At 38.5% G+C, this 57,671-nt stretch carries 62 protein-coding genes and 1 pseudogene (1 of these 63 cut by a window edge); 1 reads left to right on the forward strand and 62 read right to left on the reverse strand.

All coding sequences use genetic code 11. The annotated features are described in order from the left end of the window. The 58 genes and pseudogenes from LREU_RS07520 to rpsL form a co-directional block, all read right to left on the reverse strand. A protein-coding gene (locus LREU_RS07520; RefSeq protein WP_003668743.1) for a DEAD/DEAH box helicase family protein crosses the window boundary here: on the reverse strand, positions 1-1,062 show its 5' end (the start). 2,274 nt of this gene lie to the left of the window's left edge; 1,062 of the gene's 3,336 nt are visible here — the first part of the coding sequence; its start codon is at positions 1,060-1,062; its stop codon lies off the left edge, out of view. Continuing rightward, complete coding sequence (locus tag LREU_RS07525; protein ID WP_011953533.1) at positions 1,046-2,164, reverse strand: restriction endonuclease subunit S; 1,119 nt, start codon at positions 2,162-2,164, stop codon at positions 1,046-1,048. Before LREU_RS07525 ends, LREU_RS07520 begins: the two co-directional genes overlap by 17 nt. Before the next feature lie 25 nt (positions 2,165-2,189). Continuing rightward, a complete protein-coding gene (gene xerA, locus LREU_RS07530; protein ID WP_003668747.1) occupies positions 2,190-3,158 on the reverse strand; it encodes a site-specific tyrosine recombinase/integron integrase in 969 nt (322 codons plus the stop codon). A gap of 45 nt (positions 3,159-3,203) precedes the next feature. After that, entirely contained in the window at positions 3,204-4,226 is a 1,023-nt protein-coding gene (locus tag LREU_RS07535) for a restriction endonuclease subunit S (RefSeq protein WP_011953534.1), read from the reverse strand. Between the two features lie 41 nt (positions 4,227-4,267). Next, a complete protein-coding gene (locus tag LREU_RS07540) occupies positions 4,268-5,821 on the reverse strand; it encodes a class I SAM-dependent DNA methyltransferase (protein ID WP_003668749.1) in 1,554 nt (517 codons plus the stop codon). A gap of 770 nt (positions 5,822-6,591) precedes the next feature. Continuing rightward, the gene (locus LREU_RS07545) at positions 6,592-7,800 is read right to left on the reverse strand and encodes a hypothetical protein (RefSeq protein ID WP_003668750.1); all 1,209 of its coding nucleotides are present in this window, start codon (positions 7,798-7,800) and stop codon (positions 6,592-6,594) included. A gap of 583 nt (positions 7,801-8,383) precedes the next feature. After that, on the reverse strand, positions 8,384-9,763 hold the full coding sequence (rlmD, locus tag LREU_RS07550) for a 23S rRNA (uracil(1939)-C(5))-methyltransferase RlmD (RefSeq protein ID WP_011953535.1): 1,380 nt from the start codon (positions 9,761-9,763) through the stop codon (positions 8,384-8,386). A gap of 214 nt (positions 9,764-9,977) precedes the next feature. Beyond that, positions 9,978-10,142 (reverse strand): hypothetical protein, encoded by a 165-nt coding sequence (locus LREU_RS10485; RefSeq protein ID WP_003668752.1) that lies wholly within the window; start codon positions 10,140-10,142, stop codon positions 9,978-9,980. Positions 10,143-10,247: 105 nt separating this feature from the next. Next, positions 10,248-11,261, reverse strand: coding sequence for a diacylglycerol kinase (locus LREU_RS07555; protein WP_003668753.1), 1,014 nt, complete (start codon positions 11,259-11,261; stop codon positions 10,248-10,250). Positions 11,262-11,272: 11 nt separating this feature from the next. Beyond that, on the reverse strand, positions 11,273-12,697 hold the full coding sequence (gatB, locus tag LREU_RS07560; RefSeq protein WP_003668754.1) for an Asp-tRNA(Asn)/Glu-tRNA(Gln) amidotransferase subunit GatB: 1,425 nt from the start codon (positions 12,695-12,697) through the stop codon (positions 11,273-11,275). 1 nt (position 12,698) lies between these two features. Beyond that, positions 12,699-14,171 carry an Asp-tRNA(Asn)/Glu-tRNA(Gln) amidotransferase subunit GatA gene (gene gatA, locus LREU_RS07565; protein WP_003668756.1) on the reverse strand — a complete coding sequence of 491 codons (1,473 nt, stop codon included), beginning with the start codon at positions 14,169-14,171 and terminating at the stop codon, positions 12,699-12,701. Next, complete coding sequence (gene gatC / locus LREU_RS07570; RefSeq protein ID WP_003668759.1) at positions 14,171-14,488, reverse strand: Asp-tRNA(Asn)/Glu-tRNA(Gln) amidotransferase subunit GatC; 318 nt, start codon at positions 14,486-14,488, stop codon at positions 14,171-14,173. The genes gatA and gatC overlap by 1 nt, the downstream gene beginning before the upstream one ends. A gap of 151 nt (positions 14,489-14,639) precedes the next feature. Next, positions 14,640-15,755, reverse strand: coding sequence for a CamS family sex pheromone protein (locus LREU_RS07575; RefSeq protein ID WP_003664505.1), 1,116 nt, complete (start codon positions 15,753-15,755; stop codon positions 14,640-14,642). Positions 15,756-15,758: 3 nt separating this feature from the next. Beyond that, positions 15,759-17,801 (reverse strand): NAD-dependent DNA ligase LigA, encoded by a 2,043-nt coding sequence (ligA, locus tag LREU_RS07580; protein WP_003668761.1) that lies wholly within the window; start codon positions 17,799-17,801, stop codon positions 15,759-15,761. A gap of 18 nt (positions 17,802-17,819) precedes the next feature. Next, on the reverse strand, positions 17,820-20,093 hold the full coding sequence (gene pcrA / locus LREU_RS07585; RefSeq protein ID WP_003668763.1) for a DNA helicase PcrA: 2,274 nt from the start codon (positions 20,091-20,093) through the stop codon (positions 17,820-17,822). 156 nt (positions 20,094-20,249) lie between these two features. Further along, the gene (locus LREU_RS07590; protein ID WP_003668764.1) at positions 20,250-21,383 is read right to left on the reverse strand and encodes an ATP-grasp domain-containing protein; all 1,134 of its coding nucleotides are present in this window, start codon (positions 21,381-21,383) and stop codon (positions 20,250-20,252) included. A gap of 16 nt (positions 21,384-21,399) precedes the next feature. After that, complete coding sequence (locus tag LREU_RS07595; protein ID WP_003668766.1) at positions 21,400-21,975, reverse strand: xanthine phosphoribosyltransferase; 576 nt, start codon at positions 21,973-21,975, stop codon at positions 21,400-21,402. Between the two features lie 17 nt (positions 21,976-21,992). Beyond that, complete coding sequence (locus LREU_RS07600; RefSeq protein ID WP_003674860.1) at positions 21,993-22,619, reverse strand: glycoside hydrolase family 73 protein; 627 nt, start codon at positions 22,617-22,619, stop codon at positions 21,993-21,995. A 149-nt stretch (positions 22,620-22,768) separates the two neighbouring features. Then, complete coding sequence (locus LREU_RS07605; protein WP_011953536.1) at positions 22,769-23,542, reverse strand: (S)-acetoin forming diacetyl reductase; 774 nt, start codon at positions 23,540-23,542, stop codon at positions 22,769-22,771. A gap of 115 nt (positions 23,543-23,657) precedes the next feature. Further along, on the reverse strand, positions 23,658-24,059 hold the full coding sequence (rpsI, locus tag LREU_RS07610) for a 30S ribosomal protein S9 (protein ID WP_003668771.1): 402 nt from the start codon (positions 24,057-24,059) through the stop codon (positions 23,658-23,660). Positions 24,060-24,066: 7 nt separating this feature from the next. Next, positions 24,067-24,510, reverse strand: coding sequence for a 50S ribosomal protein L13 (rplM, locus tag LREU_RS07615; protein ID WP_003664517.1), 444 nt, complete (start codon positions 24,508-24,510; stop codon positions 24,067-24,069). Between the two features lie 105 nt (positions 24,511-24,615). Next, complete coding sequence (gene truA, locus LREU_RS07620) at positions 24,616-25,386, reverse strand: tRNA pseudouridine(38-40) synthase TruA (protein ID WP_003664519.1); 771 nt, start codon at positions 25,384-25,386, stop codon at positions 24,616-24,618. A 19-nt stretch (positions 25,387-25,405) separates the two neighbouring features. Beyond that, a complete protein-coding gene (locus tag LREU_RS07625) occupies positions 25,406-26,209 on the reverse strand; it encodes an energy-coupling factor transporter transmembrane component T family protein (RefSeq protein WP_003668773.1) in 804 nt (267 codons plus the stop codon). Next, positions 26,202-27,068, reverse strand: a complete 867-nt coding sequence (locus LREU_RS07630) for an energy-coupling factor transporter ATPase (protein WP_003668775.1) — start codon at positions 27,066-27,068, stop codon at positions 26,202-26,204. Before LREU_RS07630 ends, LREU_RS07625 begins: the two co-directional genes overlap by 8 nt. Next, positions 27,044-27,871, reverse strand: coding sequence for an energy-coupling factor transporter ATPase (locus tag LREU_RS07635; RefSeq protein WP_003668776.1), 828 nt, complete (start codon positions 27,869-27,871; stop codon positions 27,044-27,046). The genes LREU_RS07630 and LREU_RS07635 overlap by 25 nt, the downstream gene beginning before the upstream one ends. Positions 27,872-28,090: 219 nt before the next feature. Further along, on the reverse strand, positions 28,091-28,474 hold the full coding sequence (gene rplQ / locus LREU_RS07640; protein ID WP_003664528.1) for a 50S ribosomal protein L17: 384 nt from the start codon (positions 28,472-28,474) through the stop codon (positions 28,091-28,093). A 34-nt stretch (positions 28,475-28,508) separates the two neighbouring features. Next, positions 28,509-29,453, reverse strand: a complete 945-nt coding sequence (locus LREU_RS07645) for a DNA-directed RNA polymerase subunit alpha (RefSeq protein ID WP_003664530.1) — start codon at positions 29,451-29,453, stop codon at positions 28,509-28,511. An 85-nt stretch (positions 29,454-29,538) separates the two neighbouring features. Beyond that, positions 29,539-29,928, reverse strand: coding sequence for a 30S ribosomal protein S11 (rpsK, locus tag LREU_RS07650; protein WP_003664532.1), 390 nt, complete (start codon positions 29,926-29,928; stop codon positions 29,539-29,541). 34 nt (positions 29,929-29,962) lie between these two features. Then, positions 29,963-30,328: a 30S ribosomal protein S13 gene (gene rpsM, locus LREU_RS07655; protein WP_003668778.1), complete on the reverse strand. Its 366-nt coding sequence runs from the start codon at positions 30,326-30,328 to the stop codon at positions 29,963-29,965. 31 nt (positions 30,329-30,359) lie between these two features. Next, complete coding sequence (rpmJ, locus tag LREU_RS07660) at positions 30,360-30,479, reverse strand: 50S ribosomal protein L36 (protein WP_003664535.1); 120 nt, start codon at positions 30,477-30,479, stop codon at positions 30,360-30,362. Positions 30,480-30,515: 36 nt separating this feature from the next. Next, on the reverse strand, positions 30,516-30,734 hold the full coding sequence (gene infA / locus LREU_RS07665) for a translation initiation factor IF-1 (protein WP_003664537.1): 219 nt from the start codon (positions 30,732-30,734) through the stop codon (positions 30,516-30,518). 133 nt (positions 30,735-30,867) lie between these two features. Further along, positions 30,868-31,521 (reverse strand): adenylate kinase, encoded by a 654-nt coding sequence (locus LREU_RS07670; protein ID WP_012390607.1) that lies wholly within the window; start codon positions 31,519-31,521, stop codon positions 30,868-30,870. Positions 31,522-31,526: 5 nt separating this feature from the next. After that, positions 31,527-32,843 carry a preprotein translocase subunit SecY gene (gene secY, locus LREU_RS07675; protein ID WP_003664539.1) on the reverse strand — a complete coding sequence of 439 codons (1,317 nt, stop codon included), beginning with the start codon at positions 32,841-32,843 and terminating at the stop codon, positions 31,527-31,529. Between the two features lies 1 nt (position 32,844). Continuing rightward, positions 32,845-33,279: a 50S ribosomal protein L15 gene (rplO, locus tag LREU_RS07680; RefSeq protein ID WP_003668782.1), complete on the reverse strand. Its 435-nt coding sequence runs from the start codon at positions 33,277-33,279 to the stop codon at positions 32,845-32,847. 31 nt (positions 33,280-33,310) lie between these two features. Further along, the gene (rpmD, locus tag LREU_RS07685; RefSeq protein WP_003664541.1) at positions 33,311-33,493 is read right to left on the reverse strand and encodes a 50S ribosomal protein L30; all 183 of its coding nucleotides are present in this window, start codon (positions 33,491-33,493) and stop codon (positions 33,311-33,313) included. A 15-nt stretch (positions 33,494-33,508) separates the two neighbouring features. Beyond that, positions 33,509-34,018 carry a 30S ribosomal protein S5 gene (rpsE, locus tag LREU_RS07690; RefSeq protein WP_003664542.1) on the reverse strand — a complete coding sequence of 170 codons (510 nt, stop codon included), beginning with the start codon at positions 34,016-34,018 and terminating at the stop codon, positions 33,509-33,511. A gap of 21 nt (positions 34,019-34,039) precedes the next feature. Next, positions 34,040-34,396 (reverse strand): 50S ribosomal protein L18, encoded by a 357-nt coding sequence (gene rplR, locus LREU_RS07695; RefSeq protein ID WP_003664543.1) that lies wholly within the window; start codon positions 34,394-34,396, stop codon positions 34,040-34,042. 62 nt (positions 34,397-34,458) lie between these two features. Further along, positions 34,459-34,995 (reverse strand): 50S ribosomal protein L6, encoded by a 537-nt coding sequence (gene rplF / locus LREU_RS07700; RefSeq protein ID WP_003664544.1) that lies wholly within the window; start codon positions 34,993-34,995, stop codon positions 34,459-34,461. A 29-nt stretch (positions 34,996-35,024) separates the two neighbouring features. Further along, positions 35,025-35,423, reverse strand: coding sequence for a 30S ribosomal protein S8 (gene rpsH, locus LREU_RS07705; protein ID WP_003664546.1), 399 nt, complete (start codon positions 35,421-35,423; stop codon positions 35,025-35,027). 32 nt (positions 35,424-35,455) lie between these two features. Continuing rightward, a complete protein-coding gene (locus LREU_RS07710) occupies positions 35,456-35,641 on the reverse strand; it encodes a type Z 30S ribosomal protein S14 (RefSeq protein WP_003664547.1) in 186 nt (61 codons plus the stop codon). Positions 35,642-35,656: 15 nt separating this feature from the next. Next, positions 35,657-36,199: a 50S ribosomal protein L5 gene (gene rplE / locus LREU_RS07715; protein ID WP_003668784.1), complete on the reverse strand. Its 543-nt coding sequence runs from the start codon at positions 36,197-36,199 to the stop codon at positions 35,657-35,659. A gap of 28 nt (positions 36,200-36,227) precedes the next feature. After that, a complete protein-coding gene (gene rplX, locus LREU_RS07720) occupies positions 36,228-36,536 on the reverse strand; it encodes a 50S ribosomal protein L24 (RefSeq protein WP_003664549.1) in 309 nt (102 codons plus the stop codon). Positions 36,537-36,571: 35 nt separating this feature from the next. After that, positions 36,572-36,940 carry a 50S ribosomal protein L14 gene (gene rplN / locus LREU_RS07725; RefSeq protein ID WP_003664550.1) on the reverse strand — a complete coding sequence of 123 codons (369 nt, stop codon included), beginning with the start codon at positions 36,938-36,940 and terminating at the stop codon, positions 36,572-36,574. 69 nt (positions 36,941-37,009) lie between these two features. Further along, positions 37,010-37,276: a 30S ribosomal protein S17 gene (gene rpsQ, locus LREU_RS07730; protein WP_003664551.1), complete on the reverse strand. Its 267-nt coding sequence runs from the start codon at positions 37,274-37,276 to the stop codon at positions 37,010-37,012. A 24-nt stretch (positions 37,277-37,300) separates the two neighbouring features. Continuing rightward, positions 37,301-37,507, reverse strand: coding sequence for a 50S ribosomal protein L29 (rpmC, locus tag LREU_RS07735; RefSeq protein WP_003664552.1), 207 nt, complete (start codon positions 37,505-37,507; stop codon positions 37,301-37,303). Continuing rightward, positions 37,497-37,931 carry a 50S ribosomal protein L16 gene (rplP, locus tag LREU_RS07740; RefSeq protein WP_003664555.1) on the reverse strand — a complete coding sequence of 145 codons (435 nt, stop codon included), beginning with the start codon at positions 37,929-37,931 and terminating at the stop codon, positions 37,497-37,499. Before rplP ends, rpmC begins: the two co-directional genes overlap by 11 nt. A 3-nt stretch (positions 37,932-37,934) precedes the next feature. Then, positions 37,935-38,600: a 30S ribosomal protein S3 gene (rpsC, locus tag LREU_RS07745; protein WP_003664556.1), complete on the reverse strand. Its 666-nt coding sequence runs from the start codon at positions 38,598-38,600 to the stop codon at positions 37,935-37,937. 12 nt (positions 38,601-38,612) lie between these two features. Next, complete coding sequence (gene rplV, locus LREU_RS07750; RefSeq protein ID WP_003664558.1) at positions 38,613-38,960, reverse strand: 50S ribosomal protein L22; 348 nt, start codon at positions 38,958-38,960, stop codon at positions 38,613-38,615. A 17-nt stretch (positions 38,961-38,977) separates the two neighbouring features. Further along, positions 38,978-39,256, reverse strand: a complete 279-nt coding sequence (gene rpsS / locus LREU_RS07755) for a 30S ribosomal protein S19 (RefSeq protein WP_003664560.1) — start codon at positions 39,254-39,256, stop codon at positions 38,978-38,980. A gap of 40 nt (positions 39,257-39,296) precedes the next feature. Further along, positions 39,297-40,142: a 50S ribosomal protein L2 gene (rplB, locus tag LREU_RS07760; RefSeq protein WP_003664563.1), complete on the reverse strand. Its 846-nt coding sequence runs from the start codon at positions 40,140-40,142 to the stop codon at positions 39,297-39,299. 25 nt (positions 40,143-40,167) lie between these two features. Beyond that, the gene (gene rplW / locus LREU_RS07765; protein ID WP_003664564.1) at positions 40,168-40,464 is read right to left on the reverse strand and encodes a 50S ribosomal protein L23; all 297 of its coding nucleotides are present in this window, start codon (positions 40,462-40,464) and stop codon (positions 40,168-40,170) included. Continuing rightward, the gene (rplD, locus tag LREU_RS07770) at positions 40,464-41,087 is read right to left on the reverse strand and encodes a 50S ribosomal protein L4 (RefSeq protein WP_003664566.1); all 624 of its coding nucleotides are present in this window, start codon (positions 41,085-41,087) and stop codon (positions 40,464-40,466) included. The genes rplW and rplD overlap by 1 nt, the downstream gene beginning before the upstream one ends. A 21-nt stretch (positions 41,088-41,108) precedes the next feature. After that, complete coding sequence (rplC, locus tag LREU_RS07775) at positions 41,109-41,768, reverse strand: 50S ribosomal protein L3 (RefSeq protein WP_003664567.1); 660 nt, start codon at positions 41,766-41,768, stop codon at positions 41,109-41,111. Positions 41,769-41,816: 48 nt separating this feature from the next. Then, positions 41,817-42,125, reverse strand: coding sequence for a 30S ribosomal protein S10 (gene rpsJ / locus LREU_RS07780; protein ID WP_003664569.1), 309 nt, complete (start codon positions 42,123-42,125; stop codon positions 41,817-41,819). 462 nt (positions 42,126-42,587) lie between these two features. Continuing rightward, a pseudogene (locus LREU_RS07785) lies at positions 42,588-43,873 on the reverse strand (ISL3 family transposase). Between the two features lie 202 nt (positions 43,874-44,075). Further along, positions 44,076-46,163: an elongation factor G gene (gene fusA / locus LREU_RS07790; RefSeq protein ID WP_003664573.1), complete on the reverse strand. Its 2,088-nt coding sequence runs from the start codon at positions 46,161-46,163 to the stop codon at positions 44,076-44,078. Between the two features lie 138 nt (positions 46,164-46,301). Then, positions 46,302-46,772 carry a 30S ribosomal protein S7 gene (rpsG, locus tag LREU_RS07795; RefSeq protein ID WP_003668788.1) on the reverse strand — a complete coding sequence of 157 codons (471 nt, stop codon included), beginning with the start codon at positions 46,770-46,772 and terminating at the stop codon, positions 46,302-46,304. 20 nt (positions 46,773-46,792) lie between these two features. Beyond that, positions 46,793-47,212 (reverse strand): 30S ribosomal protein S12, encoded by a 420-nt coding sequence (gene rpsL / locus LREU_RS07800; protein WP_003668789.1) that lies wholly within the window; start codon positions 47,210-47,212, stop codon positions 46,793-46,795. Positions 47,213-47,479: 267 nt separating this feature from the next. Here rpsL and LREU_RS07805 point away from each other — a divergent pair, with 267 nt between their 5' ends. Beyond that, positions 47,480-48,154: a prepilin peptidase gene (locus LREU_RS07805; RefSeq protein ID WP_003668791.1), complete on the forward strand. Its 675-nt coding sequence runs from the start codon at positions 47,480-47,482 to the stop codon at positions 48,152-48,154. Between the two features lie 38 nt (positions 48,155-48,192). On the opposite strand, the gene LREU_RS07810 is transcribed toward LREU_RS07805, so the two are convergent. From LREU_RS07810 to LREU_RS07825, 4 genes are all read right to left on the reverse strand, one after another. Then, a complete protein-coding gene (locus LREU_RS07810; protein WP_003668792.1) occupies positions 48,193-49,368 on the reverse strand; it encodes a DUF998 domain-containing protein in 1,176 nt (391 codons plus the stop codon). A gap of 69 nt (positions 49,369-49,437) precedes the next feature. After that, positions 49,438-53,073, reverse strand: coding sequence for a DNA-directed RNA polymerase subunit beta' (gene rpoC / locus LREU_RS07815; RefSeq protein ID WP_003668793.1), 3,636 nt, complete (start codon positions 53,071-53,073; stop codon positions 49,438-49,440). A 43-nt stretch (positions 53,074-53,116) separates the two neighbouring features. Then, positions 53,117-56,734 (reverse strand): DNA-directed RNA polymerase subunit beta, encoded by a 3,618-nt coding sequence (rpoB, locus tag LREU_RS07820; RefSeq protein ID WP_003668794.1) that lies wholly within the window; start codon positions 56,732-56,734, stop codon positions 53,117-53,119. A gap of 227 nt (positions 56,735-56,961) precedes the next feature. Next, the gene (locus tag LREU_RS07825; RefSeq protein ID WP_003664584.1) at positions 56,962-57,564 is read right to left on the reverse strand and encodes a TetR/AcrR family transcriptional regulator; all 603 of its coding nucleotides are present in this window, start codon (positions 57,562-57,564) and stop codon (positions 56,962-56,964) included. Between the last annotated feature and the right edge of the window lie 107 nt (positions 57,565-57,671).

Genomic DNA, 57,671 nt, shown 5'->3' on the forward strand with positions numbered 1-57,671 from the left:
AAAACTTTCGCAAACAGCTTGAATGGCAGCCTTTTGATAATAACGTCCCGCAATATTATCATCTACTACAATATTCGTTAAAGGTTGGCGTACTTTTTGCAAATTAAACAACTTTTCTAAATCACGCTTAGAATAAATTGATGAAACTTGTCTCTCAGGGTATTGATTATCAATAATTCGTGTTTCAAATCCATTACTTAAAAATATAACTGGTCTACGTCCATACTTATTCTCTAATATATCCGCATATAGTTTTGCTTGTTGGCGCCCAACTGCTACATCTTTACAAGTTTTCTTTGCCTCAATAACTGCAAGAGGTTGATGCGCATCATCATATAAGACGTAATCGGCATATCCAGTACCAGCTTTGTTAGGCATTCCTTTAAGTTCTACTTCGTTTAACCAATTTTGGCCCTCAATCCAACCTACTTCAGCTAGCATAGTATCAATATAAATTTTACGAGTTTTAAACTCTGAGATTCCAAATGGTTTAGGAGTATAGCTCTTTCCTTGTACTTTTCTTTGCGCAGTTAAAGATTCCTGTAAAGGTTTGTTCTTTTTCGTAAGTTTTTCGAGAGAAATTGTTGACTCTTCCATTGGAGAGACTTTAGGAACAAACTCCAGACGATAATTCCCAACAATCGACTTGTCAAAATCTTTCTTTTGATAATTGCTTCCATAACAATAATCAAGCATATCAAAAAAGCTAAATAAAGCTTTTAAACATAAAATAGCTTCATCTAGAGATACTTTTCTATTAGTGTGTACAGCAATATTTCCTAAACGACGAATTAATTCTAGGCCTTGCCAAGTATTAGGATCAACAATATCCTTAAAATCTAGAGTATTGATTAAGGTTACTAATTTATCCTGATAGGGAGTTCTTAAGTCTGAGTCAACTGAATACATCCACTTAACCGCTAATTCCATTGCACGTCGACAGTCAATTACTGCTGTTGCAGGATCAATAACGGCTACTTTTTCAGCTGCTATTGCTATTTGCACGAAATCTTTAAATTGTGGTTCTTCTAGTAAATAATCAAAGTTAGTCACGGATAACATCTCCTATTTGACTAAGAATTTTGTTTAAGAGCGTTTTATTTAAGTATACTATATTTTCAAATTTTGATTTGTCGACTTGGTGGACGAAGTTTGCGTATTCATTTTGGAGGGAAATTGGTGGAAGTATAATTTTTAACATTTCAAGTTGCTTTTTAGTAATTGCTTGTCTCGTTGCCCCACCCGATAAACCAATAGACAATAATATTCTTTTAAAAGAATCATTAAGAAACAAATTATTAATAAAGATTGGATTCAATACATCCGATTTGCACCTAATAATAGAAACATGCTGATTCACTCGTGCAGGTAATATATCATCAGGTACAATACAAGATCTAGCAACAGAAGCTCCTGTAATATTTATAAATACATCTTGAGACTGCACTATTACATTTGAAAGTTGCTTGGCTTGTGTTGAATTTATATAAGCTAAATCCTTGTAATTGAAGTATCCGTCATGAACATTCATACTCCTTATAAAACTGATGCCATGATCTTGATAGCTTTCTTTTCCACCTTTAGGAGTGGCGCCAGAGCCAATCTTATCAACTAAATCATTTAATAATCGTTTCTTCCAGCTTTTTTTATTACTTATCGGATCACCAAACATCTCGACAAATCGGGCTTTGATTAGTTTGTCAAAAAAGGCTAATTCTTTTTGTCTAACTTTAATAATTCGAGTTAAACTATCAAGAATATCAACTATATTTTTTTGTTCGTTAAGGTCCGGATAATTCATATTTATTTGCTTAAGCCATTTAAAATGACGATTATATCCCGTATTTGGAATATGTGCTGCTTTTAAAGCATAGTATAAATATTTATAGTTAGATTCTTTTTCCTTACTCTTTAATACTTTCACTCCATCTGCACCAAGAAAAAAAGGTTTATCAATATATTTCACTATTCTTGTATGATCTCCAAAAACTATCACTGGGACCTCTTCAAATATACCTTTTTGACGATCTGTATATCCTGCAATACTATCTTTTCCTTGATCAATTATTATATTTTTTCCCGTAGTTAAATATTCATCTTTGGGGATTTTTGTTCCTGTTTTAGTCACATCGGTAAAAAGCGCTGTAAATTTTTTATACTCCATTAATCACCCTACAAACCTGAATTTGCTAGGATATATATTTTCGATGTGCTGCTTTCACATTATTTTGATTAACAATAGCGTATTGCATTGTAGTGTCTATCTGAGAATGACCTAAAATCTTTTGAACTTGTTCAATTGGCATACCTTTATCAATAGCTCTTGTCGCCATACTTCGTCTGAACTTATGTGGATGAATCCTATCTAAGTGTAGCTTTCTTCCTAATTGGCGTAGTCTAATTTCTACTCCACTAATTTTCAATCGATCATTTGGCTTATCTAAAGAAACAAAAAGCGCAGGATTATCATCATTTCTACTCCTTAAGTAATTAATCAAATGCACTTTTGACTTAGCATCAAAATATACTCGCCTTTCTTTATCTCCTTTTCCAAACACAACACACTCACGTTCAGAAAAATTAATATCAGTTCTGTTAAGTCTAACCAATTCCCCAACTCTTATACCCGTTGAATACAATAAATCGATTATAGCTACATCTCTTAAACAAGAACAACCATCACGAAGTTTTTCAATATCTTCATCAGTTATTACATTCTTCACAAGCTTTTCAGCCCGAATTTTATGAATACGACGCATAGGACTCTTTAATATATAGTCTTCTTCCTCAAGCCAGGAAAAGAAACTTGAAATATTACGCCTGATATTGTCAATAGTTGTTTTGCCACAATTATTAATCTTTTGATAATCAACCAAATATTCACGCATTTCCTCTGTAGTAATCCTTCTTACCGGTCTAACTACTTTCTTTAAAAGTTGTTCAACTGTAACTCGATAATATTTGATTGTTCTATCAGAGCAACCTTCCATTTTTTTAGCTTCCAAAAACTTCGCTAGGTATTCTTTATTACTGATTTTCCGTTTTTGTGGCTCTCTTTCTACTAAATGCTTCAACATTACTTCTTGAAGTCGTTTTAACTGTGAGGCATTAAGCACTTCGGCCATCTCATTTATTATTTCAACAAACTTTTCATTCATAGTGAATCTCCCAAATTTAGAGTTTTTCACTATTAAACCACTTTTTTACCCAAAATATTCTTGCATTAAGCTATCATATAATTTTTGTGTCTCATCAAGCGATTTTTGAATTACAACTTTTGATTTGTCGACTTGTTGAACAAAGTTTGCGTATTCGTTTTGTGAATTCAAATCTGCAACTGGAACAATAATCTCATTTAGTGTTTTAACTGCTAGACCTGGTTGAGCTGCTCCAGATCTAAATCGATTAAGTTTTTCCAAGTTTAATAGTTCAAATAGCCAACGACTGTTAATCTCTATATTCGGACTTACTAAAATAGCATGTTCAGTATTTCTAAATTTTCCCGTTGCAAACTTAACATTTCCACATAAAGCACCTTGTCTTCCAATTAAAGAATAATTTCCTTGATGTGTATAGTTATCAACATATCCTCTTATACCATTTCCTCCAAAGCAGGGATACTTATTAATAGATGTTTTAACAGGAGATATTTTTTTAGAAGGGGTAAAGTCGCCAGCTTTTAATAAGCAAATGTCACCTAGTTTTTTCTTTTTTATATTTTTATTGTTGATAATCGGATCACCAAACATCTCGACAAATCGGGCTTTGATTAGTTCGTCCAGCTTAAGCAATTGCTGTTGCTTATTACTTATCATTTTTTCTAATAAAGAAAATCTCCAAATAATTTGTTCTTGTTCTTTTTTTGAAACTAATACAAATCTTTCGTGCTTATAGTTTTTAAAATATATATGAGGAATAGTAGCACCAGAATAGTATTTTTCTAAATGCATAGATGATACTGCGTAATACAAATACTTGGGTAATACATTTTTCTTTGGTATCAAAGCCTGCATGGTTCCAATAATTGAGGAATTGCTAGGTAAATATGTTGCTCGGCCAATACCAGCCCCATCTTTTACCACACCAACATATGGTTCATCATATTGAAAAGAATTCATAAAGCCCACTGGACCAGCTGCTCCATAGACAGGATATCTTCCACTATCATTTACATCTTTTTGCCTGATATTTGATGTACCTTTTATACAAACATCTTTAAGTTTCACTATCAAAATTCACCCTACAAACCTGAATTTGTTTTTCCTTTCTAGTCTTTTAAAAGAGCTTTTAACTCTTGTAATGCGTCATTTGCTTCCTTATCTAACTTTTCAATTTCAGCAATAATCTCTTCTGTTGGTGGATATTTAACTGGTTTATACTCAATTTCTTTATACCGATTAATTGAAAGATCATAATCATTGTCAACAATATCTTTCTTATCAACCATAAAGGATTTATTTGTCTTTTTACGGTCAACCTCTTTATCTAGATGATTAAAACGTTCAATAATATCAGGTATATCATTTTCTTTAACTGGCGTTCTCTTGTCATCAAGAGAAAATCCATCAGCAGTCATATCATAGAACCAAACTTTATCAGTTCCTCCATTACCTGTCTTAGTAAAAATCAAGATGGCAGTTGAAACTCCAGCATAAGGCTTAAACACTCCGGAAGGCATTGAAATAACTGCTTCTAAATTGTTATTTTCAATTATTTCTTTTCTAATTGACTTATGTGCCTTAGATGATCCAAATAAAACACCATCTGGAACAATACAGGCACATCTTCCACCCACTTTTAGCATTTGTAAGAATAAAGTTACAAAAAGTAATTCTGTTTTTTTAGTTTTACAAATTTTAAGCAGGTCTTTTGAAACTGAATTATAATCTAGGCTTCCCTTAAATGGAGGATTAGCCATAATTAAAGAATATTCATCTCTATCCGTATTTTGTTCAGATAAACTATCTTGATACTCAACATTAGGATTATCCACTCCATGAGATAACATATTCATAGCTCCGATACGAAGCATGGTTTGATCAGTATCGTATCCTGTAAACATTTCATTATGAAAATAATGTCGATTTTCTTTATTATAAAAAATTTCTTCTTTCTTCTTATCTTGAAGGAATTCAGCACTTTCTACTAAGAAACCCGCTGTTCCTGCAGCTGGATCACAAATTTTATCAGTAACTTGCGGATTCATTAATTCCACAATCATTTTGATAATGTGACGTGGAGTTCTAAATTGACCATTTCTACCTGCAGTAGACAACTTTCCTAAAAGATATTCGTATACATCCCCACGAACGTCTCCTCTGTTTATAATCAGAGCTTTCTCTTTATTTTTAGAGTTATCTTTTTGAACTTCTTCATCCATCAGTCGGTAAATATCATCTAATTCTCCAATCACCTTAGATAGTAGACCGGGAGTTGGGATGAGGAAAGTTGCATCTTTCATGTAGCGAGCATACGAACCTTCTTCATTATTTTTCAAATTCTTAATGAATGGAAATACCTCTGTTTGAACAATAGTAAACATCTTTTCAGGTGCAAAATCTTTAAATGTGGACCATCTTAGCTCATCGCCATTAACTGTTAGATCATCATCAATTTTTACCTCTCCATCAAAAATAGACTGATAATCGTTCAATCCTAATAAGATATTATCCTTTTTTCTTCTATTATCTGAATCATCCAAGTCCTTGATAAACATTAAATATGTAATTTGTTCAATTACATTCAATGGATTGGTTAGGCCTCCCGTTGCAAAGGTTTCCCATAAACCATCAATCTTACTTTTTAGTTCTCCTGCAATCATTATTAACTCCTAATTTTTTTATATCGATAATATTTCTATTTTACCCTGAGTAATTATTTCATAACAAGACCATCAATTAATGACGCCGTTTTATTAATATTATACGTCGAATACACCAACGCCCTGTTAATTTTCTTTTTTCAGCAAAATCGCTAAAATTCAATATCGTACTTATCCACTTAACCATTATTCTTAGATCAGCCTACTTTCGTACCAATTAAAATGTCCTTCATATCAACCTTTGCTCTCACATTCGCTACTCTAGTCCATACGACTGTTCAAACTGGACAGTCGCACACTCGACCCGCTAAACCAAAATAAAAAAGTGTACTAATTCCAATCCCTAAAATCAAAATTATTACACCTTCAATCACTTATAAATGCCTTTGTACCAGCAACTATAGGCTATTTCCTGTCCGTTCCTACACAGTATGCTCCTAGCCATCGCTTGGCGCACTGGGGACGCTATCGTGTGGAGCGTTTCTAACGCTTGAACGCTTCTGTTAGTCACTCTCTGAGTTATTCGTAAGTAATCGAGTTTCGCTATACTCGCTCCAACAATGTCACCGACTCAACATATCCTAGCGACCTTGCTGTCAAGCCTAAAACATGCCCAAAAGCTGCCCAATCAACGTTTTTACTACTAACTAATCAACTTATCACTACTACTACCCACAATTAGTCCACCACAAACACATTTGTGTCTGATAGACCAATATAGTTTATAGTCGTTTGAGGAAAATAATCAAAAAAACGCACTCTAATATAATTTAACACCAATCTATACCGAAATATGTTTCTGATTCATATTCATTCCTGATCTCCTGCTCGACATCCGCAATAGCATCAAGTTCAGTATCGCAACCTTCAAGAAAATTTACTATGGCCTTTAGATAAACATATATGTTACTCAAATCAAGAGCCCTATTATCAAAACGATATTCTAAACTATATGAGGTTGGATAACGGAAAATATCCCCATTTTTATCTAGCTTATTTATTTCAAATAGCATTTTTTCAACTAACTCCGTGGTTTTTAACTCCTCATCCGAGACACCTAAATAATTGACAATCACATCTTTTACATTTTTCCACAAATCTTTTTTTATACGATGACTCTTTCTTTTTGACTTAAAAGCCTTTTTCGAGACACCTTTTTCAACTCGGCTATAAAATAATATTTTTAAACATAACTCTATAGTATTCCTAAACATAAAAATCAATGGATAAAGCTTATCTTCATTTGAAATACTATCAACTTGATAGATAAAGTCAATTACTTCAGTATACCCCATGATTTTGACATGAAAGCCCTCATCCAAAAGGCTTTGCCATAAGTAACAATTTTCAGAACTACGAGAAGTAAAAATAAAGAACTCAGGTTTTAATGTATTATTAAATTCCTCTTCTTCAGCAATATCTCCCATTTCCAGGCACTTCTTTACTAAATAGAAAGCCTGTAGCAAATTGTTAGCGACCTGTATATTATCTAAGAATTTGTCTCTGTATTTTGAAAGAAATTCATCGTCAAAAGGGAATCTAAAAACATCGGATTTTCTATCTACCTCTTCTAGAGAATCACAGTACTTTGATAACCATCTTTTTTCTCTATTATTTAGAAAATTCTCATGTCCAACTTCATCATATTTTTTTAATAATGAAGCTACATCATGACCAAAATTTTTAAACGTATCTTGAATATCTTTTTTTTGAGGTAATACCCTACATAATAATGATTTCAACCCTAATTCAAGACTGTGGCGGATCAAAAATATACCTGTTAAAAACCACATATCTGACTTAACATTATTAAGGTTATCATTTATTACTTCCTCCAATATTTTATACCCACAGCTATAAAATTGATAAGTTAGTCTTTTATAGTCTAAAAAATTATTGCGACTCCATTCGACTACTACTTTTGTGTCATTATTTTCTATTTTCCAAAAATCCATATCCGAAGAAGGCCAAATATACACTTAATTACTCACTTCCCTAATCATTGTTCATAAGCTTTAAAATTTTCTGTCATATCTTCTTGAAAATTTCCTCATACTATTCTGGGGGAAAACATTTTCATAAAGATAGAATTACACTGGATATTAAAGCTACAGTAGTTAGCCAAAAGTACAATTTTCCTACAGTAAAATATCTATACGTTGAAAATGAAAATACCACTATACCCAATAAAATAAATATATAAGGAACAACTTCATAATTTTGAGAATCCTTTAACCCATCTTTAGCTATTCTAGAAAAAACCTCACCAGATTTAATCTTATCCCATAAATTGGATAGTAAAAAACAAATCTTCTAGTATTAAAGTGATTAACAATATAAAAAAGGATGCTCTTTAGTAAATTAATCATTAATTCATAAATCCACCTCTTCTCCTTAAAAGTTGCACTCTTGCTTTTTAAGTGTACTAAGCTTTACCCCAATCCACTCAAATTGCTAAAGTCCTCTCATAATAAGCAAATTTATCAAATCACCACTATATACCATAACGTTGGCCTTAGTCTCACTTCCAGTACGGCAAGCCATCCAACCTTTCAACGAATTTTAATCGTTTTGTGCTCGTTCCAGCACCGTTACTGACTCAACATGCGTCGTCTGTGGGAACTGGTCTACTGGCTGAATTGGCTTTGTTACATGGTAGCCTTGGTCAGCGAACCGCTTGATATCACGAACTAAAGTAGCTGGGTTGCAGGAAACATAAATCACTTTCTTCGGTCCCATCTTACCAGTAGCTTCAATCAATGATTCAGCCAAGCCCTTCCGTGGTGGATCAACGATGACAACATCTGGTTTGAGCCCTTCTGCTTGCCACTTAGCAAATTGTTCTTCCGCCTTACCAACAACAAATTTGGCGTTCTTAATACCATTCCGTTTAGCATTATGTTTGGCATCTTCAATCGCCGCTGGAACAATTTCGACCCCGTAAACTTGCTTAGCGTGCTTAGCTACTGCCAGGGAAATCGTGCCAATTCCACAATAGGCATCAATGACGGTTTGATTACCGTCCAAGCCTGCATTGTCGATGGCTGTTTGGTAAAGGCGTTCAGTCTGTTGCGGATTAACCTGGTAGAAGGATAATGGTGAAATTGCAAAATCAATCCCGAGGAGCTGATCATGAATTTCATCAGCACCCCATAACGTTTTATTCTTATTGCCGAGCAAGCGGTTCGTTCGCTTATCATTGATATTTTGCACAATACTTTTTACTTCTGGCACTCCGGCAACGATTCCGTCGACGATTTGCTTTTCCATTGGCAGCCGCTTCGTATTCGTGACTAAGACTACCATCATTTCATGGCTGTAGTATCCCCGCCGAACCATTACTGTGCGAATCACGCCCTTACCAGTTTGTTCATCATATGGCGTAATGTGGTATTGTCGTAATAAGTCACGGACAACCACAATGGCCTTATCAATTTCTGGATCCTGGATATAGAAATCTTCAATGGGTACTAAATTGTGGCTCCCCCGCTTATAAAAACCGGTTTCTAATTGACCGTGGACCATTTTTACTGGTACTTGGGCCTTGTTGCGGTAATGATAAGGCTTTTCCATCCCCATCGTTGGCAAAACTTCAATCTCATCTAAGTGGGCTTTAGCCAATAATTCTTGAATTTGATGTTGCTTAAATTTCAGTTGAGCATCGTATTTCAAATGACCAAGTGGAGCGATTCCCGTTTGAATGTACTTTTTATCCTTAACATCAACGCGGTCTGGACTCTTCGTCTGCCAGTCCATTACTCGTCCCCATGCAAAGTGGCTGGTTACTTTGGTGATCTTTACCGTAATCTCTTCACCAGGAAGGGCATTAGGAACAAAGACGGGAAAATCATCAATCTTAACGACCCCATTGCCTTCGTAAGATAAATCCACTACTTTTGCGGGATATTCTTCATTTTTATGTACTGGAATGTTTAGTTTCAAAGTTATTCCTCCATTAATTTCAACGTTACAAACTTCTCCTATTATAACAAAACAAACGGCCAACTTCCTCTTTGTGAAGCTGACCGTTTATGCTTTTACGCAATGCTTTTCTAAAAAGTGCGAAATTTCTATCATTTCTTCTTCAGAATCGTCGGCTAAGGTTATTTGAACGACAAATGCCTCACCCTCATCTGCGTTTAAATGTAATTCCCAACTATTTATTCTTTAAGCACTCCATCAATTCTTTATTCTCATCAAATAGTTGATTAATCATTGTCAATATTTTATCGCTGCTCTGTTCTTTATCATTTTTAGTTAATTGCAGGTCAACAGAATTATCGGTTTTGAAGAATCTTGAACTATTATTTAATTCTCCCACATTATCACCTCATAATTACATTATAGAATAATGTAATCATAAATTTTCCATTATAACAAAACAAACGGCCAACTTCCTCTTTGCGAAGCTGACCGTTTATTTATTCTATTTCTTTTCGCGATCTTTATAATCGTCAATGCCATTCATAAAGTCTTTTTCAACCCGCTTAAAATCAGCTGAAGTTGTAATCGCATCTTCTGGAATCTCATCCAAGTTAGCAATTACTTCTAGGTGCTGTTTAAGGTTATGGAATTTCATTGGCGCATCGCCACCATATTCCCCGTCCAGGTTAACCATCAAGCGGTCATCCTTGTTTAGCGGAATAACTTCAATATCGGTTGCCTTAGCATAAATAATGCGCGGATCATCAAGGTGCTTTCCTTGAAGTGCCTTTGCCATTAAGCTGAGCATATCGATCACGCTGCTCTTCTTGACGATAATCATCGTAAACTTTCCATCATCAAGTGAAGCATCCGGCACAATCTGTTCAAAACCGCCGACCGAATTAGTCAAGGCAATCATAAACATGGAAGCACTGCCCCGGTATTCCTGATTATCATACTTGATTAGCATGTCGACTGGCTTAATCCGCGGCATTAACTCTGCTCCCTTGGCGAAGTATGCTGCATAACCAAAAAGGGACTTCATTTGCGAAGGGACCTCATAGGTTAATTCAGTCATCGTTCCACCAGCAGCAATATTCATGAAGTAGTTTTCACCAGCCCGACCAATATCAATCTTAAATTTCTTATTCTTCTTTAAGATTAACTTAGCCGCGGCGATCGGATCATCACGAGGAATCCGTAATGCCCGTGCATAGTCATTAGTCGTCCCTGCTGGAATAATCGCTAATGTTGGCCGATGTTCTAACCCAGCAATTCCATTAACCACTTCATTCAGGGTACCGTCTCCACCAGCGGCTACAATCAAATCAAAACCGTCTTCAGCAGCACGAGTGGCTTCGTTCTTAGCCGAGTTAGGCGCAGGAGTAGTCGCAAAAGCACTAGTTTCATATCCAGCTTTCTCATAAATTGCGAGAATATCAACTAAATCACTTCGCAATGTTTCACGGCCTGAGGTAGGATTATAAATTATCCGAGCACGTTTTCGCACGGTCATCCCTCCCTACTCTATTTAGCCTTCAAAGACTTCATCAATAATTGAGTAACAACTTGTGGGTTAGCCTTACCACGCGTTTGCTTCATGATTTGACCCATTAAGTAGCCGACAGCCCGGTCTTTACCATTCTTAAAGTCTTCAATTGATTGTTCGTTGTTATCAAGGACTTCATCAACGATTGGCTGTAGTTGCGCAGGATCAGATAACTGAACAAGACCGTGTTCCTTTGCGTAAGCATTTGGTTCTTCACCATCTAAGATTCCCTTGAAGACCTTCTTAGCCATCTTAGAAGAAATTGTTCCGTCTTCAATCAACTTCACCATACCGGCAAGGTTAGATGGAGTAAGCTTGGTATCTTGTAAGTCAACTTGCTTATCGTTCAAGTATGAGTTCACATCGTTCATTAAGTAGTTGGCTACCCGCTTAGGATCGCCACCGTCCTTAACAGCCTCTTCAAAGAAATCAGACATTTCCTTAGTCTGGGTAAGAACCATGGCATCGTAATCAGTTAAGCCAAGGTCCTTAACATAGTGCTCACGACGCTCACCAGGCATTTCTGGCATTTCGCTTTCAATTTCACTAATCCATTCATCGCTAACGTTTACTGGTGGCAAGTCTGGTTCTGGGAAGTAACGGTAATCATCAGAACCTTCCTTTGTCCGCATCAGAATAGTCTCACCAGTCGCTTCATCATAACGACGCGTTTCCTGACCAATGTGTCCACCAGCCATCAATACTTTTTGATGCCGTTTTTCTTCAAATGCGAGGGCCTTCCGAACATAGTTAAAGGAGTTGATGTTCTTCATTTCTGTCTTGGTCCCAAACTTGTCAGAACCGATTGGCCGAATTGAGATGTTGGTATCAACCCGCATGGACCCTTCTTCCATCTTCACGTCAGAGATCCCCGTAAATTGGATCCGTTGACGCAATGCTTCCAAGTAAGCCACTGCTTCTTCAGGCGAGGCAATATCTGGCTTAGAAACAATTTCGATCAGCGGTGTTCCTTGCCGGTTCAAGTCAACATATGAATACTTACTGGTGTGCGTGTTCTTACCAGCATCTTCTTCAATGTGCATTTCTTTGATACCGATCTTTTTCTTCTTACCGTTTACTTCAATTTCAATCCAACCATCATGAGCAATTGGCGTATCTGATTGAGTAATCTGGTAAGCTTTCGGGTTATCAGGATAGAAGTAGTTCTTCCGATCAAAGTGCATGTGGTGGGCAATTTGAGCATGAAGAGCAAGTCCAGCCATGATTCCGTCACGAACGACACCCTTATTTAAACTTGGCAATACACCAGGGTAACCCCAGTCGATGACATTAGTGTTTGCATTAGGCTGGTCACCGTATTCAACGGGGGATGGACTGTAAATCTTTGAATTAGTCTTTAATTCAACGTGGACTTCTAGACCGATTGTTGTTTGAAAGTTCATCTTAATTTTGACCTCCTAACTTTGGTGTCTTCTTATGGAAATCAGTTGTCTGTTCAAAGACATATCCAGTGTTATAAACTGTTTGTTCGTCAAATGCTTTTCCGATGATTTGCAGACCAACTGGCATGCCATTTTTAGCAGAGAAGCCAGCAGGAATGGACATTGCAGGAAGACCGGCCATATTAACGGGAACAGTCAATACATCGTTCATGTACATAGTTTGTGGATCGTCAATCTCCGCACCAATCTTAAATGCCGTTGAAGCACCAGTAGCACCAACGATTACATCATGATCCTTAAATACGTCTTCAAAATCTTGGGCAATAAGACGACGAACTTTAGCGGCCTTATTAAAGTAGGCATCATAGAAACCAGCAGATAGAGAGAATGTCCCTAACATAATCCGCCGCTTAACTTCTTCACCGAAACCTTCCGAACGAGAACGAACATAAACGTCTTCCAAGTTCTTAACATCAGCAGCTCGGAAGCCATAACGGATACCATCGTAACGTTGGAGGTTAGAAGATGCTTCAGATGAGGCTAAAATGTAGTAAGCAGGAACCCCATACTTGGTGTGTGGCAAACTTACTTCATCAACAATTGCGCCGAGGGATTCTAAGTGGTCCAAAGCAGCCTTGATTACTTCTTGAACATCTTCGTCTAAGCCATCAAAGTATTCCTTTGGCACAGCAATCCGTAAGCCTTTAACATTCGTATTTTCGTTTAATTGGGCTGCCCAGTCTGGAACTTCTTTAAGTGAGGATGTCATATCCCGTTCATCATTTCCACTGATGAGGGCGGTCAACAAGGCATTATCCTTAACATTTTGGGTCAACCAGCCGACTTGGTCAAAACTTGAACCAAAGGCAATGATTCCCCACCGCGATACACGACCGTATGTAGGCTTCATCCCAACGACACCGTTAAAGGAAGCAGGCATCCGAATAGAACCACCAGTATCAGTACCAAGCGCACCTAAAACATCTCCGGCCGCAACAGCAGCAGCAGAACCACCGGAAGAACCACCAGGAACCCGTGTAAGATCCCATGGGTTATGAGTCGTAAAGAATGCTGAATTTTCAGTAGATGATCCCATGGCAAATTCATCAAGGTTAGTCTTACCAACATTGATGTAATCAGCGGCATTTAACTTTTCAACAACTGTCGCGTCATATACGGGGTTAAAGTTTTCAAGCATCTTAGAAGCAGCCGTCGTTGTAAGGCCCTTAGTTAAAATATTATCCTTAACTGCAAGCGGAACCCCTGCAGTTAATTGATCAGCACTAATACCTTTTGCATCAATCTCAGCTGCCCGCTTTAGTGCTTGGTCCTCATTTAAGCTGATGAAGGCTTTAACTTGATCTTCGTTACCCTTAATGTGGTCAAAAGTTTCCTTGGTTAATTCAGTTGCACTAATTTTCTTATTTACCAAGTCATCGTGCAATTGACTCAAGCTTGTTTGGTAAAAATCCATTATTCGCCGTCCTCACTTTCGTCAAGAATTGCTGGAACCTTGATGTAGCCACCATCAGTTTCAGGAGCATTGTTAAGCAAGGCTTCTTGTTCGTCTTTAGAACTCTTAACTGCCTTATCTTCACGCATTACATTTACCCGATCGGTTGCTGATGTCATTGGTTCAACGCCATCGGTATCAACCGCTTCGAGGTCTTCAAACATATCAATAATGTTTCCTAGTTGAGTGGTAAACTTACCAAGTTCATCCTTAGGGAACTCAAGCTTAGCAAGTTCAGCAACGTGTTCTACTTGTTGCTCAGTGATTTTACTGGCCATTCTCTCTACCTCTTTTCCAGTAATTTAAAATCTACATATACATTTAACAATTTTAGCACAGAATAGGCTCCTATTTCATCCATGTAGAAATAAAAAAGGAGTTATCGGTTCGCATTTTCTAGTAACGAATCGATATTCTCCTTTTTCACCTTTAATAAGAATCAAAAATATGCGACTGGAAGTTATCAGAACCAGCATTCCGATAAACAACCGCCTGAATTTCTGAATCAGATTGAATCTTAATATCAATCGGAATCCCATTAGGCAGGTACTTCTTCGCTGCCCGGGTAATATATTGGGTAAAACTAGTAATTTCACTTTGACTATAGAACTGAGTAGTAACAGTAATGTGCATCCCCGACAAAGTTCCATTTTCATATTGTGCTTGCGCTGTAACTCCGCTCAAGTTAGGGAAGAAACTTTGAATCTGACTCTTAAAGTTTGAGAAACTATCGTCATCAGTTTGATCAGAACTATTAGTTGTTGCTGCACTAGCCTTTGGAAGGACTACATTCTTATAATTTAACTTCCGCCAGCTACTAATCGTATTACCACTATTCTTGCTATAAGCAAAGAATGTACCACCAACTAAACTATCATCTGGTGCTTGTTTGTATAGTGCAATCACGATCGGAACATTTCCAACGCCTGATTTTTTCCGCACTCGTTGTAGAACCTTTTGTGCCGCGATTTCACCTTGACGACGAACCTCACTATCACTAATCTTCTTAGTTAAAGTTGGTCCTCCTGTCTTAGTTTGGTAGTTGTATTCGGAATTTATTCCAATCCCAATCGTAATCCCCCGCAATTTCATGGAATTACCACTTTCTTGCATATAATCTTGTTCTTCAATTTGTTGAATATAGACTGGGTTAGGATTACTCTTCTTTCCTTGAGCAGGGTTTAGCCCTTCAGGATTACTCTTTGTTTTTCGGCCAAGCCAGTTTTCAATCGTCCCACTACTAAGGTATTGACCTTCTTGGAAAATATAGCTTTTTGTTGAAAAGACCCGTTTTGAAACCTGAGTCAAACCACTTTCAAAGCTTTTAAGGTTATATTGATTATCATTTTGTGAGACATTTATACCTCGAGCTTTACTTGTTCGGTAACGACCATTTTTAATCACACCTTGATAAGTACCATTACTTGAACCAGTCGTTGAATAGTTTTTCGATGACGACTTTCCTCCAAAACCACATGATGCAAGCAAAACAGTACACATCAAAACGGCAGCACTAACGGCTATTTTTTTTGCCTTTCGCTTCACGATTTACTGTTCCTCCTTCATTGCTTGGCTGAATTGCTGTTCATTCCATACATCAATACCCAAGTTTTGAGCTTTTGTTAGCTTACTACCAGCATCAGCCCCAGCAATGACAATATCTGTTTTCTTTGAGACACTTTCGGTTACCTTAGCCCCGTGGTTTTCAAGCCATGATTTTGCTTCCCCACGAGTCATTTCAGTTAGCTTACCAGTCAGTACTACTCGCCGACCATTCCATTCGCTATCAGGATTAGCATTTGACCGTGAGCCAAGATAAGCAAAGTTTACCCCAACTTCTCGTAATTCGTCAATTAATTTAACAACCTGTTGATTAGCAAAATAAGTTACGATACTTTCGCCAATTGTTGGCCCAATTCCACTAATCGCAGAAATTTCATCGGCATCAGCCTTCATTAAGCTATCAAGGTCACCAAAATGTTCCATGATAATTCGAGCAGCCTTTGCACCTACATGACGAATTCCAAGACCAAATAATAAGCGCTCGACAGAATTATTACGACTATTATCGATCGATGTCAATAGGTTAGCGGTCGATTTCTCACCAAATTTATCTAAAGTTAATAATTGATCATGATTAAGCCGATACAAACCGGCAACATCATGAATTAATTCTTTATCCCACAGCTGTTCAATAATTCTAGGACCAAGCCCATCGATATTCATGGCATTCCGAGAAGCGAAATGTGCTAAGCCTTCTTTAATCTGTGCTGGACACATTGGATTAATACAGCGTAACGCAACTTCACCATCAAGATGAACTAATTCCGAGCCACAGACCGGACACTTCGTTGGAATCTCATATTCAACTGAATCTGCAGGACGTTTAGTTAGATCTACTTTTGAAATTTCAGGAATAATGTCACCCGCTTTATGCAGGTAAACAGTATCACCAATTCGAATATCTTTTTCACGCAAGTAATCAGGATTATGCAAAGAAGCTCGACTAACTGTTGTACCCGCCAATTGAACTGGGTCCATAACTGCTGTTGGCGTTACATTGCCGGTCCGACCGACAGTCCAGACAATATCACGGACAATCGTTGCTTGCTCTTCGGGAGGGAATTTATAAGCAATTTCCCAGCGTGGCACCTTAACTGTATTCCCAAGGGCAACTTCCGTATCAAGGTCGTTTACTTTTTCAACAATTCCATCGATCCCGTAAGTGAGCTTGTCTCGTTGAGCTGTATATTCTTCAATATACTTCTCAATTTCATCACGGTTATGAACAACCCGATTATTAGGATTAACATTAAAACCTAATTCTCGCATACGATCAAGTGCTTCCGCTTGGGTCTTAACGCCTATCTTTTGATATTCAGGAACATAATACATAAATGTATCTAGTTCACGCTGCGCCGTTACTTTCGGATCTAGTTGCCGCAAACTTCCGGCTGCTGCATTCCGGGGATTAGCAAAAACCGGCAATCCTTCTGCTTCGCGTTTAGCATTTAACTTTGCAAAAGCCGCTTTTGGCATATAACATTCGCCCCGAACCTCGATCGATAATGGTTCTGGCAATTCTGCGGGAACTGACTTGATAGTTCGGACATTAGCAGTAACATCTTCACCAATCGTTCCATTGCCACGCGTAGAACCTTGAACTAACTTTCCATTCTCGTAAACAAGTGAAAGAGAAAGGCCATCGATTTTTAGTTCGAGATTATATTCGGGCTCAACTTCGACATCCCGATTTTCCTGTTGTCGTTGGTTAAAGTCCATCAATTCTTCAATCGAAAAGACATCCCCCATCGATAACATCGGAATTTCGTGCCGAACTTTTGTTAATTGGCTTTCTGTTGCTCCTCCTACTCGTTGGGTTGGCGAATCAGCAGAGACCAATTGGGGAAATTGTTCTTCCAGCTGTACTAATCGCTGATAAGCACGATCATACACATGATCCTCTACAGTTGGATTGTCTTGTTCATAATATTCTTTTCCCCACTTAGTCAATTTTGCTCGTAATGGCTTAATCTCATCTTGAGCTTCTTGAAGGGTTAATTCTTTTACTGGCGTCTGTTTTTCACTCATCTCATCCGCCTCATTTCGTTATTTTTGTACTTTCGTAATTGGGGCAAAACTTGCCAATAACCGTTTTACACCCTGACTTGGAAAGGCAATATCTAATTCCATATCATTGCCACTACCGTTAACTTTGACCACTGTTCCTTGGCCCCACTTTTTGTGTTCAACTTTATCGCCCGTTTTCCAGCCAACTTTATCGGCCCCAGTTCCGGTGTTAGTAATTGGTTTAACTCGCTTGCCAGCACTGCGATATGTCCGCTTTTGCTGATCACGGTAGGTAGTAGCGGTTGCGGCAGCACGATCAAATGGCAGTTTACTATCTTTAATGCTATTACCTGATGGGCTATTTTCAAACTGTAACAACTCAGAATCAATTTCCTCTACAAATCGTGATGGTTGGTTACGCTGGATACGACCATAAAGTAACCGTGAAAAGGCATTAGTAAGATAAAGCTTTTTCTTTGCCCGTGTAATTCCAACATAGGCTAAGCGACGTTCTTCTTCCAATTCATCATCTTCCATTAAAGCTCGGGATAATGGGAAAATACCTTCTTCCATTCCCACAAGGAAAACAACTGGAAATTCAAGTCCCTTAGCTGCATGTAATGTCATTAAAGTTACAGCTGGCGCTTGTTCATCAACATTATCTTGATCTGAGACAAGGGCCAAATCAGCTAAAAAGTTAATAATTTTTTGCAAGTTAGGATCATCATCGTCTTTATGCTGCTCATCATATTCTTGTGTAACCGACTTAAATTCATCAAGGTTTTCACGACGAGCTTGTGCTTCAAGGCTTCGATCATTACTTAGCATTTTATTGTAGCCACTTAACTCTAAAATCTGTTCAGTTAAATCAGTTAATGTGAGATATTCTGCTTGTTTAGTCAAGTTAGCCATTAATTGACCAAATTCATCAATTTTATTTCGTGTTCGTGCAGTAATTTCACTAGCAGTATCAACATTTTGAGCTGCCTTTAATAGTGTCCAGCCATTTTCATTAGCGAAATTGCGAAGATGTTCCACACTAGTTAAACCAATTCCTCGTTTGGGCGTATTAACAACTCGTTCAAAGCTCATTGAATCGGCAGGATTAACGATTAAGGTTAAATATGCTAAAATATCACGAATTTCACGCCGGTCATAGAATTTATGGCCACCAACCATCGTATAAGGAATACTACTCTTCAAGAAAGTTTCTTCAACCATCCGTGACTGTGCATTAGTCCGATAAAGAATTGCAAAGTCATTAAAGTGATAGCCATGCTTTTCTTGTTCTTCTTTAATCTTTGAAACAATAAACTGCGCTTCATCATGTTCATTTTGCGCGCGGTAATACGAAATTTTATCCCCTTGACCATTTTCCGTCCACAGATTCTTCTTTTTTCGATAAAGGTTATTAGCAATAACTTCATTTGCCGCATTTAAAATTGTTTGCGTTGATCGATAGTTTTGTTCAAGCATTACCGTCTTGGCTTGGGGATAATCATGTTCAAAATTCAAAATATTGTTCATATTAGCTCCACGCCAACCATAAATACTCTGATCTGCATCCCCTACCACACACAGATTTTGGTACTTTTGCGCTAATAGATTAACTAACCGGTATTGGGCATCGTTTGTATCCTGGTATTCGTCAACATGGATATAGTGGAACTTATCTTGATAAAATTCAAGCGTCTCTTGGTCACTTTCCAATAACTCAATGGTCTTCATAATCAGGTCATCAAAATCTAATGCTTGATTAGCTTCTAACTCTTGTTGGTAAAGCTTATATGCACGCGCGACCATGTTTTCAAACATACTATTAGCTTCTTTGCTATAATCATCTGGCGTCAACAAAGCATTTTTAGCATTAGAAATCGCACTTAAAATACTGCGGGGATCAAATTTTTTAGTATCAATATTTAATTCTGCGCAAATCCGCTTCATTAACGTCCGTTGCTCACTTGTATCAGCAATCGTAAAGGCGCGATTATAGCCAATTTTTTCAATATCACGACGGAGGATTCGAACACATAATGCATGAAAAGTCGATACCCAAATCTCATTAGCACTTTCACCAAGCAATTTACCGACCCGCTCTTTCATTTCGCGCGCAGCCTTGTTGGTAAAAGTAATCGCTAAAATATTCCATGGTAATACACCATTTTCTTCAATTAAGTAAGCAACCCGGTGCGTAAGAACCCGTGTCTTTCCTGATCCAGCACCGGCCATTACTAATAATGGTCCCTCTGTAGTTAATACTGCTTCGGATTGCTTATCATTCATTCCTTCTAATAATGCTTGCCCGTTATTCACGCTGTTCCATCCTCTCTAAATTTTCATCGGCTAATATTATACCAAATTAGGATCTTATTTGGTGCTAAAATCGAACATATGTTAGGAAAAATAAAGAGACTGCGATTTCATCCCCAGTCCCTCGTAATCTTGTACGCTTAATTTATAATTTCGTGATCAAGCTTGGTCGTTCCAAACTTCAGTATCGTCAACCTGATTCTTTAAGGCTGCCAAGTTATCGCCGCCAGTTACCCAGACAAAGCCTAGAATTGCCTGATCGTCATCCCCAACATCATTAAAGAACCTAAATTGCCAGTTATTCTTCAACAACCATTGCCGTTGAATTGCTCGTGATTGATAATTGCGAACGACCATCAATAAGCCAATTTGTAATGGCGTAATAACATGCAGGGGCATCCCAACCGCACTTCTTAATTGTTCTTCATACTGGTCAACATTTGCCGTGACATCATAAATATTAGCAATCGACGTTAGCCCTGGTTCGATATTCTTTACATAGAGGGTACCAGTAGAAGTAACATAAAAGTTAACCGAAAATACACCCCGATACTCCAAAGATGCTGCAACACTTTTTACAATCCGCTGCATCTCTTTTAACATATCATCGTGAATATTTGCTGGTGTCGCAACAGAAATCAATTGCCGCTTGTCATTGTAATGAAGCTGAGCAAGTGGGAAAATCTCTGTATCTTTTCCATCAGTTGCCGCTGTCATCGTATATTCATTTGTATGTTCAATCCACGATTCCAGTAAATATGTACCAGTATCAATAAAATCAGCGGCGCGAGTAATATCAGATTGGCGCTCAATCAGCATTGAATTTTCCCCAATTCCTCGTTGGATGGGTTTTAACAGTGCAGGATAGCCGATGGAATCAATTGATTGATAAACATCATCTAAACTAACCACCGTCACATATGGGGCAATATTAATATTCACTTGATCTAGGAAAGCTCGTTCCATTAACCGGTCTTGAACAATTTCAAGAGCATTAATCCCCTGAGGAATCACTGCATATTGACTCAAAAAGTGCAGGACGCGAGAATCGACATTAGGGGTTTGATAAATAATTGCATCACATGCTTCCCCAAACTGAGTTAGTTTTGCCCGATCATTCATTGCCCCTACAATTGTAAAGTCAGCCATTTTAGTTACTGATGGCTGAGAACGATCCACATATACACCAACATTAAAGCCTGCCTTTTTCGCTGCCGCAATAAGTGCAGCTCCATTGCGATTAATTCCAATAATTCCTAAAGTACTACCTGGGTAAATAGCATCTCTGCCCATTTTATCACTTCCCTTATTAGTCTTTTACGAATTCAACTTTATTATCACTCAATGATTGAATTCGTGCCAATGATTCGACACGAATTCCACGTTCTTTTAGTTCGCCAGCTCCAGGTTGAAAGCTCTTTTCAATAACTATTCCTGCACCGGCTACTTGAACCCCTGCTTGATCAGCAATTTCTAATAATCCCTCTACTGCTTGACCATTAGCCAAGAAATCATCAATCATTAAAATTTTATCGTCAGCATCTACATACTTTTTAGAAATTGAAATCCGATTGGTTGTTTTCTTGGTATATGAATATACATCAGCAGTATACATATTTTGGTTAAGAGTAAGGCTCTTATGCTTACGAGCAAAAATAACTGGGAGGTTCATTTCCAACCCTGTCATTACAGCTGGCGCAATTCCTGATGATTCAACTGTCCAAATTTTAGTAATACCTTCATTAGCGAAAAGTTTGGCAAATTTTTGACCGATATGCAACATTAATTGAGGATCAACTTGATGGTTCAAAAAGGCATCCACTTTTAAAACATTACCCGGTAAAACAGTCCCATATTCCTTAATTTTTTCTTCTAGCTCTTTCATTTTCGTACCCCTCTATATTACTTATCATAATTATATAATTTATATGCCTTAATCACAGAAATTAATTTTTGTGCATAATCAGGATCAGTCGCATACCCTGCTTCTTGTAATCCACGAGCTGCTTCTTGATAATTAGTCGCATGAACAACTCGATCGTAATTTTGTTGATTGGTGTCTGTCCCATTTAACATCAATCGCGTGTGATCCTTAATAGAGTCGCTCCAACTATCATAAACGCGGAACCGCCCCTTAGTAACGATCCACTTACCATTAATGTATTCTTTGGTTGTCATTACTCGTGAATTTGTTCCTGTTCCCTTAATTCCAAATAAATTATGGTATTGCGACGCTAACTGACTCGTTCCCCATTGAGATTCAAGAATCGCTTGGGCAATCGTAATTGATGCATAGACATGATAAGTATTTTGCATTGCCTGGGCTTCAGGAGCAACTTGCTGAATAAATAATTGCTTCGCTCGGCGATCCTTTTCACGTGCCTCTTGTTCAATTCGTTGCTGATTCCAAATTCGGTAAAAATGGTGCCCAACGTAAACACCCAAAAAAATAACAATAACAGCAAGAATGCTAATAATCCAATTTCTACCCGTATGGCGGTTTTTGCTTCTCCGCTTCCGTTTTGCCACAAGCCTAGCCTCCTCATTTCTACTAGTTATTAATTGTAGCAAAATCCATCTCGTTTGGGTTAATTTATCGTAATATTTTTAGAAGAAGTTAAAAAAGCGCAGCTGAAAAATTCTTTTCCAGTTGCGCTTGCTGCTACTAGCATTAAATATTAATGGAATTGCATTCCACCATCAACAATAATTGTCTGTCCAGTAACGTAATTTGAATCAGGACCAGCTAAGAAACTTACCACATTAGCAACATCTTCTGGTTCAGAAAGACGCTTCATTGCAATGTTCTTGGCAAAAGTTTCCATTCCCCATTCATCACTCTTACCAGCGTTTTGACCAACTTGATGTGCAATATCATACATCATCGGTGTCTTAACGATTCCTGGTGCAAAAGCATTTACCGTAATATCTTCAGTTGCCAAATCTTGTGCTACTACTTGCGTAATACCTCGAATAGCAAATTTTGTTCCAGAATAAAGTGCAAGGTTAGGATTACCAACAACGCCAGCTTGAGATGTGGCATTGATAATCTTACCACCATGACCAAGCTCCTTAAAAGCCTTGTGGGCAGCCTGAATTCCCCATAAAACCCCAGCAACGTTTACGCCATATACTTTTTCAAATTGTTCAGGTGTAATTGAATCAATTGGAGTAGTAGGACCTAAGCCAGCATTATTAACGATTACATCAAGATCTCCAAAATGTTCGACTGTTTTCTCAACAGCTGCAAATACTTCTTCTCTATTTGCTACATCGGCTACAAGTGGTAATGCTTCGCCACCATTATTATTAAGTTCATCAGCAACTTGTTGGAGCTTTGCCTCGTTTAATGCTACAAGAGCAACTGCAAAACCATCCTTAACCAATCTTTCTACAATTGCTTTACCAATTCCTTGGCTTGCTCCAGTTACTAATGCTACCTTTTTAGTCATTAGTAATCCCTCCTTTATACTAGTTATCACTTATTATACCGTATATTAAATTCCGTTTAAATATAAAAAAAGACACCAGCAAATACTGATGTCTCTGGAAGCGGTAATCGAAATATTAACGCTTACTGAATTGAGCAGCCTTACGAGCTTTCTTAAGACCTGGCTTACGACGTTCCTTCATACGAGGGTCACGAGTTAAGAGACCAGCCTTCTTTAAAGCGTCACGGAAGTCTGGATCAACAGCGAGAAGTGCACGGGCAATACCATGACGTACTGCACCTGCTTGACCAGAGAATCCACCACCATTAACGTTAGCTAAAACGTCGTATTGACCTTCTGTTTTAGTAACAGCAAATGGTTGGTTAACGATAGCACGTAAGTTGGCAAATGGAATGTAGTCTTCAATTGCCTTGCCGTTCATCGTAATCTTACCTGAACCTGGTACTAAGCGAACACGTGCGGTTGCATCCTTACGCCGACCAGTACCACTGTATTGTACTTGTTGAGCCAATTCCATTCCCTCCTTAGATTAAGTTAGTAATGTCTAAAACTTCTGGGTTTTGTGCAGCATGTTTGTGGTCTTCACCAGCATAAACATGTAACTTCAAACCTTGCTTGTGACCAAGAGAATTGTGTGGAAGCATACCCTTGATAGCAGTTTCCAATAACTTCTCTGGTTCCTTTGCAAGGAAGTCACCAGCAGTCCGTTGCTTCAAACCACCAGGGTAGTTTGAGTGACGGTAGTACATCTTTTGAGATGCTTTCTTACCAGTTAACTTAACTTGCGCAGCGTTGATAACGATAACGTAATCACCAGTATCAACGTGTGGAGTAAATGTTGGTTTGTTCTTACCGCGCAAAATTGATGCTACTGCAGATGCTAAACGACCCATTGGGACATCCTTAGCATCGACAACGTACCATTTGCGTTCAACTTCACCAGGTTTTGCGATGTATGTCGTTCTCACGATTAAGTCCTCCAATTTTGTTTTTCTTTTACATATAATAGTGTACCGAGTTATTAGATGGAAAAGAAATACCAATGGCTAGTATACCTTCTTCTAGCACTTTCGTCAATCCTTTTCATCATTTGTTCCATAATCTACATTAACTAAATATAAACCACTCGCTGGCGCTGTCATCCGTGCCAATGTCCGATCCTTCGCCTTAAGGACTCGAGACACGTCATCTACTGGTCGCTGATTGCTCCCGATTTCTAAAAGAAAAGCGACCATTATTCGAACTTGATTATAAAGGAAACCATTACCAGTAAAGTCAAAGACGACTTCATTTCTTACCTCATCGCGTTTAATTGTAATATTCTCAATCGTCCGAACATTACTTTTTGCTTGACTTCCTGATGCAACAAAACTTGTAAAATCATGAGTTCCAACCAAATCATCAGCTGCTTTTCTCATTTTTTCTAAGTTAAGAGGATATTTAAAATGAGAAGTATAGTTACGTTTAAAAGGATTCACAAATTCCCCCTGATCAACCCGATAACGATAAGTTTTACGATGAGCACTATAACGCGCATGAAAGTCATTATCAACTAATTCAGCTTTCTTAATTAAAATATCCAGTGGCAAAATGCTGTTGAGGGCCTTTCTCATCGATTCATTACTTAAATGATAGGGAATATCAAAGTGCGCAACCTGATTCAGAGCATGAACTCCTGCATCTGTTCTTCCTGAGCCGATAACGGGAATAGCAGGAGTTGGGTGCTTAGCAATTTTATTTACTGCATTCTTTAATGTTTGTTCAACTGTCCGCTTATTTGGTTGAATTTGGAAACCGGAAAAATTGGTTCCATCATAAGCAAAGGTTATTTTATAACGATACATTTTTTACTTCCTTATTAATTTATAAAAATATTCGGATGCAAACTAGACCAACTGTCACAATCAATAGCGCCAAGCCAGCCCACGCATCATTTTTATGCCAAACTAATTGACGATAATGAGTCCGTGGTGCATTAGGATCATACCCTCGTGCTTCCATTGCCGTTGCTAATTCTTCTGCCCGCTTAAACGAGTTGACAAACAATGGGATAAGAATCGGAACTAAATGTTTAATCCGTGTCAAAAGATTTCCAGCGTTAAAATTAATCCCGCGGGCCCGTTGAGCTTTCATAATTTTATTAGTTTCATCCATAATAGTTGGAACAAAGCGCAACGCAATGGAAAGCATTAACGTAATCTGATTGACAGGGACCTTAATTATTTGTAATGGTTTCATTAACCATGCCAAGGCGTCTGCAATCTGAAAAGTTTGAGTGGTGGCAGTTAAGACAGTTGAGGCGGTGATAATCACAATAAAACGGTAGAAAATAATCAATGAATTAATAAGACCATCACGGGTTATTGCCATAATTCCCCAATGCCAATACATCTTTCCGCCACTACTAAATAAAATTTGAAACGCTACTGTTATCAAAATAATTAAAAATAACGGCTTAATTCCTTGCCAATACTGTCTTAACCCAACATTACTTAACTTAATTGCCGCAAGGAGCGCTAATAAAAGCCATATAGCAGCTAAAAAATTATTCACGAAGAAAATTAAAATAACGTAAATAATACACATAATTAGTTTTATTCGTGGATCAAGACGATGAAGGATCGATTTTACTGGTACATAACTACCAAATACGATTTTACTATTCATTTTCTTTTCTCCTCATCGCTTCTGCTATTTCATCTGCTAATGCATCAAGCGTAAGCGGTTCTGTATTTTTTAAAGTTATCCCATCTTTACTAAGGAATTGCGCAACTTCGACGGAAACAGGCAGCGTCAATGATAGTTTTTTTAATCGTTGAGCATCATTAAATAATTGCTGAGGAGTCGTATCCGCAACAACCTGCCCATTACTCATTGCAATTACGTGATTAGCATAGTAGGCTACCTGTTCCATTTGGTGAGTAACCATTATAATCGTTGTTCCTTTCTTATTAAGTTCTTTAATAAGTTTAAGCAAATCATTAGTTGCTTGAGTATCCAGTCCCGCTGTTGGTTCATCAAGAATTAAAATTTGGGGATCCATTGCTAAAACGCCAGCAATCGCTACTCGCCTCATTTGTCCTCCAGAAAGTGCAAAAGGAGAGTGTGACTTTAATTCTAATGGCAAATCCACCATTTTTAATACTTCATCAACTGCTTTTTCAATTTTTTTTGCAGGCCACCCTAAATTATGAGGCCCAAAAGCAATATCCTCCGCAACTGTTTCTGCAAATAGTTGCTGTTCAGGAAATTGGAATACAAAACCGACTTGATGGTGGATTTTACTTAAATATTCAGCTTTTGTCGTTGCATTAATTTCTAAACCTGCTACATTAAGTTCCCCACTACTGGGCTTTATTAATCCATCAATTAATGAAACCAATGTCGACTTCCCACTTCCGGTTTGTCCAATAATAGCAACAAACTCTTGCTCTTTAATTGTTAATGAGACATTATGTAAGGCTTCATTAGTAGAATTCGGATATATATAGTGGAGTTTTTTTACTGTAATTGCTGCTTTAGCCAATTTTTTAGCTCCTCTAAATTTAAATATCTATTTGGAATATTAATTCCTCGTTCAACCAATAATTTCTGCAGTTGCTGACTCGCAGGAACTCCTACTCCAATTTCAAGTAATAATTCTTTATCTTTAAGAATTTCGGATGGAGTACCTTGCTTTACAACTTGCGAATCATTTAACACAATTATTTTATCTGCTAGCTCAATTTCTTTAAGATCATGCGTAATCGAAATAATTGAAAGATTATATTCATTTTTTAATCTTTGCAATAAAGACAAAATTTCTTGTCGTGCTAAAGGATCAAGCATACTAGTGGCCTCATCAAGGATTATTATCTTAGGCATTAATGCAAGGATTCCTGCAAGTGCTACCCGTTGCTTTTGTCCTCCTGAGAGATTAATAGGAGCTGTGTTTTTATAATCACTCATTCCCACCATCTTTAAAGCTTTATCAATCTTTTCCCCCATTTCATTTTGAGCTACTTGTCGGTTTTCAAGTCCGAATGCAACATCGTCAGCAACTGTTGCTCCTACAAACTGATTTTCAGGGTTTTGAAAAACGAATCCGATTTGCTGGTGAATCTGACCTAAAGAACTTTCGTTAACTTGAATTCCGTCAACTTCAATCGATCCCGCAGTAGGACTGAGTAATCCATCAATTAATCGGGCTAATGTACTCTTTCCGCTACCATTATGACCAATAATTGCTGTCCAAGAAAATGGTTCAAAATCTAGATTGATATTGTTTAAAACGGGGTATTTACTGTCTGGATATGTAAATACAAGCTTTCGAATTTTTATTCCAGTCACAGTATTTCCTCTTTTCAATTTTAGTTAATAAGTATATTTTAGCAAAGTCCACAGAATTATCTATCAAAATTAAATTTAAAATAAAAAATCACTTACCATTGAAGTGCGCGAGGGTTTCCCGCATTCAAGCTAGACTAGGGTTTCCCCACCATCGTAACGCTCTATACTATCAATGATAGTGATTCTTTATTACGTATTTAGTTTATGTGAACGAATTAATTAGTCCACTAATTCAAGAATAACCATTGGTGCACCGTCACCACGACGAGGCATAGTCTTCAAGATGCGTGTGTAACCACCGTTACGATCTGCATACTTTGGAGCAAGTTCTTCAAAAAGGTTTTGAAGAGCAGATTGTACACGAATATCATCGCCATCTTCCTTAACATCAGCAACAACATTACGCACAAAAGCGGCAGCCTTACGACGAGAAGCTAAATCACCATGCTTAGCAAGCGTAATCATCTTATCAGCAGTCTTACGAACTTCCTTAGCACGTGCTTCAGTAGTGGTAATACGACCATTAACGATTAAATCTGTAGTTAAATCACGTAATAAAGCCTTACGTTGTGAACTTGTACGTCCTAATTTACGGTAACTCATAAAGTGGTTCCCTCCTTTGCAATTGGTATACTAATTAGTCGTCTTGGCGAAATGAAACACCAAGATCATTTAATTTAAGTTTAATTTCTTCTAACGACTTTTGTCCTAAGTTCCGAACCTTCATCATATCAGACACTGTTCGATCAGTTAATTCCTTAACAGTATTGATACCAGCTCGCTTCAAACAATTGTAAGAACGTACAGAGAGATCAAGCTCTTCAATAGTCATTTCAAGCATCTTCTCTTTGTGTGTTTCTTCTTTTTCAACCATCACTTGAGCATTTTGAGCTGTTTCTGTTAAATCAACAAACATAGCTAAGTGTTCAGTCAAAATCTTCGCACCTAGACTAACTGCTTCAGTTGGTGTTAATGAACCATCAGTCCAAACATCCAGCGTCAACTTGTCATAATCGTTACGCTGACCAACCCGTGCATTTTCAACAGTGTAATTTACACGTTCAATTGGGGTATAGATGGAATCAATCGGTAAAACACCAATTGCTAAATCATCCATCCGGGCCTTATTATCGTTAGCAGAAAGGTAACCGCGACCCTTATCAGCAGTTAACTTGATGTGTAATTCTGCGCCATCAGCAACAGTTGCAATATGCAGATCAGGATTTAAGATTGTAACTTCATTATCACCCTGGATATCACTTGCAGTTACTTCAGCAGGTCCTTTAACATCTAATTCAAGATTCTTTTGATCCTCAGAATCAAGCTTCAAAGAAACTTTCTTTAGATTTAGGATAATCTGCGTAACATCCTCAGTTACACCTTCAACAGTGCTAAATTCATGTAAAACACCATCAATTTGCATACTCGTAATCGCTGCACCTGGCAAAGATGCAATTAATACACGTCTTAACGAGTTACCGAGAGTGGTTCCATAACCGCGCTCAAGTGGTTCTACGACAAATTTACCGTAGTTATCTGTTTCTTCAACTTTGTGAATATTTGGCTTTTCAAATTCGATCATTCTATCCTTGTACCCCTTTCAAAACGTGGTTCGTATTTGAGACAAAAAGGCAATTGATGGAAATAATTGTCTCCAGCAATGTCAATTAAACACGACGACGCTTTGGAGGACGAGAACCATTGTGAGGAACAGGTGTTACATCACGAATAGCAGTAACTTCCAATCCGGTTGCTTGAAGTGCACGGATAGCAGCTTCACGACCTGAACCTGGACCCTTAACTTCAACTTCAACAGTCTTCATACCATGTTCCATAGCTTGCTTAGCAGCAGCTTCTGAAGCCATTTGAGCAGCAAATGGAGTGGACTTCCGACTTCCCTTAAAGCCTAAAACACCAGCTGAGGACCATGCTACAGCGTTACCTTGAACGTCAGTAATCATGATCAAAGTGTTATTAAATGTTGAGTGAATGTGTGCAACACCAGTTTCAACATTCTTTTTTGCACGACGCTTACGCGTACCTTTTTTGGTTGCCATATCTAGTACTAACCTCCTTTTTTATAAAGTTAAATTACTTCTTCTTATTAGCGATAGCTACAGCTTTACCCTTACGAGTACGAGCATTGTTCTTAGTATGTTGACCACGAACAGGTAGGCCACGACGGTGACGCATACCACGGTATGATCCAATTTCTTGAAGACGCTTGATGTTCATTGAAACTTCACGCCGTAAATCACCTTCAACTTGAATTTGATCTACTTGTGCACGAATTTTTTCTTCTTGATCTGGAGTCAAATCACGAACACGGATATCTTCTGATACACCAGCATTTTCAAGAATCTTCTTAGCAGTAGAATCACCAATACCAAAAATATATGTTAAGCCGATTACGATTCGCTTGTCACGAGGTAAATCGACACCTGCAATACGAGCCATGAGCTACACCTCCATTTCTCTATAAAATAAATTACTTACCTTGACGTTGCTTATGCTTTGGGTTAGCAGAGCAAATAACCATAACACGACCATTACGCTTAACGATCTTGCAGTGCTCACACATCTTTTTAACAGATGGTCTTACTTTCATTCTAAAATCCTCCTATTGAGAGTAAATGATCAATAACTACTTGAACCGGAAAGTAATCCGACCCTTTGTAAGGTCATATGGAGACATTTCTACTTTAACACGGTCTCCTGGTAAAATTTTAATGTAGTGCATCCGAATTTTGCCAGAAACATGTGCTAAAATTTCTGCTCCATTTTCCAATTCAACTTTAAACATTGCGTTAGGCAAAGTTTCAGTTACTTTACCTTCTACTTCAATTACATCGGCTTTTGCCACGAAATAGTACCTCCTTACCTATTCTAGATATTACGTAAAAATGGTGGAAAGTATAAAACTTCCCACTACTCAGATAGATAAACCTTGCATAGTTTAGCATATGTTTACAAACTTCGCAAGAGATAACTATTATCTAGTTTAGGTTTGTTAATACTTTCTTGATATCTTCATAAACTTTATCGATATCTTGTTCACCATTAATTTCGTGCAAAACACCTTTCTTTTGGTAATAGTCTACCAGTGGTGTGTTCAACTTAATATTAACATCTAGACGATTCTTAACCGTTTCAGGCTTATCATCATCACGCTGATAAAATTCATGATGACCACAAACGTCACATGTGCCTTCAACTTTAGGAGCATTATAAAGTTTGTGATATGTTGCTCCACAGTTACGACAAATAAAACGTCCACTTAAACGTTCTACCAATACATCCGGTTCAACGTGAATATTGATCACAGCATCAAGATGCCGATTACTCTCTGCTAACATCTCATCCAAAGCTGCTGCTTGGTTAAGATTACGAGGAAATCCATCCAGCATAAAGCCATCTTTAGTATCATCTTGAGCTAACCGTTCCTTAACGATACCGTTAGTAACTTCGTCCGGAACAAGTTCACCTTTATCAATATATTTCTTAGCTTCAATTCCCATGGGAGTTTCATTCTTCATGGCTGCCCGAAAAATATCTCCAGTTGAGATATGAGGAATTGGAAAATTTTCAACGATCTTTTGAGCTTGAGTACCTTTACCGGCACCTGGAAGACCCATTAATACAAGATTCATACTCATTAGTCATTTCCTCCTTTAGGTTCTCGAATAAATCCAATATATTCGCGCTTCATTGTTAGTCCGTTTAACTGTCGAACAACATCTAAAGCAATTTGTACGATAATCAGTAAGCTTGTACCACCTAAACCAATTGACTGACTTAGGTTCCATACGTTACTTGCAATTAACGGAATTAAGGAGATTAATCCTAAGAATAATGAACCTACTGTACTCAATCGCATTAACAATGAAGAAATATAGTCTTGTGTACCCTTTCCAGGACGTACTCCAGAAATATAACTTCCTTGCTTTTGTAAATTCTCAGCAAGTTTTTCTGGGTTAACCTGAACAAAGGCATAGAAAAAGGTAAATACAACAATCAAAAATACATACAGTGCGATCCCAGGACCAGATTGCATGTTAAAAATGGTCGTCATGATTTGATACCAACTATCCCCACCATGGTTTTGCTGGAAAGCCATAAGAATAGTTTGCGGGGTTGAGATAAAAGAACCAGCAAAAATAACAGGAATAACACCTGATACGTTAATCTTCAAGGGAAGATAACTACTGGATGGTGAAGTAGTGGTCCGTCTTGTGTATTGAATTGGTAGACGTCTTTCCGCCTGTTGGACCCATGTGACAAACGCTACAATAATTAAAATTGCAACAATAACAAGAGTAACAAATCCAATTCCCATCCACAAAGCAGAACCAGATTCACCAGCAATTTGGTCATCCCATAACTGACGAATTCCACCTGGCATTTGCGCAACAATACCAGCAAAAATTAACATGGAAACACCATTACCCAAGCCACGTTCAGTAATCATGTCTCCCATCCAAGTAGCAAACATTGTACCTGCAGTTAAAATTAAACCGATTGTTAAATACGTTTGAACACCAGGGTGATTAACCAAACGAATAGTACTCAATGCATTAAACCCGGCGGTAATACCGATTGATTGAATAAATCCAAGTACAATCGTTAACCATCGGGTTGCTTGATTAAGTTTTCGCCGTCCTACTTCTCCTTGTTTACTCCATTCAACAAAACGCGGAACAATATCCATTTGTAATAGTTGAACAACAATTTGCGCAGTAATATATGGAGACACTCCCATTGCAAATAAAGAGTAATTCTCCAATCCACCACCACTAAAGGTATTGAGGATTGATGCTAAACCGGTTGAGGAGATTTCCTGCAAAGCAGCAGCGTTAACTCCAGGAACGGTAATCGCTGCCCCAATCCGATAGACAATCAATACAAACAATGTAAAGAAAATCTTTTTACGGATATCTTTTACCTTGAATGCATTTTTGACGGCTGTGAACAAACTACATCACCTCAGTTTTACCACCGGCAGCTTCAATTGCAGAAACTGCAGAAGCAGAAAACTTATTAGCCTTAACAGTTAATTTCTTTTCAAGCTTACCGCTACCAAGAACCTTGATGCCGCTCTTCAAGTTCTTAACTAAGCCACTTTCCATCAATAATTGTGGAGTAACTTCTGTACCATCATCAAACTTGTTTAATGATGCCAAGTTAACAATCGCGTATTCTTTCCGGTTAATGTTGGTAAATCCACGCTTTGGAATTTGCCGGTAAAGTGGCATTTGACCCCCTTCAAATCCTAAACGGGTCTTTCCATGAGCCTTTTGCCCCTTAGTACCACGTCCAGATGTAAAACCGTGTCCTGATGAAAGTCCACGACCCTTACGAAGACGCTTAGAACGAGAACCAGTAGCTGGCTTCAATTCGTTTAACTTCATTAGTAGGCACCTCCTTATTATTTAATTTTAATTACTTAACTTCTTCAACAGAAACCAAGTGAGCGATCTTAAAAATTTGACCGCGTGTTGCCGCATTATCTGGTAAGATAACTGAGCTATTGATCTTACCTAATCCCAATGCCTTAACAGTACGACGTTGAGTAGGTTGTCGGTGGGCAACACTGTGAATTAAGGTAACTTTTACTTGAGCCATAATTTAGTGCCCTCCTTATTCTGCTAAGTGGTCTACTGAAACACCACGTAACTTTGCAACTTCTTCAGCGTTCTTTAATTGCTTCAAACCTTCAAACGTTGCACGAACAACGTTAACAGGTGTGTTAGAGCCAAGACGTTTAGAAGTAACGTCCGCAACACCGGCAAGGTCCATAACATTACGAACCGCACCACCGGCAGCAACTCCAGAACCTTCAACAGCTGGCTTTAACATGATCTTTCCACCGCCGTATACACCAATAACTTCGTGTGGAATAGTAGTTCCAACGATAGGAACAGTAATCAAGTTCTTTTCAGCAGCTGCTTGAGCTTTACGAATAGCTTCTGGAACTTCTTGAGCCTTACCAGTACCAAAGCCAACATGACCTTTACGGTCACCAACAATTACTAAAGCAGCGAAACGCATACGACGTCCACCCTTTACAACCTTAGTAATCCGGTTGATGGCTACAACTTGATCGTCTAAATCCAACTTTGCTGGATCAATGAATTCTGATGATGCCATTGCAGGTTATTCCTCCTTTTTTTAGAATTTAAGTCCGTTTTCGCGAGCAGCTTCAGCCAAAGCTTGAACACGTCCATGGTAAAGGTATCCGCCACGATCAAACACAACTTCAGTAATGTTCTTTTCGTTAGCGCGTTTAGCAATTAATGCTCCTACACCACTAGCTTGTTCAGTCTTAGTCTTTCCACTTACTTCACTATCATTTGTGGAGGCACTTGCGAGCGTCACACCCTTTACGTCATCAATTAATTGAGCGTAAATGTTTTTGTTTGAACGGTAAACACTTAAGCGTGGGCGCTCCGCAGTACCAGAAATCTTACCGCGAACTCGTAAATGACGACGTTGACGGATCTTGTTCTTGTCTGGTTTAGAAATCACAACAGTCACCTCTTATTATATTAATTCTATTAAATAAAAGAATGTTAAATAATCTTTTCAGATTACTTACCAGTCTTACCTTCCTTACGGATAATGTGTTCGTTTTCGTAACGAATACCCTTACCTTTGTATGGTTCAGGTGAACGTACAGCACGAACTTCAGCAGCAAAATTTCCAAGGTGTTCCTTGTTAATTGAGCTTAATTCGATAGTAGTATTGTCAGGTACATTAATTTCAACATCTTCTGGCTTATCCATTTCAACTGGGTTTGAGTAACCAACAGTTAAAATCAACTTGTTACCTTTGAGTTGAGCACGGTAACCAACACCAACAAGCTTAAGAACTTTCTTGTAACCATCAACAACACCTTCAACCATGTTGTTAACATTAGCACGAGTAGTTCCGTGTAACATCTTTAACTTATTAGTGTCAGCATCACGATCAAACTTTACAACGTTACCATCAATAGTCATTTTGATTAATGGTGAAATTTCACGAGATAACGTACCCTTAGGACCTTTAACAGTAACTACATTACCATCTTGAGAAATTTCAACACCACTTGGCAAATCAATTTCTTTGTAACCAATACGACTCATCTTTGCACCTCCTATCTAATATTCGTTTTTTACCAAACGTAAGCGATAACTTCGCCACCAATTTTCTTGGCACGAGCAACTTTATCAGTAACAACACCTTCAGATGTTGAAATGATAGCAATACCTAATCCGTTAAGAACCTTAGGCACAGCATCTGACTTAACGTATGTACGTAAACCAGGCTTAGAAATACGCTTTAAGCCAGAAATAACACGTTGACCGTCATTACCGTACTTTAAGAACACACGGATGATGCCTTGCTTGTTATCATCAACGTATTCAACATCGCGAATGAAACCTTCGTTTTTTAAGATTTCAGCGATGTCCTTCTTCATCTTTGATGCAGGTGCTTCTACTGATTCGTGTTGAGCCATGTTAGCATTACGAATACGAGTTAAGAAATCTGCAATTGGATCACTCATAGACATCGATGTTTTCCTCCTTTTGTCGGTTTTTTTGTTTACCAGCTAGCCTTCTTCAAACCAGGAATTTGTCCTTTGTGGGCAAGTTCTCGTAAGCAAATCCGGCATAGGTGGAATTTACGGTAAACAGAGTGCGGACGTCCACAACGTGCACAACGCGTGTATTCACGACTTGAGAACTTAGCTGGACGGTTGCACTTAGCAATCATTGATTTTTTAGCCAATTTGTGGAACCTCCTTTATTTAGCAAACGGCATACCGAGTTGAGCAAGTAATTCACGGGATTCTTCGTCAGTTTGTGCAGTTGTTACAATAACAACATCTAAACCACGAACTCGGTTAACTTTATCATAATCAATTTCTGGGAAAATTAATTGTTCATGGATACCAAGAGTGTAGTTACCACGACCATCAAATGCCTTGTTACTTACACCATGAAAATCACGAACCCGTGGCAATGCCACATTAACTAATTTATCTAAGAAATCATACATACGTTCACCACGTAAGGTTACCTTAGCACCAATTGACATACCTTCACGAAGACGGAAACCAGCGATTGATTTCTTTGCCTTAGTAATTAAAGGTTTTTGACCAGAAATCAAGCCGAGTTCTTCAACAGCTTCGTCAAGATTCTTGGAGTTAGTAGTTGCATCACCAACACCCATGTTTAAAACGATTTTGTCAATCTTTGGTGCTTGCATAACTGAAGAGTAGTTAAACTTTTCAATCAATGCTGGACGAATTTCATTTTCGTATTTAGCTTTCAAACGGTTTTCCATTAGAAGTTATTCCTCCCTTCCTTAAAAATTAGTCAAGTGTCTTACCTGACTTCTTCGCAACACGAACCTTCTTACCATCAACGAACTTATAACCTACACGAGTTGGTTCATTTGTTGAAGGATCAATCAGCATTACGTTTGAAGCATTAATTGCAGCTTCTGTATCAATAACGCCACCATTAGGATTTGAGTTGCTTGGTTTTTGGTGTTTCTTAACGATATTTACACCTTCAACGATAACGCGGTTTTGAGAAGCAAGTACCTTTTTAATAGTACCTTCTTTGCCCTTATCCTTACCAGCGATTACGCGAACCTTATCACCTGTTTTAATGAACATGTTGATTGTGCACCTCCTTATTTTCGGTAAAATCTTTAGAGAACTTCTGGAGCTAATGAAACGATCTTCATGAAGTCGTCTCCACGAAGCTCACGAGCGATTGGGCCAAAAATACGGGTACCCTTAGGGCTCTTGTCGTTGTTAATTAAAACAGCGGCATTTTCATCAAACTTAATGTATGAACCATCCTTACGGTGAATACCATGTTTAGTCCGTACAACAACGGCCTTAACAACGTCACCCTTTTTGACAACGCCACCTGGTGTTGCCTGCTTTACAGTAGCAACAATGATGTCACCAATATTACCTGTTTTAACTCGGGAACCACCTAAAATCTTAATAACTAAGATTTCACGAGCACCGGAGTTATCAGCGACCTTCAACCGACTTTCTTGTTGAATCACGGTTAATGTCCTCCTTCCATTTACAAATAAGAATTAGAATACGAATAATTTTTAGAGTTATCTGCTAAATTAAAGGGTAGCAGCTTTTTCGACAATCTTTACAAGACGGAAACGCTTCTTAGCTGATAATGGCCGAGTTTCCATAATTTGTACAGTGTCGCCGGTCTTAGCTTCGTTGTTTTCATCGTGAGCATAGTACTTCTTTGAGTACTTAACACGCTTACCATAGATAGGTGCACTCTTGTAAGTATCAATTACAACAGTGATAGTCTTATCCATTTTATCAGAAACAACGTGGCCTTGGTAAACCTTACGTGCATTACGTTCTTCACTCATGCGCTAATCCTCCTTTTCGTATTCTTATTTGTTTAATTCTTGTTGACGAAGAACTGTCTTAACCCGTGCAATATCTTTGCGTACTTGCTTAAGACTTGCAGTATTTTCCAACTGGCCGGTTGCTAATTGGAAACGTAAGTTAAACAATTGTTCCTTCAGTTCCTTTTCACGGTCAAGTAGCTTATCAGTGGTTAATCCATTCAGTTCTTGTACATAATCTTTACTTTTCATTAGATTGTCCACCTACTTCCTCACGTTGTACGATCTTAGTGCGAACTGGCAACTTGTGACCGGCAAGACGTAAAGCTTCACGAGCGACTTCTTCAGAAACGCCCCCTACTTCAAACATTACCTTGCCACGTTTTACTGGAGCAACCCATCCTTCAGGAGCACCTTTACCGTTACCCATCCGGACCCCAACACCCTTACTAGTGTATGAGAGTTGTGGGAAGATTTTAATCCAAACTTTCCCACCACGCTTCATATAACGCGTCATAGCGATACGAGCAGCTTCAATTTGACGGTTGCTAATCCAATGTGAATCAAGAGCTTGTAAACCAAATTCACCAAAAGTAACAGTTTTACCACCCTTAGCTTCACCGCGCATATGACCACGTTGAACCTTACGGTGCTTTACACGTTTTGGTACTAACATGTGTTACTTCCCTCCTTGTTCATCATTGTTTGAGTTCTTCTTAGTAGGAAGTACTTCACCACGGTAAATCCAAGTCTTTACACCAAGAACACCGTATGTAGTGTTAGCTTCGTCCCAAGAATAATCGATATCAGCACGGAGTGTATGCAATGGAACAGTACCATCCGAGTATGATTCGATCCGTGACATATCTGCACCGTTCAAACGACCAGCAACTTGAGTCTTAATACCCTTAGCTCCAGCACGCATAGCACGTTGCATAGCTCCACGCATAGCACGACGGAAAGCAATACGAGCTTCTAATTGCCGTGCAATACTCTCACCAACAAGGTGAGCATCTAAATCTGGCTTCTTAATTTCCACAATGTTAATGTGAACACGTTTACCAGTTAATTTGTTAAGTTCTTTACGAAGTGCTTCAACTTCTGAACCACCTTTACCAATAACCATTCCTGGCTTGGCAGTATGAATTGATACGTTTACGCGGTTAGCTGCACGTTCAATTTCAACGGTTGATACAGAGGCATCAGCAAGTCGCTTTTCAATATACTTACGGATTCGAAGGTCTTCGTTAAGGTAATCAGCAAAGTCCTTGTCAGCGTACCACTTTGCAGTCCAATCACGAATGACCCCAACACGAAAACCATTAGGATTGATCTTTTGACCCACTATTCATTCCTCCTATCGTTCTGTAACAACCACTGTAATATGACTAGTCCGCTTGTTAATTGGAGAAGCAGAACCCTTAGCGCGAGGACGGAACCGTTTAAGAGTTGGTCCTTCGTTAGCAAAGGCTTCACTTACAACCAATGAAGCGCGATCTAAGTCGAAATTGTTTTCAGCGTTTGCAACAGCAGATTTTAATACTTTTTCAACATCTGAAGCGGCACCACGAGGGGTGAACTTCAAAATAGCAAATGCTTCGGCAACACTCTTGCCACGAATGGCATCTAATACAAGACGAACCTTACGAGCAGAAACCCGTACCATCTTGGCAGTAGCCTTAGCTGACGTAATGTTTTCAGCCATATGTTATTTCACCCTCCTTACTTACCTGTCTTCTTGTCATCAGAAGCATGACCATGGAAAGTCCGAGTAGGAACAAATTCACCTAACTTGTGACCAACCATGTCTTCTTGTACGTAAACTGGCACGTGCTTCCGACCATCATATACTGCAAATGTGTAACCAATAAAACTTGGGAAAATGGTAGAACGACGTGACCATGTCTTGATGACAGTCTTCTTTTCAGAACCTTCTTGCTCCTTAACCTTCTTCAGTAATGAAGCATCAGCGAAAGGTCCTTTTTTCAAACTACGACCCATTTAGTGTACCTCCTCTCGGGTATTAGAACGTATATAAATATTAACGAGTATGTGGACCGCGCTTCCGACCACGAACAATGAACTTGTTTGAACGAGCTTTGTGTGAACGGGTCTTCTTACCAACAGTCTTCTTACCCCATGGAGAAAGAGGAGATGGTAAACCAACTGGTTGCTTACCTTCACCACCACCATGTGGGTGATCGTTAGGGTTCATAACAGAACCACGAACGTGTGGACGTTGACCAGCATAACGAGTACGACCAGCCTTACCTTTAATAATCAAGGCGTGTTCATCATTACCAACAGTACCGATAGTAGCACGACAAGTAGCAAGGACCATACGAACTTCACCAGAAGAAAGACGTACTAATACGTATTTTTCTTCCTTACCAAGTAATTGAGCTGAGGCACCAGCCGAACGAGCAAGTTGACCACCTTTACCTGGTTTTAATTCAATATTGTGAATAACAGTACCAACTGGAATGTTCTTTAAAGGAAGAGCATTACCAACCTTGATATCAGCATCAGGACCAGATTGAACGGTCATGCCAACCTTCAAGCCCTTAGGTGCGATGATGTATGATTTAGTACCATCAGCGTAAACAAGTAAAGCAATATTTGCAGTACGATTTGGATCGTATTCAATTGCCTTAACAGTTGCTGGAACATCATCTTTAATTCGCTTAAAGTCAATAATACGGTATTGACGCTTTGTACCACCACCACGGTGACGAACAGTAATGTGACCATAGCTGTTACGACCAGCAGTGTGCTTTAACGGAGCCAATAATGACTTTTCAGGTGTTGTCTTCGTGATTTCAGCGAAGTCATAACCGTTCATATTACGGCGACCGTTAGTGGTTGCTTTATATTTACGAATTCCCACTGTTTTTTCCTCCTTTTTTTAATGATTAGTTTTCGTTGTTGTCGTTAAACAACTTAATTTCATTTGAGTCGGCAGATAAAGTAACAATAGCCTTACGACGACGCTTAGTGTATCCTTCGTAACGACCTTGGCGCTTTAACTTACCTTTTACATTCATAATGTTAACTTTTACAACTTTAACGCCAAAAATTTCTTCAACAGCATTTTTAACTTGTGTCTTAGTTGCTCGTAAATCAACATCAAAAGTGTAACGCTTGTTGTCCATGCCAGCCATTGAAGCTTCAGTAACTACTGGACGTAAAATAATGTCACGTGCTTCCATTATGCGAGCACCTCCTCTACTTGAGAAAGAGCTGACTTAGTGATAACAATCTTTTGGTTATCAACAACGTTCAAGATGTTAACACCTGCTGGAGTAACAACTGTAGCATTAGCTAAGTTACGTGCTGATAAAGCAGCATTCTTGTCGTCATCAGTAACAACAACTAATGTCTTTTCAGCAACGTTTAAGTTACCCATAACATCAGCGAATTCCTTTGTCTTTGGTGCATCAAAATTTAATGCATCAACTACTACAAAGCTGTTATCAAGAACCTTTTGGGAAAGGGCAGACTTGATTGCAAGTTGACGAACCTTACGAGGAAGGCTGTACTTATATGAACGTGGAGTAGGTCCAAAAACAATACCACCACCACGGAATTGTGGAGAACGGATAGAACCTTGACGAGCACGACCAGTACCCTTTTGACGCCATGGCTTCTTACCACCACCGCTAACTGCAGAACGATTCTTTACAGCATGTGTACCTTGACGTAATGAAGCACGTTGACGCAAAATTGCATCAAATACAACATTTTCATTTGGTTCAACCCCAAATACTGCATCGTTTAATTCAACAGTACCGTTTTGGCTACCATCTTGTTTATACAAATTAACGCTAGTCATTATTTACTTCCTCCTTTCTTCTTATTTATTGTGTTGTTTGCTAAGACTCTTCTTAGTATTAGCCTTAACTGAGTTCTTAATAGTTACGTAAGACTTGTTTGCACCAGGAACATTACCCTTGATGAGTAATACATTGTTGTCAAGATCAACCTTAACAACTTGTAAGTGTTGCATGGTAACAGTCTTGCCACCCATACGACCAGGAAGCTTCATACCCTTGAAAACCCGGTTGATAATGGCACCCAATGAACCAGGACGACGGTGGTAACGAGAACCGTGTGCCATAGGTCCACGAGATTGGTTATCTTTATGGATGTTACCTTGGTAACCATGACCCTTGGTAGTACCCGTAACGTCGACAGTTTCACCTTCTGCGAAAACGTCAGCCTTAACTTCGTCTCCGACTTTAATGTCCCCTAATTCAGCGTCGCGGATTTCACCGATGAAGCGCTTAGGGGTCGTGTTTGCTTTTGCTGCATGACCTTGTTCAGGTTTGTTGCTCAAAACTTCCCGCTTGTCATCAAAACCAAGTTGTACAGCACTGTAACCATCGTTTTCAACGGTCTTAATTTGCATTACAACGTTTGGTGTAACATCGATAACAGTAACTGGAACTAATTCACCATTGTCAGTGAATACTTGAGTCATTCCAACCTTTTTACCTAAGATTCCTTTGGTCATGAGTACACCTCCAATTTTATGTTTTATGTATTATTCTTATTCTAACAATTAAAGCTTAATTTCAATATCAACACCACTAGGAAGATCGAGCTTCATTAATGAATCAACGGTCTTAGGTGTTGGGTCAACAATATCGATTAAACGCTTGTGTGTGCGCATTTCGAATTGCTCCCGTGACTTCTTAAATTTGTGTGGTGAACGGATAACAGTGTAGATAGTCCGTTCAGTTGGTAACGGAATAGGACCTGAAATTTGAGCACCTGTCCGCTTAGCGGTTTCAACAATCTTATCAGCAGATTGATCTAAAATACGGTGTTCATAAGCCTTTAACCGAATACGAATCTTTTGTTTTGCCATTATGTTCCCTCCTTCGTCAGATTTGAAATTTGACTAGCTCCGCGGAAATTACCGCCACATCCTGTGGCAAAGCGGCCGGGTGTGTCGCAACCTTCCGCATCAACGCTTCGCAGCTTTCACTTAATAGGGGGTAAGGCAAATCTACCTCCAAAGCTCAAGCACCTATCCATAATACTAAAGAAACGTAATTAGATCAAGGGAAATTTTAGAATATTTTCAATTGAAATATTTTTGTAAAATTTTCTTCCTAAGTTAGTTAAAAATTAGTGATACTAAAATACCATTAATTTTTCTGATGTATTAAAAAGTAATTTATTCGTTTTGCCGAAACTCATTAAAATGCTTTTTGAATTTTTATTACCAAACAAAAAAGGGTTCTACGTCAAGTAGTGTTGATACGCAAATATAAATCTCTGCCAATTAAATTGGTCTAGTTAGAATCGTCATTCGTGGCGGTTCTTTTTAGTTAGTTTGAATTTGGTGGCCAATAATTAAATAAATCCGAGTTTTAAATGCCGTAAAGTAGCGATAACCACAGGCAACTCGTTTGATAGTTTTAATTCGATTATTAATCCCTTCGGTTCGACCATTTGAGAACTTCGTCTCAAAGCCACGCTTGATTCCCTCTTTATAGCGCTAAAACCTGACAACGGTGGATTGTATAATGGCTGACACTGTCTGGCCGAAGTTTAAGTAATTGAAAGAAAGTTGTAAAATCAACGTTGATTGTAGGCACGCTTCAAGGATTGAATAAAATTATAGGTAGCGCCTAACTCTTGGTCATACGCTAACATTAAATCCAAGATCATAACAGAATTAACAACGCTGCTAAAATAGCGTCCTTCGTAATACAATTTTGTACTTAAATTTTCCCAATCTTGGAGGAATAAGCGCCAATAGTGTTTAAGACGCCGCGCTTGTTTCTGCTCCGCTGAATCACCTTTGCGTAAACGGTTGAAGACATGAATTCGCACATGATTCATCGTGTCATTAAGATGTTTAGCGATATGGAAACGATCATAGATGATTTGCGCACAAGGAAAAACAGTCTTAACTAGTTGATCATAAGCAGCGTTCATATCCATCACCAGATATTTCACCCGGCAACGAGCTTGACGAGTAAACTGTTGATAATGTTTAAATAAGCTACGTAATCGACGGTCTTCAAGAGGCTCAAATAAGCAACTTCGATCACCATCAACGGCGATGAAACTCATCTTACCTTTAGCACTCCGCATTGACTTAAATTCATCAATACATAGCGTTTCCGGTAGATAGTTTAAATTCGGTTTATATTGATCGGCGAGGTCCAAAAGGATCCGCTGAACTGAAGCCTCACTGATAAATAAATCATGGGCAATATCTTTAATTGTTTGAATTCGAGTTAATCGAAGAATAACTTCACGCCTTAAATCACGACTAATTGTCCGTTGCTTTTCAAAGAGATAACTAGTCGCATTAAATGTTGTATGACAGTCAGGACATTGAAACCGTTGGGTCTTAACGAGTAACACCAATGGCTGAGTCCTAAATTGACCATATTTGTGTTTAGCTTGATAAAACCCATATTTTAAGATTTGACCGCGATTAATAACTCCGCAGTTTGGACAAGCTCGCGGCGTATAAGAAAGGGTACAGGATATTTGCGCCACACGAACATTTTTAATTACTTTATATTTAAGCCAATGATGAGGAAAATTTAAGTGAGGGTCTGTTAAATTAAGGAGAGTTCTTGTATCATTATCCATGGAGGTTACCTTCTTTTCTATGTGATTTGGCGATTTCATTGTATCAGAGGGCGAGCCTCTTTTTTAGTTTAAAAACAAAAAATCTGATATTGGTATAGAATGTAATATTTCTATATCAACACCAGATATTGTAGAACCCAAAAAAGAACTACAGTAATCAAACTGTAGCTCTTTGATGGATTTGAGATCATAATGTCAATAATTAGTTATTGCCACCGTTTTTCTTAATAATATCTTCTTGAACAGACTTAGGAACAGCTGAGTAGTGATCGAAAGTCATAGTGAAGGTACCACGACCTTGTGTTGCTGAACGCAATGCAGTAGCGTATCCAAACATTTCAGAAAGTGGAACAAATGAGTGGATTAATTGAGCATTACCACGTTCTTCCATACCATCAATGGTACCACGACGAGCTGTTACTTGCCCCATAACATCACCCATGTTGTCTTGTGGTACAACAATGTCAACCTTCATAATTGGTTCAAGGATAACAGGATCTGCTTTCTTAGCAGCATTCTTAAGTGCTAATGATGCAGCAACCTTAAAGGCAGCTTCACTAGAGTCAACTTCGTGGTAACTACCATCATAAAGCTTAGCATGCATGTCAACAAGTGGGTAACCTGCAAGAACACCATTTTGCATAGCTTCTTTCAAACCTTGTTCAACAGCAGGGATAAATTCACGAGGAACAACACCACCAACGATGGCATCTTCAAATTCGAATCCTTCCCCTTCTTTAAGTGGTGTAAATTCGATCCATACATCACCGTATTGACCTTTACCACCAGATTGACGAACAAACTTACCTTGAGCACTTGCAGTCTTAGTAAATGCTTCACGGTATGAAACTTGTGGCTTACCAACAGTAACTTCAGCGTGGAATTCCCGACGAAGACGTTCAACAATAATGTCCAAGTGAAGCTCACCCATACCGGCAATTAAAGTTTCACCAGTTTCAGGATTAGTTTCAGCCTTGAATGTTGGATCTTCTTCAGCAAGCTTTTGAAGGCCCTTGTCCATCTTATCTTGGTCCGCCTTAGACTTAGGTTCTACAGAAACTTGGATAACAGGTTCTGGGAAGTCCATTGATTCAAGTTGAAGTGGATGGTCAGGATCAGTTAATGAATCACCAGTAGTAGTGTTCTTCAAACCAATAGCAGCAGCAATATCACCAGAGAATACTTCTGGAATTTCTTGTTGTTGGTTAGAGTGCATTTGAAGCAAACGACCGATACGTTCACGCTTGTCCTTAGTAGCATTAAGAACGTATGAACCTGATTGAAGTGAACCAGTGTAAACACGTAAGAATGTCAAACGACCAACGAATGGGTCAGTAGCAATCTTAAATGCTAAGGCAGCAAATGGCTTATCATCACCAGCTGTTAATTCAATTTCATTTCCATCAGCATCATGAGCAACGAATGGCTTAACATCAATTGGTGATGGAAGATAATCAATAACAGCATCAAGCATCATTTGAATACCTTTATCCTTGTAAGCTGAACCAGCTAATACAGGGAAAATTTGTTCTTCCAAAGTACCTTTACGAATAGCTGCTTTGATTTCATCAACAGAAATTTCTTCACCTTCAAGGTACTTTTCCATTAAGTTATCGTCAATATCAGCTAATGTTTCAACCATTTCGTCATGACGCTTTTGAGCTTCTTCCTTCATATCATCAGGAATCTCAACAGTATCCCAGTTAGTACCGAGCTTATCTTCGTCATAAACATAGGCAACCATCTTAACAAGGTCAACTAAACCGATAAAGTCATCTTCAGCACCAATTGGCATTTGAATAGGAAGAGGAGTAACATTCAAACGGTCTTTAATAGTTTGAACTGAGTAATCAAAGTTAGCACCAATCTTATCCATCTTGTTCGCAAAAACGATCCGTGGAACGTTAAATTGGTCAGCTTGACGCCAAACAGTTTCTGTTTGTGGTTCAACACCAGCTTGAGCATCAAGAACTGTTACAGCACCATCAAGAACACGTAATGCACGTTCAACTTCGACAGTAAAGTCCACGTGTCCTGGAGTATCAATGATGTTGATCCGGTTATCTTTCCAAACAGCAGTAGTAGCTGCTGACGTGATAGTAATACCACGTTCCTTTTCTTCATCCATCCAGTCCATTTGTGAAGCACCATCATGGGTTTCACCAATTTTGTGAATCTTACCAGTATAATATAGAATCCGCTCAGTTGCAGTCGTCTTACCGGCATCAATATGTGCCATGATACCGATGTTACGAGTCTTAGCAAGTGGGTATTCACGTTTATTAGCCATCTTAAAAGAGTATCTCCTTCCGAAATATGGTTATCCTTATTTTACCATTATTTTCAAAAAGGGGTGACGTAATCGATGTTTGAACGTCACCCCTTCACTGAAACTAGTTAAATAACCAGAATCAAATGACAGTGATTATTACCAGCGGTAGTGTGCGAATGCACGGTTGGCTTCTGCCATACGGTGCGTATCTTCACGCTTTTTAACTGAAGCTCCAGTATTGTTTGAAGCATCGATGATTTCACGTGCAAGACGTTCAACCATTGTATGTTCACCGCGCAAACGTGCGTATTGAACAATCCAACGAAGACCTAATGTAGTACGACGGTCTGGACGAACTTCAATCGGAACTTGGTAGTTAGAACCACCAACACGACGAGCCTTAACTTCCAAGACAGGCATAACATTTTCCATTGCTTGTTGGAATACTTCAACTGGATCATTACCAGTTTCGTTCTTAATTTCATCAAAAGCAGCGTATAAAATCTTAGTAGCAGTTCCACGCTTACCATCAATCATTAAGTGATCAATTAAGCTAGTAACCAACTTTGAGTTGTACATTGGATCTGGTAAAATTTCACGCTTTTGTACATGTCCTTTACGTGGCATTACTTAACTCCTCCTTAAAATTACTTCTTATTCTTAGGCTTCTTAGCACCGTACTTAGAACGTGATTGCATACGGCCTTCAACACCAGCAGTATCTAGAGTACCACGGATGATGTGGTAACGAACCCCAGGTAAATCCTTAACACGACCACCACGAATTAAAACAACTGAGTGTTCTTGGAGGTTGTGTCCAATACCAGGAATGTAAGCAGTAACTTCGATTAAGTTTGAAAGACGTACACGGGCATACTTCCGTAAAGCTGAGTTAGGCTTCTTAGGAGTCATAGTACCCACACGAGTAGCAACTCCACGTTTTTGTGGTGATGGAGTCTTAATTTCTTCTTTCTTGAAAGTGTTGTAAACATAACCAAGAGCTGGTGACTTTGACTTGCCCTTGTGGCTCTTACGGCCTTTACGTACCAATTGGTTAATGGTTGGCATTATTTTTTCCCCTTCCTTAATTTAAGTCCACACATCCAGGCGGTTCTTTTTTGTGAATAAAAAAAGTCCTAAATGTATCTATACAATTTTTGTGCCTTCGTTGACGCATCTGCCCAACGACAGACACTCCGTTGCTAAAAAAGCACCTTAAATAGACTATCATGCTCACAAATGAATGTCAACGTATCCTCAGCGATTTCTTTTAAATCGTTAATTTAAAAGTGAATTTCATTAAAAATCACGTATTTATTTATTGGGAGGTTTTTTATGTTATTTTTATCATTTTTATTTGGTGCTTCTGTTGCTTCATTTATTACTTCTTGTTGCTATCGTCTTGGTAATAACCACTCTTTAACCATTCCTCAGCGATCATATTGTGATAATTGCCATTCTATTTTACGATGGTGGCATCTTATCCCTATTTTTAGTTTTATCATCCTTCGCGGTCAATGTTATTATTGTAAACAAAAAATTAGTTTATATTTGCCAGTAATTGAATTTTTATCTGGTATTGCTTTTACTACTTTCCTCATTTATGAACCTATTCATGACTTAATCATTCTTCTCTTTCTCACTAGCTTAATCTTTTTAACTTCTACTGATTTTTTTAGTCATGTAATCTATTCTTATTCACTATTGGGAATGTTTCCGATTACCTTACTATCTATTCCACAAAATTATTTTTACAATTTGATTTTTGCCTGCATTCTAGTAGTCAGTTTACTATTATTTGCTACTTTTACTAAGACACTAGGAATTGGCGATATTGAATTTTTGTTTGTAACATGCCTGATATGGGGATGGTATCAAACCCTTTTAATTATCCAATGGAGCTCTTTAATCATGCTATTTATCTTTGTATTTACAAGAAAAAAGAAACTACCATTTATCCCCGCTCTATCCCTTGTTACTATTCTGTGTCTTTTTATACAAGGCTGTTAAAAATAAAAGACCAGGATTACCCTAGTCTTTTACAATGTTTAATTAGTATCATCTTTTACCGGTTTGAGTTTTACTACAAATAAGTTTTGCCCAAATTGAGCGAGATTTTCAATATTTTGTAGTAATAAAAGCAACCAAGAAAAGGCCAAGCCAAATTCAAACAATTCGAATGCTGTTAAGGAAAGATAGTTCGTTAACTTAAAAACAATATATTCGATACTCATTACGGCTCCAATCGTATAAGAAATCACCAAAAATTGTTTAGTAACTTCAGGTAGAACCCACCTAATAACTACAATCAGAATTAGCATAATATAAACAAGCCACATTGAAATTCGGTCATGTAAAACATGAAATTCTGGATTATTGGGAAAAAGACCAATAGAAGCGATACAGATAGCTAACATAATTAACAGCCACCGCAATACTTGAATTTTATAACCGTGATACCGACGTTGAATATTTACAAATAAGTAATCAACTAAAGCAATCATTAACAATCCGGTAAAAATCAAAGTTATATTAAATTGCAGACTTGTGGAATTTTTCGCTGTTCCTAAAAAACTGAAATTATAACGCCACCAGTCTCGTTTAGAATTCGTCAACATCGAAAAAAGCATTCCACCAATAATCATTATTGTTAATAAATTGGTGATAACTCCTGATGATAATGTTAACGCTAAATTAATCATAATATAGTTTATCGCCGCAATAATTACAAATATAAAAGCAGTTGCGGTATAAATATCAAACCGCGCATCCTTAAACATCTGACCGAACAGCCAAAAAATTGCCGATAGCGAAAATGTAATGATTAGGCCGCATGCAATCGTAATTGTTGGCAAACTCCGCCAATGAAAATCCTTGCTAGGCCCTTTTCCGAGAATTTTAGTAATAATAAAAGTTATCAAAAACGATAGAATTCCACTACATACTCCTAAGATTAATGCACCATTAGCAATGGAATAATCATCACCTGTTATCGGGACCGTGTTAATTTTTCTAGCGCTAAAAAAAGCTAAAAATATTGCAGCTAAAATAATTGAAGGAATCACATACCAGAAAATGTTAATTTTAGGTAGTTGATCACTCACATTTATTGGACGGATGTTAATTTGTTTATGATTAACACTAAGAGAGAGCTCTTCGTTCATAGAGAAGTCTGTCTTTTTAAATGCTGAGTCAGGAATTTCTATCTGATATTTTTTTGCCAAGTAATCACCTCATTTTAAACTAAAAAGGCAATGGCCCTTTCACAGGTTAACCATTGCCTTTTTTATAAATTAGTTTTGCTTATCTTCTTCTTTTAACTTAGCCTCAATATCTTTAATTGAGTAAGCAGCTACACTAACTTCTTTTGGCTTGATATTCCGGTAAGCACTCATACCAGTACCTGCAGGAATAATCTTACCAATAATAACATTTTCTTTCAATCCAACTAATGGATCGTTCTTACCACGAATAGCAGCATCAGTTAATACACGTGTAGTTTCTTGGAATGAAGCAGCTGACAAGAAACTGTTTGTCTCTAAGGCAGCCTTAGTAATACCAAGAATAACAGGACGAGCTGTTGCAGGAATATTACCAGCAACTAAGGTATCCTTGTTAGCGTCACGGAATTGACTAATATCCATTAATTGACCCGGTAGAAGGTCGGTATCACCTGGATCCATGACACGAACTTTCCGCATCATTTGACGAATCATAATTTCAACGTGCTTATCTAACAAGTCAATACCCTGCATCCGGTAAACACCTTGAACTTGCGATAAGAGGTAAGTTTCAGTAGAAAGAACATCACGAACTTGGATTAATTCCTTAGGATCAATCGAACCTTCATTTAGTGGTGCCCCACGGTGAATAAAATCACCTTCAGCAACTTTCATCCGTGCTGTAATTGGAAGAGTGTAAGTTCGGGTATCAGTCTCACCCTTAATCGTAATATCCTTCGTCCGTTCAGCAGGGTTTTCTTCGATAGACACAACTTCACCAGTAACCTCTGTAATTGTTGCACGACCTTTAGGATTACGTGCTTCAACAATTTCTTGGATACGTGGAAGACCTTGAGTAATATCATCGTTACCAGCAACCCCACCAGTGTGGAAGTTACGAAGAGTTAACTGAGTACCTGGTTCACCAATTGATTGAGCGGCAACAGTTCCGACGGCTTCACCAGCTTCTACACGGTCACCAGTAGCTGCGTTTCGTCCATAACAACGTTCACATACACCATGTTCAGTGTTACAAGTAAATGCTGAACGAATAGTTACTTTCTTTACGCCGGCATCAACAATCTTTTGAGCCATTTCTTCGTCAATAAGGACATTCTTACCAACAATCTTTTCACCAGTTTTAGGATCAAAGACAGACTTCATAGTGTAACGACCCATGATTCGATCATAAAGCGGTTCAATCATTTCGTTACCGTTTGTAATAGCAGTAACTTCAAGTCCGCGATCAGTACCACAGTCTTTTTCACGAACAACCACATCTTGCGCAACATCAACAAGACGACGAGTTAAGTAACCTGAGTTGGCAGTCTTCAAGGCTGTATCAGTCATACCTTTACGAGCACCGTGTGATGAAATAAACATTTCCAACACTGAAAGTCCTTCATAGAAGTTTGACTTAACAGGCAATTCCATAATCTTACCGTTTGGTGATGCCATCAATCCACGCATTCCAGCTAACTGAGTAAAGTTTGAAATGTTACCCCGCGCACCAGAGTCGGACATCATGTTAATTGGGTTATGGATATCCATGTGTTCAATTAACTTGTTTTGAACCTCATCCTTAGCATCGTTCCATGCACCGATTACTCGTTCATAACGTTCGTCGTCTGTAATTAAACCACGACGGAATTGCTTAGTAATTAAAGTAACTTGCTTTTGTGCCTTATCAAGAATTTCTGGTTTTTCTGGTAAATCATGAATATCAGACATGGCAGTAGTTAAACCAGAAATAGTTGATTCGTAGTAACCTAAGTCCTTAATACGGTCTAAGAATTGGGACGTCTTTGTAACTTTGTAACGCTTATATACTTCAGCGATCAAGTCAGATAGGAAGCCCTTCTTAAATGGTGGAACTAATGGTGCATTTTCAAGGTATTCATGGATATCTTGACCAGGTTCAAGGAAGAAACGATCGTCAACACCATTTTGAATATTTGCATCTGTTGGTTCGTTAATGTAAGCAAAATCTTTTGGCATAATTCGGTTGAAAAGAAGCTTACCAACAGTTGTCACCATGATCTTGCCTCGTTGGTCATCAGTGAATGGCTTTTCAGGGAATGCAGATACTTGAACTCCAACACGGGTTTGTAATGAAACATAGTCATTGCGGTAAGCAAGTTCAGCTTCATCAGTATCCTTGAAGATCATTCCTTCACCTTCACGACCCTTATCTTCAGTAGTCATGTAGTAGTTACCAATAACCATATCCTGTGATGGTGAAACAATAGGTTCTCCGTCACGAGGACTAAGAATATGGTGAGCAGCAAGCATTAACAAACGGGCTTCCGCTTGAGCTTCATCAGATAATGGAACGTGAATAGCCATCTGGTCCCCATCAAAGTCAGCGTTATATGCTGAACATACTAATGGGTGAAGACGCATTGACTTACCAGAAACCAAGATTGGTTCAAACGCTTGGATACCTAACCGGTGAAGAGTAGGGGCCCGGTTCAATAGAACTGGGTGTTCCTTAATAACGTCTTCCAATACATCAAAGACATCATCATCACTGCGATCAATCTTACGCTTAGCAGATTTAACGTTAGCGGAAAGACCACGCTTTACCAATTCATGCATAATAAATGGCTTAAATAATTCAAGTGCCATTGGAACTGGTAATCCCATTTGGTTCAACTTCAATGATGGACCAACATCAATAACGGAACGGCCAGAGTAGTCAACACGCTTACCAAGCAAGTTTTGACGGAAACGTCCTTGCTTACCTTTAAGTAAGTGAGAAAGTGACTTCAATGGACGGTTACCTGGTCCAGCTACTGGACGTCCGCGGCGACCATTATCGATTAATGCATCAACAGCTTCTTGAAGCATCCGTTTTTCATTTTGAACAATAATTCCAGGTGCTTGTAATTTAAGAAGTCGCTTCAACCGGTTATTACGGTTAATAACCCGCCGATATAAATCGTTCAAATCGGAGGTAGCAAAACGTCCCCCTTCAAGTTGAACCATTGGCCGCAAGTCAGGTGGCATAACTGGAATTACATCCATAACCATCCATTCAGGCTTATTTCCTGACTTAATGAAAGCTTCAAGAATATCAAGACGACGAATAGCACGAGTCCGTTTTTGACCAGTAGCTTCTTTCAATTCTTCCTTTAATTCAGCAGCTTCCTTTTCTAAGTCAACATCAGCTAAAAGTTTTTGAATAGCAGCAGCTCCCATTTCAGCTTTGAACCGGTCACCATATTCTGCTTTTTTATCACGATATTCAGCTTCAGTTAAAAGTTGTTTCTTTTCAAGTGGAGTATCACCTGGATCAAGAACAACATATGAAGCAAAGTAAATAACTTCTTCAAGCGAACGTGGACTCATATCTAATACAAGCCCCATTCGACTTGGAATTCCTTTAAAGTACCAAATGTGAGATACAGGAGCAGCTAATTCAATGTGCCCCATCCGTTCACGACGAACTTTTGCACTAGTAACCTCAACACCACAACGGTCACAAACACGACCTTTGTAACGGATACGCTTGTACTTTCCACACGCACATTCGTAATCCTTGGTTGGGCCAAAGATTCGTTCGTCAAACAGACCTTGCTTTTCTGGCTTTAATGTCCGGTAGTTAATAGTCTCGGGCTTTTTAACTTCCCCATATGACCAACTACGGATCTTATCTGGAGATGCCAGACCGATCTGCATACTTTCAAATTTATTGACATCAATCAAAGGATGTTCCTCCTTCTTTCAGTAAACCGTAGCAACCTAAATATTAATTTTGATTAGTTTTGTCATCGGTAGTTGTTGAAGTTGCTTCAGACTTGTTTTCTTCTTCGTTCTTCTTATCGTCTGCTTTATGTTCTTCTGCATATTTAGCTAATGCATCAACATTTACAACTTCATCATCATCTTCGTCCATGTTCTTTAACTGAATTTCCTTGTTGTTACCATCAAGAACCTTCATATCAAGACCTAATGCTTGTAATTCCTTAACAAGAACACGGAATGATTCTGGAACACCTGGCTTAGGAATTGGTTGACCATTGATGATTGCATCATAAGTCCGAACACGACCAACAGTATCATCTGACTTGTAAGTAAGGATTTCTTGAAGAGTGTAGGCAGCACCATAAGCTTCAAGAGCCCAAACTTCCATTTCACCGAAACGCTGTCCACCAAATTGTGCCTTACCACCTAATGGCTGTTGAGTAACAAGTGAGTATGGACCAGTTGAACGAGCGTGAATCTTATCATCAACCATGTGAGCTAACTTAAGATAGTGCATTGAACCAACAGCAATTCGGTTTTCAAATGGTTCACCGGTACGACCGTCATAAAGAATTGTCTTACCGTCTTCTGGGAATCCAGATTCACGAACAGCATCCCAAACATCTTTATCAGATGCACCATCGAATACTGGAGTAGCCATATGAATTCCAAGACGACGAGCAGCCATTCCTAGGTGCAATTCAAGAAGCTGACCAATGTTCATACGACTTGGCACACCCATCGGACTAAGCATAATATCAATAGGAGTTCCATCTGGCATGTATGGCATATCTTCTTCTGGCACAACGATAGAAACAGTACCCTTGTTACCATGACGTCCAGACATCTTATCCCCAACTTGGATCTTCCGCTTTTGTGCAATGTAAACACGAACCATTGTATTTACACCTGGTGATAATTCATCCCCATTTTCACGAGTGAAGACTTTAACATCTTGGATGATTCCACCACCACCATGAGGAACACGTAATGAAGTATCACGAACTTCACGTGACTTTTCACCAAAGATAGCGTGAAGAAGACGTTCTTCGGCAGATAATTCAGTCATTCCCTTTGGAGTAACCTTACCTACTAAAATATCTCCATCATGAACTTCGGCACCGACACGAACAATCCCGTTTTCATCAAGATCCTTCAAAGCATCGTCACCAACGTTTGGAATTTCCCGCGTCATTTCTTCAGGTCCAAGCTTGGTTTCACGTGCTTCAGATTCGTATGATTCGATGTGGATAGAAGTATAAACATCGTCTTTAACTAATCGTTCATTAATGGCGATGGCATCTTCGAAGTTGTATCCTTGCCAAGTCATAAAGGCGATTAATGGGTTTTGACCAAGAGCTAATTCACCTTGTTCCATTGATGGACCATCAGCTAATACGTCATCAGCATCAACATGTTCGCCAACCTTAACAATTGGACGTTGGTTGTAGTTCTTACCACCGTTTGAACGACGGAACTTCATTAACTTGTAAGTATCAAGTGTTCCATCTTCTTCACGAACCCGTACTTCACGAGCATCCACATATTCAACCGTTCCTGGCTTCTTAGCAATCATTGCAACCCCAGAGTCATGGGCAGCCTTGTAGTCAATACCAGTACTTACTAATGGTGCATGAGGATTGATCAAAGGAACAGCTTGCCGTTGCATGTTAGCACCCATCAAAGCACGGTTAGAGTCATCGTTTTCAAGGAATGGGATACATGCAGAGGCAACAGAAACAACTTGCTTAGGAGAAACATCCATGTAATCAATGTTTTCAACACTGGTTTCGATGTAATCATCCTTATCACGAGCCATTACTTGATCGTCAACAAATGAACCATCATCATTTAATGGCGTGTTAGCCTGAGCAATGATGAAGTTATCTTCTTCGTCAGCAGTTAAGTAATCAATCTTGTCAGTTACCTTGTGATCCTTCCAGGAAACACGACGGTATGGAGTTTCGATAAATCCATATTTATTTACCCTTGCGTAAGATGAAAGACTGTTAATAAGACCAATGTTAGGACCTTCTGGTGTTTCAATAGGGCACATCCGGCCATAGTGAGTATAGTGAACGTCCCGCACTTCATATCCGGCCCGGTCACGAGTCAAACCACCAGGACCAAGCGCTGAAAGACGACGCTTATGAGTTAATTCACCTAATGGGTTGGTTTGATCCATGAACTGGGAAAGTTGGGATGAACCAAAGAATTCTTTAATAGAAGCAACCACTGGACGAATATTAATTAATTGCTGTGGGGTAACAGTGTCAGGATCTTGAATTGACATCCGTTCACGAACAACCCGTTCCATCCGTGCAAGACCAATCCGGAATTGGTTTTGAAGTAGTTCACCAACTGAACGAATACGACGGTTACCTAAGTGGTCGATATCGTCTGTGCTACCAATACCTTCTTGTAAGTTAAAGAAGTAGTTTAAGGAAGCAAGAATATCAGCTGGTTCAATGTGCTTGTATTCTAATGGGATATGACCGTTACCAATAATAGGTACAACTCGATCAGGATCATTCTTAGAATATACTAAAATCTTTTGTAACTTAACTGGTTCAGTTACAACCGCTTCATCTGATGGAGTGTAAGTAATAGTCTTAAAGTCATCACGGTCTAAGTAAGGTTCAAGCTTATTAAGCAATTCCTTGGTTACCGTATCACCCTTTTGTGCTAATACTTCACCAGTATCAGGATCTGCTAAAGTTTCAGCTAAAGTTTGTCCAAGTAAACGGTACTTAAGCATCAACTTCTTGTTTGTCTTGTAACGACCAACTGGTGCCATATCATAACGCTTTGGATCAAAGAAACGAGCTGTTAATAAGCTCCGTGCTGAATCAGCAGTCTTTGGTTCACCAGGACGAAGCCGTTCATAAATGTCCTTTAAGGCTTCTTCAACCCGAGAATCTTCAGCGTTCTTGTGAACATCTTTATCCAAGGTTAATGATAATGTCTCACTATCGCCACCGAACATGTCGATAATTTCATCGTCAGATCCAAAGCCCAATGCACGAATCAATTCAGTCATTGGCAACTTACGGGTCCGGTCGATTCGAACATATGAAACATTCTTAGCATCAGTTTCGTATTCTAACCATGCACCACGGTTTGGAATAAAGGTAGCACCGTAGTTTGGCCGACCATTTTTATCATTTTCTTCACTATAGTAGACACCCGGTGAACGAACTAATTGTGAAACAATAACCCGTTCGGCACCATTAATAATGAATGTACCTTGGTCAGTCATTAGTGGGAAGTCACCAAAGAATACATCTTGAGACTTAATCTCACCAGTTTCATGGTTAGTTAACCGTAACGTAACATGAAGTGGTGCTGAGTAATTAGCATCGTGTTCACGAGCTTCGTCAACAGTATACTTAGGTTCTAAAAGTTGATAGTCAACGAATTCCAAAGAAAGCTTTCCTTGAAAATCATCAATTGGCATAATATCATCAAACATTTCCCGTAAACCTTTTTCCATAAACCAATTGTAAGAATCGGTTTGGATTTCAATAAGGTTTGGCAATTCGAGAACTTCTTTAATTCGCGAGTAGCTACGACGGGTACGGTGTTTACCGTATTTAACTAAATGTCCAGCCAAACTGTTCACCTCTCTAATTTATTCCGCGAGCTCATTTAAATGTTACAATTTGATTACAATTTGCCTAAAATACGACTTTTGGGCAAAAAAAATCCAAAAACAGTTCAACGACTGTCTTTGGCTTTTATGCAGAATCTGATGGACAATAGATCACCAGGTTCAAATGAACTCACAATTACATACTACTAAAGTATACAAGTTCTATTAAATTTTGTCAACAATTATTTTTATATTTTTTAATTTTTTCCGCCCCAATTTGATAAACCGTTAATAATGCAGTCTAGGATTAATTGGTCACGTTGTTCTGGTGTAATTGAATGACCACCAATTAATTGCGAAGTGCCAAAAATTGGAGTTAGTCCTGCAATAAATAATTCAGCAGCTTCTTTAGGAAGAATATCAGGACGCAACCCTACATCTGGTTGACGGAAGAATGCTGCAATCGGTTCTAGATAATCCATTGTAAAAATCATATTAAGCTTTTGCTGTGCACTTTTCGATAATAAGCGCATTGCTTGATTGTATTGGTCATAAATACTTAATGGATGATGTTTTTTTAATGCCTTAGTGATTTGCCATAATTGTTCATTCGGTGACAAATCATGTTTACGCATTACTTTATTAATATCTTGGCGAACTTTTCCACATAAATTTGTCATTACATCCAGATATAAAACCTCTTTATCGCTGAAGTGGTGGTATAAAGCCGGTTGAGTAATTCCAATCTGTTTGGCAATATCCCGTGTTGAAGTTTCACCAAATCCCTTTTGTAAAAATAATTTTGTAGCGGTTTTTAAGATTGCTTGTCTTGTCTTTTCTAATTGTTCCGCTCGCTTCATTTATTGTTCATCCCCTATTTTTAATCATTAATTATCTGATAAACACATTATAAGACTATAACTTATCTTTTGACAACCGTTTTAGAAAAATAATCATCAAATGTGAT

This window comes from Limosilactobacillus reuteri subsp. reuteri, from assembly GCF_000016825.1.
Lineage (GTDB): Bacteria > Bacillota > Bacilli > Lactobacillales > Lactobacillaceae > Limosilactobacillus > Limosilactobacillus reuteri.

What these genes read in the sequence shown, in the direction of transcription:
- LREU_RS07525 (WP_011953533.1), bottom strand. Translation starts at nt 2,164, where the DNA reads ATGGAGTATAAAAAATTTACAGCGCTTTTTACCGATGTGACTAAAACA.
- xerA (WP_003668747.1), bottom strand. Translation starts at nt 3,158, where the DNA reads ATGAATGAAAAGTTTGTTGAAATAATAAATGAGATGGCCGAAGTGCTT.
- LREU_RS07540 (WP_003668749.1), bottom strand. Translation starts at nt 5,821, where the DNA reads ATGATTGCAGGAGAACTAAAAAGTAAGATTGATGGTTTATGGGAAACC.
- LREU_RS07555 (WP_003668753.1), bottom strand. Translation starts at nt 11,261, where the DNA reads ATGACCGTGCGAAAACGTGCTCGGATAATTTATAATCCTACCTCAGGC.
- gatB (WP_003668754.1), bottom strand. Translation starts at nt 12,697, where the DNA reads ATGAACTTTCAAACAACAATCGGTCTAGAAGTCCACGTTGAATTAAAG.
- gatA (WP_003668756.1), bottom strand. Translation starts at nt 14,171, where the DNA reads ATGGATTTTTACCAAACAAGCTTGAGTCAATTGCACGATGACTTGGTA.
- gatC (WP_003668759.1), bottom strand. Translation starts at nt 14,488, where the DNA reads ATGGCCAGTAAAATCACTGAGCAACAAGTAGAACACGTTGCTGAACTT.
- ligA (WP_003668761.1), bottom strand. Translation starts at nt 17,801, where the DNA reads ATGAGTGAAAAACAGACGCCAGTAAAAGAATTAACCCTTCAAGAAGCT.
- LREU_RS07590 (WP_003668764.1), bottom strand. Translation starts at nt 21,383, where the DNA reads ATGGGCAGAGATGCTATTTACCCAGGTAGTACTTTAGGAATTATTGGA.
- LREU_RS07595 (WP_003668766.1), bottom strand. Translation starts at nt 21,975, where the DNA reads ATGAAAGAGCTAGAAGAAAAAATTAAGGAATATGGGACTGTTTTACCG.
- LREU_RS07605 (WP_011953536.1), bottom strand. Translation starts at nt 23,542, where the DNA reads ATGACTAAAAAGGTAGCATTAGTAACTGGAGCAAGCCAAGGAATTGGT.
- rpsI (WP_003668771.1), bottom strand. Translation starts at nt 24,059, where the DNA reads ATGGAATTGGCTCAACAAGTACAATACAGTGGTACTGGTCGGCGTAAG.
- truA (WP_003664519.1), bottom strand. Translation starts at nt 25,386, where the DNA reads ATGTATCGTTATAAAATAACCTTTGCTTATGATGGAACCAATTTTTCC.
- LREU_RS07625 (WP_003668773.1), bottom strand. Translation starts at nt 26,209, where the DNA reads ATGAATAGTAAAATCGTATTTGGTAGTTATGTACCAGTAAAATCGATC.
- rplQ (WP_003664528.1), bottom strand. Translation starts at nt 28,474, where the DNA reads ATGAGTTACCGTAAATTAGGACGTACAAGTTCACAACGTAAGGCTTTA.
- LREU_RS07645 (WP_003664530.1), bottom strand. Translation starts at nt 29,453, where the DNA reads ATGATCGAATTTGAAAAGCCAAATATTCACAAAGTTGAAGAAACAGAT.
- rpsK (WP_003664532.1), bottom strand. Translation starts at nt 29,928, where the DNA reads ATGGCAACCAAAAAAGGTACGCGTAAGCGTCGTGCAAAAAAGAATGTT.
- rpsM (WP_003668778.1), bottom strand. Translation starts at nt 30,328, where the DNA reads ATGGCTCGTATTGCAGGTGTCGATTTACCTCGTGACAAGCGAATCGTA.
- rpmJ (WP_003664535.1), bottom strand. Translation starts at nt 30,479, where the DNA reads ATGAAAGTAAGACCATCTGTTAAAAAGATGTGTGAGCACTGCAAGATC.
- LREU_RS07670 (WP_012390607.1), bottom strand. Translation starts at nt 31,521, where the DNA reads ATGAATCTTGTATTAATGGGTCTTCCAGGTGCCGGTAAAGGTACTCAA.
- rplO (WP_003668782.1), bottom strand. Translation starts at nt 33,279, where the DNA reads ATGAAGTTAAACGAATTGAAGCCAGCTACTGGTTCTCGTTCTAAGCGT.
- rpmD (WP_003664541.1), bottom strand. Translation starts at nt 33,493, where the DNA reads ATGGCTCAAGTAAAAGTTACCTTAATTCACAGTGTTGCCCACCGACAA.
- rpsE (WP_003664542.1), bottom strand. Translation starts at nt 34,018, where the DNA reads ATGGCATCATCAGAATTCATTGATCCAGCAAAGTTGGATTTAGACGAT.
- rplF (WP_003664544.1), bottom strand. Translation starts at nt 34,995, where the DNA reads ATGAGTCGTATTGGTTACAAAGAAATTGATTTGCCAAGTGGTGTTGAA.
- rpsH (WP_003664546.1), bottom strand. Translation starts at nt 35,423, where the DNA reads ATGTCTATGAGTGATCCAATTGCAGATTTCTTAACTCGTATTCGTAAT.
- rplE (WP_003668784.1), bottom strand. Translation starts at nt 36,199, where the DNA reads ATGGAAAACCGTTTGAAAGCTAAATACGAAAATGAAATTCGTCCAGCA.
- rplX (WP_003664549.1), bottom strand. Translation starts at nt 36,536, where the DNA reads ATGTTCATTAAAACAGGTGATAAGGTTCGCGTAATCGCTGGTAAGGAT.
- rpsQ (WP_003664551.1), bottom strand. Translation starts at nt 37,276, where the DNA reads ATGAGTGAAGAACGTAATGCACGTAAGGTTTACCAAGGCCACGTTGTT.
- rpmC (WP_003664552.1), bottom strand. Translation starts at nt 37,507, where the DNA reads ATGAAAAGTAAAGATTATGTACAAGAACTGAATGGATTAACCACTGAT.
- rplP (WP_003664555.1), bottom strand. Translation starts at nt 37,931, where the DNA reads ATGTTAGTACCAAAACGTGTAAAGCACCGTAAGGTTCAACGTGGTCAT.
- rplV (WP_003664558.1), bottom strand. Translation starts at nt 38,960, where the DNA reads ATGGCTGAAAACATTACGTCAGCTAAGGCTACTGCCAAGATGGTACGG.
- rpsS (WP_003664560.1), bottom strand. Translation starts at nt 39,256, where the DNA reads ATGGGTCGTAGTTTGAAAAAAGGACCTTTCGCTGATGCTTCATTACTG.
- rplW (WP_003664564.1), bottom strand. Translation starts at nt 40,464, where the DNA reads ATGGAAGCACGTGACATTATTTTACGTCCAGTAGTTACTGAAGCTTCA.
- rplD (WP_003664566.1), bottom strand. Translation starts at nt 41,087, where the DNA reads ATGACTAGCGTTAATTTGTATAAACAAGATGGTAGCCAAAACGGTACT.
- rplC (WP_003664567.1), bottom strand. Translation starts at nt 41,768, where the DNA reads ATGACCAAAGGAATCTTAGGTAAAAAGGTTGGAATGACTCAAGTATTC.
- rpsJ (WP_003664569.1), bottom strand. Translation starts at nt 42,125, where the DNA reads ATGGCAAAACAAAAGATTCGTATTCGGTTAAAGGCTTATGAACACCGT.
- fusA (WP_003664573.1), bottom strand. Translation starts at nt 46,163, where the DNA reads ATGGCTAATAAACGTGAATACCCACTTGCTAAGACTCGTAACATCGGT.
- rpsG (WP_003668788.1), bottom strand. Translation starts at nt 46,772, where the DNA reads ATGCCACGTAAAGGACATGTACAAAAGCGTGAAATTTTACCAGATCCA.
- rpsL (WP_003668789.1), bottom strand. Translation starts at nt 47,212, where the DNA reads ATGCCAACCATTAACCAATTGGTACGTAAAGGCCGTAAGAGCCACAAG.
- LREU_RS07805 (WP_003668791.1), top strand. Translation starts at nt 47,480, where the DNA reads ATGTTATTTTTATCATTTTTATTTGGTGCTTCTGTTGCTTCATTTATT.
- LREU_RS07825 (WP_003664584.1), bottom strand. Translation starts at nt 57,564, where the DNA reads ATGAAGCGAGCGGAACAATTAGAAAAGACAAGACAAGCAATCTTAAAA.